Here is a 55,546-nt window from a genome sequence, read left to right on the forward strand (position 1 = left end):
GCGTCGGCGTCCGGGGCCTTCACCGTGCCGCCCAGGATGTCCTTGACGACGCTCTCGGTGGCCGCGTCGGTGAGGGTGCCGTCGGCCTGCACGGGCCGCCCGGACCGGCCCGCACCTGATACGGCCGAGGAGCCCTCAGCTCTCCTTCACCTTGCCGTCCACGACCTCGACGCGCCGCGTCGTCCGCACCGCTTCCAGCATGCGGCGGTCGTGCGTGACGAGCAGCAGCGTCCCGGTGTACGACTCCAGGGCCGACTCCAGCTGCTCGATCGCGGGCAGGTCGAGGTGGTTCGTCGGCTCGTCCAGGACGAGGAGGTTGACTCCCCTGCCCTGGAGCAGCGCGAGCGCCGCCCTGGTCCGCTCACCGGGTGAGAGGGTCGTCGCAGGGCGCAGCACATGGTCCGCGCGCAGGCCGAACTTGGCGAGCAGGGTGCGGACCTCGGCCGGTTCGGTGTCCGGGACGGCCGCGCAGAACGCCTCCAACAGCGACTCCGAGCCGTGGAACAGCTTGCGTGCCTGGTCGACTTCCCCGACCACCACGCCCGAGCCGAGAGTCGCGTTCCCGGAATCCAGCGGGAGGCGGCCCAGGAGCGCGGCGAGCAGGGTCGACTTGCCCGCCCCGTTGGCACCGGTGATCGCGACCCGGTCCGCCCAGTCGATCTGCAGGGACGCCGGGCCGAAGACGAAGTCGCCGCGTACGACCTGCGCCTCGCGCAGCGTTGCCACGACCGAGCCGGAACGGGGCGCGGAGGCGATCTCCATCCGCAGCTCCCACTCCTTGCGGGGCTCGTCGACGACATCGAGGCGTTCGATCAGGCGCTGGGTCTGCCGGGCCTTCGCGGCCTGCTTCTCGCTCGACTCGCTGCGGAACTTGCGGCCGATCTTGTCGTTGTCGGTGGCCTTGCGGCGGGCGTTCTTGACGCCCTTGTCCATCCAGGAGCGCTGCATCTGGGCGCGTCCTTCGAGGGCCGCGCGCTTGTCGGCGTACTCCTCGAACTCCTCCCGGGCATGCCTGCGCGCCCTTTCGCGTTCCTCCAGGTAGGCCGCGTACCCACCGCCGTACAGGTTGATCTGCTGTTGGGCCAGGTCGAGTTCGAGGACCTTGGTGACGGTGCGCATCAGGAACTCGCGGTCGTGGCTGATCACGACCGTGCCCGCGCGCAGTCCGGAGACGTAGCGTTCCAGCCGCTCCAGACCATCGAGGTCGAGGTCGTTGGTGGGCTCGTCGAGCAGGAAGACGTCGTAACGGGAGAGCAGTAGGGACGCCAGTCCGGCTCGGGCTGCCTGGCCTCCGGAGAGCGCGGTCATCGGCAGGTCGAGCCCGACGGTCAGCCCGAGGTCGGCGGCGACCTCCTCGGCGCGCTCGTCCAGGTCCGCGCCGCCGAGGGCCAGCCAGCGTTCCAGCGTCTCGGAGTAGGCGTCGTCCGCCCCCGGCGCCCCGTCGACCAGCGCCTGCGTGGCGGCGTCCATCGCGGCCTGGGCGTCGGCGACCCCGGTCCGGCGCGCCAGGAACTCCCGCACCGTCTCCTGCGGACGCCGCTCCGGCTCCTGCGGGAGGTGACCGACGGTGGCGGTGGGCGGGGAGAGCCGCAGCTCGCCCTCGGCCGGCCGGTCGAGTCCGGCGAGCAGTCTGAGCAGGGACGATTTACCGGCGCCGTTGACTCCGACGAGACCGATCACGTCACCGGGGGCGACGACGAGGTCGAGCCCGGCGAAGAGCGTGCGGTCGCCGTGTCCGGCGGCGAGGTCCTTGGCGACAAGAGTGGCAGTCATCGGGGTCGATCCTAGTCGGCCTCCTGGGCGGCCTCGCGTGACTCCTTCAGCGCCTCGTACCGTCCGGCTGCCGCCCGCGCCGGTCGGGTCCTCACACCGGTCTCGCGTCTGCTCGATGCTTCGTCCAGGTCCGCACCGCGGCGGCGACGAGGGCCAGGACGACGGTCGCGATTCCCGAGGCGGCCAGCACCTGCCGGGGTCCCAACGCGGCGGTGAGGGGGCCGCCGAGTGCGGTACCCACGGGCGCTGCGGTGAGAAGGGTGGCGCCTCGGGCGGCCAGGACGGTGGTCAGCCAGGTTGCCGGGGTGCGGTCCTGGAACAGGGTGAAGGACAGGGCGGTGAAGGGTCCGTAGATCACACCGCCCAGGGCGAAGCACACGAGGGAGACGGAGGCCGACACCCCCAGACCGAACGGCACGAGGGTCAGGCCCCAGCCGACGACGATGCCCAGGGTGACCGGCCAGAGCGGGAGCCTGCGCAGGGCGCCGACTGCCAGGGCGCCCAGCACGGCCCCCACCCCGAAGAACGTCCAGTACAGCCCGAGAAGGCTTGCGCCTGCGTGGAGATCAGCGGTGACATGCAGGGGGAGCGCGACCTCCACCGGTCCGTAGAGGAAGTTGAAGAACCACGTCACGGCGAGAATCCCGAGCAGTTCGGGCTGCCGACGCAGCACGTGCAGGCCGGCCGCCGATCGGCCCGTGTCGATCGGCGCCGCTGTCGCTGCCACCTCGTCCCGGTCGCCCAGTCGTCCGACCCCGATGGCCAGGACGGCGAAGGACAGGGCATCGAGGCCGATGATCCAGGCGGGACTGACCACGGTCGCCAGGAATCCGGCGAGGGCTGGGCCGACGATGACGGACGCCGAAGTGCTCGAACTGACCAGTGCGTTGGCGGCCAGACGCTGCTCCGGAGGAAGCATCTGGGCGATCAGGGAGTACTTTCCCGCACTGCCCCAGGCGTGCAGCACCGACGATCCGGCGAGCAGGACGACATAGATAACCGGGTGCAGCACTCCCGACACCCAGGCCAGGGGCACACAACCGAGCAGTAGAGCACGGAGCCAGCTGTCCACGGCCAACAGCCGCCGCGGTGGCAGACGGCGCAGCCACCGGCCGAGGAACAGCGCGCCGACGACCCCGGGAAGGGCATAGGCGGCGACCGCGGCGCCGACCATGGGTCCGGACTGACCGGGTGGCGCGATCAGGACAGCCAGCCACGCCACGGTGACCACACTCATCCCGTCACCGACGTCGGAGGCTGCCATGACGGGCAGAAGCCGCCGGAACCCGGCGTGAGCGAAGAGCGGCTGATACGTGCGGGGCAGCAAGCGAGTTGCCGGTGGGAGAGTCACCCGGTCAGACTTGTGGTTCAAGCGCGCTTGAAGTCAAGGGGGATCGGTGCGAGAGGTGGGCATCGGCGACCTCGCACGGCAGGTCGGCATGAGGCCGTCTGCCCTGCGGTACTACGAGAGTATCGGCTTGCTGCCACCGGCCCGGCGAGTTGCTGGCCGGCGCGTCTATCCGGTCCGCACCGCGCGCCGCATCGCACTGATCCGGATGGCGCAGCGGGCGGGTTTCACGCTGGCCGAGATCCGCCAACTACTGGACGCCGAGGCGGACCGGGGCATCACCCGGCACTGGCGCACTCTCGCCGAACTCAAGCTTCCGGAGCTGGACCGGTTCATCCAGGAGACGCAAGCCCTTCGGAACGCCGTCGCCGACTGCCTCGCCTGTGCCTGCATGAACTTCGACAGCTGTCAGCTGCTCACCCACGACGACAGCGAACGGACCTGATATCGCCTCCGCCTCCGGACGGCCTGCACGCCGTCGGCAGCGCACACCACATCGCGAGCGTCGACGGCCGGGCCGCCGCAGCCTGAGGTCATAGGCGGCTACGGGAGCCGGCGGGCACCTATGGCGTCCCGGTCGTTCTCGGTGAGCGTGTCGGTCAACCGCTTGCTGCGCACCAGTGCGCAGATCTCGTCGTACCGGTTCAGAACGCTGCGCAGGGCGAAGGCGTACTCCTGGGCTGCCCCGGCAAGCCCGGCAGACACGGCAGCAGGACCCGCCGAGGCGAACCACAGGACAACCGTCGATCAACTCACCTGCAACAGATAGGAATTGCCGACAGAAATGGCATGCCCGTGGCTCAACAGACGCCGTGGTTCATGATGGCCGGATGGCGATCGTGTGACAGCTGGGGCCATGGACACGACCCATGGACCGGTCGCTCCATAGGGTCTGTACGACGGTCCAAAAGACCTTCCGCCCCGACGACTTGGAGCATTCGTGCACCGCAGACTCATCGTCCCGAGCGCACTCGCGGCCTTCCTCCTGCTGGCGGTCCCCGCCTCCGCCGCCGAAGGCACCGTGGGCGCCCCGGGCATCGGCGATCCCTACTATCCGGTCAGTGGCAACGGCGGCTACGACGTCTCCCACTACGACCTGCGCCTGAAGTACCAGCCGGCGACCGACCTACTGGAGGGAACGGCGACGATCCTCGCCACGACCACCCAGGAACTCTCCCGGTTCGACCTCGACTTCGGGCTGGACGTCTCCGAGGTACGGGTGAACGGCAAGAAGGCCGGTTACGCGAGGAGCGGCGACCAGGAACTCGAGATCACCCCGGCGGCGACGCTGCCCAGGGGCAAGGCCCTGTCGGTGGTCGTGCGGTACGCGGGGAAGCCGTCCGAGCTGAAGATCAACGGCTGGACCTCCTGGGTCCACACCCCGGACGGCGCGGTGGCCGCGCAGGAGCCGGAGTCCGCCGTGTGGTGGTTCCCCAGCAACGACCACCCGCTGGACAAGGCAACGTACGACATCTCGGTGGCCGTGCCGGACGGCCTCCAGGTGATCAGCAACGGCGTTCTCCAGTCGCAGAGTTCGAAACTCGGCTGGACCCGCTTCAACTGGCGCTCCGCCAAACCACAGGCGACGTATCTGACGACGCTCGCCATTGGCAGGTTCGACATCACCACGGACACCACGTCCGACGGGCTGCCGGTCATCAACGCGTACAGCGAGGATCTCGGCGCGAACGGTGGTGCGGCGCGCGCCAGCATCGAGCGGAGCACCGAGGTCGCCGAGTGGCTGACGGAGCTCTTCGGGCCGTATCCCTTCGACGCGCTCGGCGGGTACTCCCCCAACGTGACCAGTGGGTTCGCTCTGGAGACCCAGACCCGCCCCTTCTACAGCCCGCGGCAGTTCGCGAACGGTGCGAACGTCTCGGTCGTGGTGCACGAGCTGGCGCACCAGTGGTACGGCGACAGTGTGTCCGTCAAGGGCTGGAAGGACATCTGGATCAACGAGGGCTTCGCCCGCTACAGCCAGTGGCTGTGGTCGGAGAAGGAGGGCGAGGGCAGCGCTCAGGAACTGGCGGACTACACCTACGTCCAGCACCCGGCGGACGACGCCTTCTGGACGGTGAAGCCGGGCGACCCGGGCCCTGACAACCAGTTCGACACGGCCGTCTACGACCGGGGTGCGCTGGCGATCCAGGCGCTGCGCAACGAGGTGGGCGACGAGACGTTCTTCGAGCTGCTGAAGGGCTGGCCGGCCGAGCACGCCTACGGGAACGCGAGCGTGGCGGACTTCGTGGCGTACGCGGAACGCGTCTCGCACCAGCCGCTGGCCGACCTCTTCGACACCTGGCTGTTCCAGCCGACGCGGCCCGAGGCCCCTGCGGTGGCCGGAGCGCGCGCCGCGGTCGCGCCCGCGCAGCCGGTGTCGTGGAAGCAGATCGCGGCCACGAACACCATGCACGACCACCGCTGACGGTCCCCGGCGACCACTGACGGCCGAAGGAACGGGTCCGGTTCGGGTCCGGGCGTCCTCGCCCGGGCCCGATCGGTGATCAGGCCGGCGTCCCGGGCCCCCGTCCGAGCTACCGGCCGCCCCGGGTGGCCGCGCGGTGCGCCGCCCGCGCCCTGCGCGCGTACGGCAGATAGCGCAGCCGCTCGGGCAGTACGGGAACGACACGGCGCACCACCCCGCAGAACCGGCGCAGTCGGCGTTCCTGCGCATCCGTCCACTCCAGCCCGATCGCCTCCCGTGCGTCCGGGGGCATCAGCCCGATCGTGACGAAGCGGCGGAACCGGGCCAGCGGCGGGAACAGCACCGGCCACAGCACCCTCAGCAGCAGCCGGACCGGCAGCGGCCCGCGGTCGGGCGGCGGCACGGGGCGGTCGGTGGCGATCAGGTCCTCGACGACGACGGTCCGCTCGATCTCGTCGGCCAGCACCTTGTGGAAGTACGGCCAGAACTCCTCGATCGTCGGGGGCATGTCCCGGTCGCGGATGCCGAGAACCCTGCCCACCTGGAGCCACTCCCGGTACAGGGCCTGTTCCTGCGCGTCGGTCAGCGGTCGGAGGAGATAACGGGCGGCGTGCTGGTACACGGGGAAGCCGGTGGCGTGCACCCACGCGTAGTTCTCGGGCGACAACGCGTGGTAACGGCGCCCACGGGTGTCGGTGCCCTGGATGGTGCGGTGCAGCCTGCGGAGCCTGCGCCCCTCCTCGGCGGCTTCCTCTCCCCCGTACACCCACAGCTGGAGCGAGCGCAGCGACCGCTCGCCACGCCCCCACGGGTCCGTGCGGAAGACGGAGTGTTCGTCGACGCCCGCGCCGACCGCGGGGTGGGCGACCTGGAGGGTGAGGGCCGCGGGCAGCATCAGGAGCGCGCGGATGTCGCCGGAAATGCTCCAGAGCACGCCGCCGGGCGGCGGCGGGGCGGGGGTGTCGCTTCCGGCTGCTTCGGTGTTCATGGGGGCTCCCGACGGTCGGCGGGGCGTCCGGCTCGGTGCCCGGCCCTGCTGCGATCCAGTATGCGACCGCTCCCGGGCCGGTGCGCAGAGCGTCTCGGGTTCCGCCCTCTGTCGACATCCTTCGACCTGGTTGACGTGAGCCATGAAACAAGTCGATAGTATTTGTATCTTTGACTCCCTGCATACGATGACTCGTCAATTCACTTGTAGATCATGGATGTTGGGTGTCCGAGCAGATGCAAGGCCCGTACGGAACCGGTACTCGGACAGGAGGGCGCACCATGGGCCGATACAGCCGCCTGCACAGGATCCGCCGGATGGATCCCACCCGCGATTACGCCGAGATCCTCCGGTTGATCTCGCAGTACGAGTTCCCCTGGGACTACCGACAGGGCGTGAGTGTCGCGTTCCTCCGCGACTACGGCGTTCCCCGGATATCCCTGCTCCTCGACCGCACCCAGGAGTTCGAGCGGTCCGGGCAGAAACGGTACGACGACACGGTGCTCATCGGTTACGAGATGGCCGCGGACGGATTCGACTCGGCCCGGGGGCGCGCCGCGGCGCGGCATCTCAATCGGATCCACGGCAAGTACCGCATCCCGAACGAGGACTTCCTCTATGTCCTCGCGACCACGGTCGTCGGCCCCAAACGCTGGATCGACCAGTACGGATGGCGCCCTCTGTGCACGCAGGAGGTCCAGGCGCTGGCGGAGGTCGGCCGGAAGATGGCGGCGATGATGGGCATCGAGGGGGCTCCTGACACGTACGAGGAGTTCGAGCAGCTCCTCGACGCGTACGAGAGGCAGATGTTCGCCTACGACCCGGCCAACCGAAGGGTCGCGAACGCCACGTTCAGGATCATGGCGAGCTGGTACCCGAGACCGCTGCGCCCCCTGGTGGCGCGGTTCTCGCTGGCCGTACTGGACGATCCGCTGCTCCTGGCGCTGGGGTTCCGCCCGCAGCCGCGCTGGGCGCGGTCGTCGGCCGCGCGCGCTCTGCGGCTGCGCGCACGGTGCGTACGGCGGCTGCCCGCCCGGCCGAACTGGCTGCCTTCGCGCCCGCAGCCGCGTTCGTACCCCTTCGGCTGGCGCCTCGACGACCTCGGCCCGCACTGGGCGCGCAACCGCCCCCTGGAGCCGCTGCCCGACGAGAAGGAGGCGTTACCCCGTACGCGTTGACCCGCCTCACCCAGCAGTCTGTTGCGCGGCGGTGAGCAGCGGCACCAGGTAGCAGCGGGCGAATGCCCGTACCTGCGTGTCGTCGTCGAGCTCGAAGGAGCTGACGGGGTTGAGGAGGAAGGAGACCGTGATCCGCACCATCAGCTCGGCCACCGGGGTCGGATCGCTCACCGGCCGGCCCTCGGCGCGCGAGGCATGGAGCAGCCGGTCGGCCAGGTAATCGCGAATGGCGAGGAAGGCCGGCCCGCTCTCCAAGGTCAGGAACGGGAGCATGATCTCGGGCTCCAGCCTCAACAGCCCTCCGATGAGAGGGTGTTCACGCAGGTGACCGAGGACGGCGACGAATCCCTCGACAAGCCGGTCCTCCGTCGTGGGCAGAGCGGCCACCGCGTCGTCCACTTCCATGACGAACCGCCGGTACTCGCGCAGCAGACAGGCCGAGACCAGGCTGTCCTTGTTGCCGATCCGCCGGTAGACCGTGACCCGCGAGACCCTGGCGCGTTTGGCGACGTCGTCGACGGTCGAGCGGCGCAGCCCGAAGGTCACGAACTGCTCGCGCGCGGCGTCGAGGATCTGCTCGCTCAGCGCGTCCGACGGCGGTGTCTCGCCGAGGACATGGGCCAGCAAGGTCTCGTTCGTTGTCCGTGCCTCCACAGGCCCTCCCCGTCCACCGTTTCCGCCCCACCTTAGAAGCAGACACAGAGTGACGTGAACCGTGTCCCTGTGACGCTTCCCTGCTCCGCGTACTCGCGGACGATCCCTTCCCGAAACTGGGCATGTGCTCACGCTGCCTCGTTCGGCAGCGCCGGACATCCGGCTTGCCGAGGAAGCTGTTCCCTGGACTGTCTCTTGGACCGTCCGTGAGATCGTCGTGCTCATGGTGGAGTCCTGGGTGATCGATGACGGCAGCGCCGTCCCTGTGCCGTCAGAGGTGGTGTGGGAGACGCTTCGGGCCAGGGTGGACAGAGATCTGCTCGAGACCTGGCTGACCAGTTCGTCCGGTCGATCGCTGTCCTTCGTGACAAACACCGAGCGGGCGATGGTGATGCTGCTCGACGGGGAGGGCGATCCCGGCGAGCATGCCGTGGACCCGGGAGCCGAGGGATCGAGCGTGGGGTTCGTCCTCTCCAACGGGCAGCACGACGAGTACCCGGACCACGACACCGTGCCCATCGATGAGGCGTTCAGGCTCGTGGAACACATGGTCGGAACGGGATCCTGGCCCGCGGACGCTCGCTGGGTTGTCGATCGCTGAGACAGCGGCTGCCGCCGGGACCAGATGAGGATGGCGGCGGGGTGGAGTGTGGCCTGGTAGGCGACGGCGAGCTTGTCCGTTCACATGACCGGGCCGCGCCACCGTTTGAGCCAGTTGATGCATCACTCGGCTGTGTTCCGCTGCTTGTATGCCTCGGCATCGAAGGCCGGTGGGCAACCTCCGGCCGGGTCTTCGGTCTCCCGGGCCTGGCACGCCGCTGCCCAGCACCATCTCTTCAGCCGCGTGATCGGCCAGCTCTATCACTGCGTTCAGAAGCGCGGTCTCCTCGATGAACAATCCGCCTTCAGGGCGCCGCTGTTGGTAGAAGTGACCGTGTTACCAGCAAAGAATTCTTGCCCACGGTGGTGGCAGCAGCCGATCATTCGTCCATGAGACCCGAAGTCCAGACCTTCGTAGCCGGCGGCCCGCTCCCCGACGAGGACTCCACGGAAGAAGAGATCGACAGGCGTGACCAGCAGCTCCGTGCTATCCCCAAGCCGGTCACGGAGGAGGAAGCCAATGCGCTCGTCTCCTGCTTCGGCCCGGACAGCTGCTATGGCGTCGCCTGGACGCTCTTGCACCTCATCGAGACCGGACCGAACCCCGTCCTGACCGCCGCTCCCGGGCCAGGCGCCAACGAGTGGCACCAGCGGCGCTACGACCGCGCCGGGTTCGGAGAATTCATCCCCCGAACGTGACGGCATAGCAACATGAGGGTCTGTCATAACGAAATAATCCAGTGAGGTGACCCGGCCCCGGGAAATCCCGCGCGCCGCGATGAGTCCTGCCGCGTCCGGCAGTCGTACGGCCGAACCCGTTACCGAGGAGGTCTTCTGATGCGCAGCGTGACCTATTCGATGAGCCCTTCACTGGACGGCTACATCGTCGGGCCGGACGGTGGCTTCAACTGGACGGCGCCCGACGACGAGGTTTTTCGCTTCGCCACCGACGAGGTGCGAGCGCTCGGCGTCCACCTGTTGGGACGACGGCTGTACGAGGCGATGCTGTACTGGGAGACCGCCGACCAGGATCCGTCACTCGACGACTTGAGGCTCGAGTTCGCCGCGATCTGGAAGCGGCTCCCCAAGGTGGTGTTCTCCACCACGCTGTCGCAGGTGCAAGGCAATGCCCGCCTTGCCTCTGGCGGCTTGGCGGAGGAGATCGAGCGGCTGCGGGCCGAGACAGGGGAAGGCAACATCGCGATCGGCGGCGCGACTCTCGCGGCGGAGGCGGCCGCGTTGGGTCTGATCGACGAGTACCGGGCCAGGGTCTATCCGGTGCTGGTTGGCGGTGGCATTCCGTACTTTCCCCAGCACGAGCGCCGGGCGGATCTTGAACTCATCGAGACCCGCACCTTCGGCTCGGGAGTCGTCTACCTCGGCTACCGCGTGGCACGCTCGACCGTGTCTGACGAGTGATCACCGATCTCGGGCGTGGTGCTCGGCGCAATGTTCTTGCCGTGCTGACATCAGTCAGCGATTCTTAGTCGGTGCCAGGACAGCGGAAGAGGAAACAGCGGCAAGAGGCCGGGAGGCAGCGACTGGCTGCTCGCACTGCGCCGGACGTCGGACAGTGGGAAGTGATCCTTGAGACAAGGGACCACGTAGAGCTGCGCGCGCACGTGCGCCGTCTTCAGGAGGCGCGGCTCGACGAATCGCTGATCCGGATCGACACGCTGTGTCGGCGCCCAGTGGAGGAGAGCACCTTTCGGCTGAGCCGGTTCGTGGCAGACACCGTGCCCGAGTCGGACCGCGAGCCTTCTGATCACTGATCCTTGGAAGTGTCGCTGCGCGTTGGCGGACGTGGCGTGGGAGCGGGTGACGCCCTTGTTGCCGCGAATGGATGGGCGCGGTCGTCCGTAGAGTGACCATCGCCAGGTGGTCAACCGTGTGCTGTGGCGGCCGAGGACCGGGGCGGCCGAGGACCGATCTTCCACAGGTCGTTGAGGGCGAGGGCGGCGCGGGCCTCGGACCGCGCCCGTGCGACAGCCCACCGCACCGATGGACCCCACAAAACCTCAGGTTGAACGGCTGGACGGAGCGAAGAGGTACCGGTCCATCATGAGTGCCGCGTCGGCGAGGATCTGGGGGTCGCCGACCGGGTCCTCCCGGAAGGCCAGGTCGAGAAGGTTGCTGCCGACCTCCACGGCGAGCCGAGCCCGTCGGCGTGACTCCGTGGTGTCCGGCATCGCATACCCGCGCACGAGCGTGCTGTGGAGCCGCTCGGCGATCGCGAGGTCCGTCTGCCGGGTATCTGCTTTCAGTGATGCGATGCGCGGTCCGTGGTACCAGACGCGGCGGTAGCCGGGCTGCTTTCGGAAGCGGTCGGCGTAGGCGGTGAGCAGCCTCTCCAGCAGTTCCTGCGAGCTCTCGGGCAGACGGTCCGCGGTGATCCGCTCGACCATCTGGACGTCGAGTTGCAGCCAGCGGCGTACCAAGGAGGCGACGATCGCTTCCTTGTCGCCGAAGTACCGATACAGCACACCGATGGAGACGCCGGCTTCGGCGGCGATCAGTTTGGTGCCCAGGTCCTCGTAGGGAGTCGTCTCCAGCAGCATGGCGGCTGCCTCGAGGATCCGGGCGACCTTCTCTCGGCTGCGCTGCTGCTGCGGTTCATACATCTGCTCAGCCATCTGACTCCTTGACACATCACCAAAACGCGAACCAGAGTCTAGTTCATGTTTTTCTCCAGGGGGACCTCACACACGAAACCAGACCCTGACTTCCAGCGGCTCTGGGCCTCGGTCACCGTGTCCAGCCTCGGCGACGGAATGCGCTTCGTCGCCCTACCGCTCCTCGCCGCTCAGCTCACCTCCGACCCACGGCAGATCGCGGCCGTATACCTGGCGGAGCAACTGCCGTTGCTGCTGTTCGGTCTCTTCTCGGGCGCCTTGGCGGACCGGGTCGACCGCCGCCGCATCCTGTGGCTCGTCGACGCGGTCCGAGCCCTGACCATCGGGGCCCTTGCCGTCGCAGTAGCAGATCACTCGGTGACGATCCACCTGCTGGTGGGCGTCGGTTTCCTGCTCGGTCTCGGGCAGACCCTTTACAACGGGGCCTGGTCGGGAATGGTCCCGACGCTGGTTGCACCCACCGATCTCACGCGGGCCAACGCCCGCCTGCAGGCGAGCTCTCTCGTAGCCGACACTCTCCTGGGAACTCCGCTGGGTGCGCTGCTCTTCGGCGTCGCTGCTGCACTCCCCTTCGCTGTCGATGCGGTCTCTTTCGCCGGGGCTGCCGCGCTGGCCCTCATGCTCCGCGGCAACTTCCAGCCACCGCCGCCTGCGGGCCCGAGCACAGGGGGAACACTGTGCCGTGACATGGTTCACGGGGTGCGCTGGCTCTGGCAGCATCGCCTGCTGCGCCGACTCTGCCTGGCGTCCGGGATCACGAATCTTGTCGGTGCCGGCCTGATCGCGATTCTGGTGCTCTACGCCCGGCAGGTCCTGGGGCTGGGCAGCCTCGGCTTCGCCCTCCTGGTCGCCTCCTTCGCGCTCGGCGGAGTGGCGGGGGCAGCCGGAACCCCTCGCCTGACCGCACGTTTCGGCAATCAGCGCGTGCTGAAACTGACTGCCGCAGGGACTGCGATCGCCGCCGCAGCTGCTGGCCTCGCACAGTCAGGCCCCATGGCTGCCGCGTGCATCGCCATGTACGGAGCGGCGACCCTGGCCTGGAACGTCACAGCCGTGTCGCTGCGCCAAGCCCTCGTGCCCTCCGAGTTACTGGGACGTGTCGCCATGGCCTACCAGATGGTCATCGGGGGTGGCACCGCACTCGGCGCTGCCGCCGCGGGCTTCGTCGCTGACTTCTTCGGGCTTCGAGCTCCCTTCTTCGCCGGAGCTGTCCTTCTGCTCGCAGCCGGCCTGATCAGTACGCGCATCACCGGGGCGGGCACGCTGCCCACCCAGAGAGCAGCGGCGTTCGATGGCCATGTCCCGGAGCAGCGGCAGCGCAGCGACGGACCCGCATCCGAAGCGGAGGACCACTGACTCCGCCCGGCGAGGGCCTTGAACCAACTCCGGCCGGGTCTTCAGCGCTGTGGGACGACGCACGGATGCCGCAGTGCACTTCAACAACAGTGCTGAGACAGCAATACTGTTGAACCTGATGGATGCACAAGACGCAGCAGTTCGCCGCTGGGTCAGGACGCAAGGAGCAGACATGGCGACCGGGACCGAGGACCCGACGCTCACCGTCGACGAGCTGGCGGCACGGGCCGGTGTCACCGTACGCACCGTGCGTTTCTACAGCACCCGGGGTCTGCTGCCGCCGCCGGTGATCGGTCCGCGTCGCGTCGGGCACTACGGTCCCGAGCATCTCTCCCGGCTCGCGCTCATCGAGGAGCTTCAGCATCAGGGCATGACGCTGGCTGCGATCGAACGCTACCTGCAGCAGTTGCCGCCGGATCTGAGCGCGCACGATCTGGCGATCCACCGGGCGCTGGTGGCGTCCTGGGTCCCGGACGCGGCGGAGGACGCGACCCGGGCGGAGCTGGAGCGGCGTGCGGGCCGGACACTGAGCGGGCAGGACCTGGCGCGGCTGGCCGCGATGGGGGTGCTGGAGCGGGCCGAGCCGACCGACGGCAGGTACCGGGTGGACCCGGGGCTGCTGCGGCTCGGGGTGGAGCTGCTCGGTGTTCCGATCGCGCACGAGACGATCCTGGCCGCGCGGACGGTGCTGCTGGAGCACTCCCGGTCCGCCGCGCAGGAGCTGACCCGGTTGTTCCGGGACGAGGTCTGGGGTCCGTACCGGGAGCGGGAGTCGGACCCGGAACACCTGGCGGCGATGAAGTCCTTGTCGGCCCATATGCAGCCGATGGTGCTCCAGGCGCTGGTGACCGCGTTCCAGCGGTCGTTGAAGGAGGAGCTGCGGGCCGCGTTCACCGAGGAGTGAACACGGCCCGCGGGGTCGCCGTCAGTCGTGGAAGGTCTCGCCCTTCTCGGCCTTCTGCACGAGGAGGGCGGGCGGCAGGAAGCGGTCGCCGTACGTGGCGGCGAGTTCCCGGGCGCGTGTCACGAAGCCGGGCAGGCCGCCCTCGTACCCGTTGATGTACTGGAGCACGCCGCCGGTCCACGGCGGGAAGCCGATGCCCATGATGGAGCCGATGTTGGCATCGGCGACGGAGACCAGGACGTTCTCCTCCAGGCAGCGGACGCTGTCCAGCGCCTCGGAGAACAGCATCCGCTCCTGCATGTCGATGAACGGGATCTCCGTGCCGGGCCCGGTGCTGCGCCCGTCCGGGGAGCGGTCCCCGGAGTTCTTGAAGTGCTCGCGCAGTCCGGGCCACAGGCGGGTGCGTGCGCCGTTCTCGTCGTACTCGTAGAAGCCCGCGCCGCCGCTGCGTCCCGGGCGGTCGAACTCGTCGATCATCCGGTCGATGACCGCGTCCGCCGGGTGGGCGGTCCAGGTGCCGCCGGCTTCCTCGACGGCCCGCCTGGTCTCGTTGCGGATCTTGCGGGGCAGGGTGAGGGTGAGCTCGTCCATCAGGGAGAGGACCTTGGCCGGGTAGCCGGCCTGGGCCGCGGCCTGTTCGACCGATGCGGGTTCGACGCCCTCGCCGACCATGGCGACGCCCTCGTTGATGAACTGGCCGATGACACGCGAGGTGAAGAAGCCGCGTGAGTCGTTGACGACGATCGGCGTCTTCTTGATCCGGCGGACCAGGTCGAACGCGCGGGCCAGTGCCTCGTCGCCGGTCTGTTCGCCCTTGATGATCTCGACCAGCGGCATCTTGTCCACGGGCGAGAAGAAGTGCAGCCCGATGAAGTCGGCGGGGCGCGTGACCCCTTCGGCGAGGACGGTGATGGGCAGGGTCGAGGTGTTGGAGCAGAGCAGGGCGTCCGGCTCGACGATGTCCTGGATCTCCTGGAACACCTTGTGCTTGAGCGCGGTGTCCTCGAAGACGGCCTCGATGACGGCGTCGCAGCCCGCCAGATCGGCCGGGTCGCCGGTCGGGGTGATGCGGGCCAGCAGCTCGTCGCGCTTGGCCTCGGTGGTACGGCCCCGGGCGAGCGCCTTGTCGAGGAGCTTCTCGCTGTACGCCTTGCCCTTGGCGGCGGCCTCCAGGGAGATGTCCTTGAGGACGACGTCGATGCCCGCGCGGGCGCAGGAGTACGCGATGCCCGCGCCCATCATCCCGGCGCCGAGGACGGCGACCTTGCGGACCTGGCGTTCCTCGATGCCCTTGGGGCGGCCGGCTCCGGAGTTGACGGCCTGGAGGTCGAAGAAGAAGGCCTGGATCATGTTCTTCGCGACCTGGCCGGTGACCAGCTCGGTGAAGTAGCGGGCCTCGATGGTCAGCGCGGTGTCGAAGTCGACCTGCGAGCCCTCCACGGCGGCGGCCAGGATGTTGCGGGGGGCGGGCATCGGCGCACCCGCGAGCTGCTTCTTCAGATTGGCCGGGAAGGCGGGCAGGTTCGCGGCGAACTTCGGGTGCGACGGGGTGCCGCCGGGGATCTTGTATCCCTTGACGTCCCAGGGCTGCTGGGACTCCGGGTGGGCGTCGATGAAGGCGCGGGCCTTGTCGAGCATCTCCTCGCGGGTGGCGGCGACCTCGTGGACCAGGCCGTTCTCCAGGGCGCGTTGCGGGGTGTACTGGGTGCCCTGGAGCAGGACCTTCAGCAGGGCGTCGGTAAGGCCCATCAGGCGTACGGTGCGGGTGACGCCGCCGCCCGCGGGCAGCAGGCCGAGGGTGACCTCGGGAAGGCCGATCCGGGAGCCGGGCGCGTCGAGGGCGATGCGGTGGTGCGCGGCGAGGGCGATCTCGTAACCACCGCCGAGGGCCGCGCCGTTGATGGCGGCGACGACGGGCTTGCCGAGGGTCTCGATGCGGCGCAGCGAGTGCTTGATGGCGTTGCCGGTGTCGAAGGCCAGCTGGGCGTCCTCGGGACCGAACTTGATCATGTCCTTGAGGTCGCCGCCCGCGAAGAAGGTCTTCTTGGCGGAGGTGTAGATGATGCCGCGGATGGAGTCCTTCTCGGCCTCGGCGCGGTCGGCGATGGCCGCGATGGAGTCCTTGAAGGCCTGGTTCATCGTGTTGGCGGACTGGTCGGGGTCGTCGAGTACGAGGGTGACGACGCCGGTCTCGTCCTGTTCCCAGCGGATGGTCGTGCTCTCGGTCATTGTGTTTCTTCTCCGTAAGCAGGGGTGGCCGGGGACGTCAGAGACGCTCGATGACGGTGGCGATGCCCATGCCGCCGCCGACGCAGAGGGTGGCGAGGCCGTACCGCTGGTCGCGGCGTTCGAGCTCGTCGATGAGGGTGCCGAGGATCATCGCGCCGGTGGCGCCGAGCGGGTGTCCGAGCGCGATCGCGCCGCCGTTGACGTTGACCTTGTCGAGGGAGAGATCCATGTCCCGGGCGAAGCGCAGGACGACGCCGGCGAACGCCTCGTTGATCTCGACCAGGTCGATGTCGTCGATGGTGAGTCCGGCCTTCGCGAGGGCCTTGCGGGTGGCGGGCGCGGGGCCGGTCAGCATGATGGTGGGTTCGGAGCCGGAGACGGCGACGGAGACGATCCGGGCGCGCGGCGTGAGTCCGTACCGCTCACCGGTCTCCTGGTTGCCGATCGCGACGAGGGCGGCGCCGTCGACGATGCCGGAGGAGTTGCCCGCGTGGTGGACGTGGTCGATCTTCTCGATCCAGTGGTACTTCTGCAGCGCCACCGCGTCGAAGCCGCCCATCTCGCCGATCGTGGCGAAGGACGGCTTCAGTGAGGCGAGCGAGTCGGCGGTCGTTCCCGGCCGCATGTGCTCGTCGTGGTCGAGGACGACAAGGCCGTTGCGGTCCTTGACGGGGACGACGGAGCGGGCGAAGCGGCCGTCCTTCCACGCTTCGGCGGCGCGCTCCTGGGAGAGTGCGGCGTACTCGTCGACGTCGCGGCGGGAGAAGCCCTCGATGGTGGCGATGAGGTCGGCGCCGACGCCCTGCGGGGCGAAGCCGGTCTGGAAGTTGGTCATCGGGTCCATCGCCCAGGCGCCGCCGTCGGAGCCCATCGGTACCCGGGACATCGACTCGACGCCGCCGGCGAGGACGAGGTCCTCCCAGCCCGAACGGACCTTGGCGGCGGCCAGGTTGACGGCCTCCAGGCCCGAGGCACAGAAGCGGTTCTCCTGGACGCCCGCGACGGTGTCCGGGAGGCCGGCCGCGACGGCGGCGATCCGGGCGATGTCGGAGCCCTGGTCGCCGAGCGGGCTGACCACGCCGAGAACGATGTCGTCGATGGCAGCCGGGTCCAGGCCGGGGAAGCGGTCGCGGAGTTCGTGGATGAGGCCGACCACCAGGTCGATCGGCTTGGTGCCGTGCAGGGCGCCATTGGCCTTGCCGCGCCCTCGCGGGGTGCGGATCGCGTCGTAGACAAACGCTTCGGTACTCAAGACAGCAGCCTTTCGAGGAGGATTGTGCGTCGGGGTCAGGCGAGCAGCGAGCGGCCGATGATCTCCTTCATGATCTCGGTCGTACCGCCGTAGATGGTCTGGATGCGGCCGTCGGTGAACGCCTTAGCGACTCGATACTCCGTCATATAGCCGTATCCGCCGTGGAGTTGGAGGCATCGGTCGGCGACGCGCTTCTGTAGTTCGGTGGCCCACCACTTGGCCATCGAGGCATGTACGGCGTCGAGCCGGCCTTCGGAGTGGTCGACGATGCACCGGTCGATGAAGGTGCGGGTGACGGTGCACTCGGTGGCCATCTCGGCGATCTCGAACCTGATGTGCTGGAGCTTGGAGAGCGGCCGCCCGAAGGCCTCGCGCTCCTTGACGTACTGCGTGGTGATCTCCAGCAGGTTTTCCGCGGCGGCGATCCCGGCGACGGCTATGCCCATCCGTTCCTGTGCCAGGTTGGTCATCAGATGGATGAAGGCGCCGTCCCGTTCACCGAGCAGGTTCTCCTTGGGCACCCGGACGTCGTGGAAGAACAGCTCGGCGGTGTCCTGGGACTTCTGGCCGATCTTGTCGAGGTTGCGGCCCCGCTCGAAGCCCTCGACGCCGCGTTCCACGACGATCAGCGAGAGCCCCTTCGCGCCGCCCTCCGGGGTGGTCCGGGCGACCACGACCACCAGGTCGGCGAGGATGCCGTTGGAGATGAAGGTCTTGGAGCCGTTGAGCAGCCAGTGGTCGCCCTTGTCCTCGGCAGTGGTGCGGATGCCCTGGAGGTCCGAGCCGGCGCCGGGTTCGGTCATGGCGATGGCGGTGATGATCTCGCCGCTGCAGAAGCCGGGCAGCCAGCGCCGCTTCTGCTCGTCGGTGCCGAGTCCGGTCAGGTAGGGGCCGATGATGTCGTTGTGCAGCCCGAGCGCGAGTCCCGGGGTGCCGGCCCGGGTGAACTCCTCGGTCAGTACGGCGCTGTAGCGGAAGTCGTCGGTGCCTCCGCCGCCGTACTCCTCGGGCACGGCGAGGCCGAGCAGCCCCTGCCGGCCGGCCGCGCGCCAGACCTCGCGCGAGACGATGCCGTCCTTCTCCCACTGCTCGTAGTGCGGCAGGACCTCCTTGGCGAGGAAGGTGCGCACGGTCTCACGGAACGCTTCGTGCTCTTCGGTGAAGATCTGCCGCTGCACTGCGGGCCTCCTGGAGCCAGTTCTGGACGGTGGGGACGGGCCGGGCGGGTTCGGGGCCGAGGGGGACGGTGCGGGACGGGAGCCCTCGCGCACCGGACGGCGGTGGGATTCGGGTCAGTCGGTGGTGTCCTTCCCGGGCCGCGTGAGACCGGGTACGTCCCACTCGGCGGCCACCGCCTCCGTGTCCGCGCCGGGGCGCGCCGGACCGCTGCGCACGGACGCGGGGGTCGCGGAGAAGCGGGGCGCGGGGGCGGGCTGGGTGAGTCCGCCGTGCTCGACGAAGGTGGAGCGGGCCACCAGGTGCGGGTGGCGGGGCGCCTCGCGGAGCGAGAGGACCGGGGCGACGCAGGCGTCGGTGCCCTCGAACACCTCGGTCCACTCCGCGCGCGTCCGGGTCCTGAACCGCTCGGCGACCAGGGCGCGCAGCTCCTCCCAACGGGCGATGTCGCCGCGGTCCGGGGCCTGGTCCTCGATGCCGAGGAGCCTGCTGAACTCGGCGTAGAACTGCGGTTCCAGCGGGCCCACCGCCATGGCCTGGCCGTCGGCGGTCTCGTAGGTGCCGTAGAAGGGGCAGCCGCCGTCCAGGAGGTTGGATCCGCGACGGTCCTGCCAGCCGCCTGCCGCCAGCATGCCGTGGATCATCATGGCGAGATGGGCCGCGCCGTCGACGATCGCCGCGTCCACCACCTGGCCACGGCCTCCGGGCGTACGCGCGTGCTGGAGGGCGGCCAGCACGCCGACGACGAGATAGAGGGAGCCGCCCGCGTAGTCGCCGACCAGGTTGGCCGGGACGGTGGGCGGCTCGCCGGGTCTGCCGATCATGGAGAGCGTTCCGGTCAGGGCGATGTAGGCGACGTCGTGCCCGGCCCGTTCGGCAAGCGGTCCGTCCTGGCCCCAGCCGGTCATCCGGCCGTACACCAGCTGCGGGTTACGGGCCAGCGCGGCGTCCGGTCCGACGCCGAGGCGCTCGGCGACGCCCGGCCGGTAGCCCTCGATCAGGATGTCGGCGCGCTCGACGAGATCGAGCACCGTGGCGGGCCCGTCCTCGGCCTTGAGGTCGACGAGCACGGAGCGTTTGTTGCGGTTGGTCAGGTCGTACGCGGGATCGATGCCGAGCCCCGGACCGCCGGGGCGGTCGACCCTGACCACATCGGCGCCGAGGTCGGCCAGGAGCATCGCGGCGAACGGCCCCGGTCCGATACCTGCCAGCTCGACCACGCGTACCCCTGCCAGCGGGCCGTGCTCTGTCGTTGCCATCGAGCCCCCAGCGGTGTGACACAACTGATGTAACAGCAATGATGCTAAGAATGCTCCGCGCTCCGCACAACCCCTTTGGCCGAGCAAGCGCTTAGCCCCTTCTCCGGGATCCTCCCGCACGATCGCCGCCCGGCTGCACACCGCCACGACCCCTCCGCTAACCTCTGCCTGCCCGATCGGCACCGGCCCCCCGCGGAGGCACTCTTGAATCGGCAGAACGGGGCACAACGCCCCTACGACGTAGTCCTCTTCGGCGCCACCGGGTTCGTCGGCACCCTCACCGCCGAGTACCTCGCCGCCCACGCACCGGCCGGCCTCCGCTGGGCCGTGGCCGGACGCAACCGGAACAGACTGGAGCAACTGCGTGAACGCCTCGGTGCGATAGATCCGGGCTGCGCCGATCTCCCGCTGCTGCACGCCGACGCGGACGACGCCCACGCGCTGCGCGACCTCGCCGAATCCACCCATGTGGTCGCCACCACGGTGGGCCCCTACCTCTGGTACGGGGAGCCGCTGGTCGCGGCCTGCGCCGAGGCCGGGACGGACTACGCGGACCTCACCGGCGAGCCGGAGTTCGTCGACCGGATGTTTCTGCGACATGACGCACGGGCCCGCGAGACAGGGGCACGGATCGTGCACGCCTGTGGTTTCGACTCCGTTCCGCACGACCTCGGGGTGTACTTCACCGTCCAGCAGCTGCCGCAGGACGTGCCGCTGACGATCGACGGGTTCGTCCGCACCAACGCCGGCCTCTCCGGCGGTACGTTCGCCTCCGCGCTCGCCTCGATGGGCCGGGGCCATCACCTGCTGCGCGCCGCGCAGGAACGCCGGCTGCACGAACCCCGTCTCGTCGCCCGCCGGGCCCGAGCCCGGCTCGGCGCCCCGCACTTCAGTCCGGAGACCGGCACCTGGGCCCTGCCACTGCCGACGCTGGATCCGCAGGTGGTCGAACGCTCGGCACGCGCGCTCGCCCGGTACGGACCCGACTTCCGCTACCGCCACTTCGCTTCCGTGAAGCATCTGCCCATGGCGGTGGGCGGCACGGCCGCGCTCGGCGCCCTGCTCGGCGCCGCGCACCTGCCGGCCGCGCGGTCCTGGCTGATGGACCGGTACGAGCCCGGCAAGGGGCCGGACGCGGAACGCCGGCGGCGCAGTTGGTTCACCGTCCGCTTCGTCGGCGAAGGCGGCGGGCGCCGGGTGTTCACCGAGGTGTCGGGCGGCGACCCCGGCTACGACGAGACGGCGAAGATGCTCGCCCAGTCCGCGCTCTGCCTGGCCCTGGACGAGCCGGCGCCGACCGCGGGGCAGGTCACCACGGCCGTCGCGATGGGGGACGCCCTGCTGGAGCGGTTGCGCTCGGCCGGGCTGCGTTTCCGGGTCGCGGCGGCGCACTGAACGGACCGCATCGCGAGGGCGCCCTGAACGGACCGGGTCCGGCGCGACACTGGCGCACGGTCACCGTCGTACGCCACAGTGGAACACTGTTTCCTTTTGGAGGTGTGTCGGGTGCGGTATGTCGTCATCGGCTGCGGCAATGTCGGCGGAGGAGTCGCACGGCTGCTGCGCGCGCAGGGGCACGAGGTGGTGGGCACCACCACCTCGGAGGAGCGGCGGGCGGAGGTGGCGGAGACCTGCGGTGAGGCGGTGGTGCTCTCCGGCCGGGACGTGGCGGCGGTGCGGCGTGTCGCCGAGGGGGCGGACGGGCTGGTGCTGACGGTCAGCCCCCGGCTGCGACGGGCCCTGGACCCGGCCTCCCGGGCCGCCGAGTACGCCGACGCACTGGTGGCGACGGCACGGGCGGCCGCGTCGGCCCACCCGCGGGTGGTGATGGCCGGGTCGGTCTCCGTGTACGGCGACGCCGCCGGCCCGGTCGTCGACGAGACCACGGCGCCGACCGAGGACGACGACGCCTCACCGCGCAGTTTCCTGGCGGCCGAGGCGGCGGTACTGGCGCTGGACGGCGGCGCGGTGGTCCGGCTTCCCGACGTCACCGGGCACCCCGGCGACCTGGATGACACCGCCCGGGTGAAGCTCGCCCACGACCACCTCGGCGGTGTCGTGCCGTTCGCGTCCGGGGCCCTGCGCCACCGGATCGACCACCGGGACGCCGCGGGCGCGCTCGCGTTCGTCCTGACCCAGGGGCTGACCGGGCTCTACAACGCGGTCCCCGATGCCACGGTGCCGCCCACCAACGCCGAGTCCTTCGGGAAGGTCTGCGCCGCCGCCGGGCTCCCCCCGCTCACCTTCGCGGGACAGATCCGTACCCCCGCACACCCGATCTCCTCCGCCCTGCTCCGCGGGGCAGGGTTCACCTTCCAGCACTCCTGAGACCGGCCCCGTTCGCCCCGGGGCCGGAGGGGACCGCGGGGCGAACGGGGGCAGTTCGGCGCGGGCCGGGCTCAGGCCGCGGTGTCGGGAACGGCGCGGTGGCCCGCCAGCGCACCGCCGAGGATGCGGCCGAAGGCCAGCGCGGGGGTGAGGCACATCCCGGAGCAGAAGGCGTTGCCGTTGACGGCTGCCGAACCGATCACCTCGCCCACCCCGTAGAGGCCGGGGATCACGCGGCCGTCCTCGCGGCGCACCCGCAGACCGGCGTCGACGTCCAGGCCGGCGAAGGTGATCACGGTGACCGGTCTGTTCTCCACCGCGTAGAACGGCGGCTCCGCCACGGGCGCGGGCAGATGGGTCCGGCCGAAGTCGGGGTCGTGCCCGGCGGCGACGTAGCCGTTGTAGCGGGCCACCTCGGCGGCCAGGCCGTCCGGGTCGATCCCGGCCAGGCGGGCGAGCGTGTCCAGGTCCGGCGCGCGGTGCAGGCCGAGGCGGTGGCCGCAGGCGGCGTCGAACTCCTCCGGGGTCCAGCCGTGCACCATCGGCCGGGACGAGCGGAGCGCCCGGGCGTCGAAGACCGTCCAGAAGGTCATCCGTTCCAGCAGGGCCAGGGCGCGTTCCTTGCGGTCGATGGACGGCTCGTCCTCCGCGGTCCAGCGCCTGCCGTGCACGTCCACGTACACCTCCCAGGGCGGCCGTTCGGGGGCGACGAGCTGCGGACGGTGGACCCAGTCCACGCGGAGGGTGCCGGGCTCGGGCGGCAGCCCGCCGAAGGTCGGCAGATACTTCCCCCGGCCCTGGATGGCCGCCCCCACCGAACGGCCCAGCCGGATCCCGTCACCGGTCGCGGTGGGCGCCGCCGACGTGGTCAGCGGCGCGTTGTCCAACTCGGCGAAGAGATCCGGGTCGTGACCGAATCCTCCGGTGGCCAGCACGACGGCCGCCCCGGTGAAGACCCGCCCGTCCTCGGTCCGGACCCCCGTCACCCGGACGTCCGACCGGTCGTCACCGCGGTCCGGGGCGGGGCCGGGACCCGTGGTGAGGAGCTCCGACACGCGGGCGCGGCAGTGCAGGCGGACCGCGCCGGAGACCAGGTGCGGAGCGAGGAGGGGGCGCAGCACCCGCAGGACGGCGGGGCCGCCGGGCACCTCCACGGCGTGGACGGTCCGGGGGACAAGGTACTGCTCGTGGCCGTGGACGATGCGCGGGGTCTCCGGATCGACGGCGAGACCCGCGTCGAGCAGCCACTCCAGCACGGACGGCTGCTCCGCCAGCGTCAGCCGGGTCAGGTCCTCGCGCCCGGTGCCACCGCTGATCCGGACGATGTCCTGCCAGTGCCGTTCGGGATCGTCCTCGATGCCGCGGGCCCGTTGGAGGGAGAAGCCACCGGCCGAGAGATGCCCGCCCGACCAGGGCAGCGCGCCACCGATGTCCTCGGCCTTCTCCAGGAGCACGACACGCGCCCCGCCCTCGGCCGCCGCGATCGCACACGCGATCCCGCCGGGTCCGGCACCCACCACCACGACATCCGTGTCCCTGCCCACTGCCCACCCCTCTCCCGTACCGGCCGCACCGTCGGACCGAGCGCCGAACGGACCGGCCCCGACCTCGGAATGTTCCGCTGCGAGAGACACGGTTTCCCACTGGGGCTGGGCCGGTCAAGATGCGTCCGCGCCGGATCACGCCCGGCAGGCCCTCAGGCGGTCGCCTCCCGCAGGGCCCGACGGCAGAGCGCGTCGGCCCTGCGGGTGGTCTCCGGCTGACGGTGGTCCCGGGCCAGCAGCAGGGTGTGGGCACAGGCGTTGTCCAGACCGGTCCGGTGTCCGACGGAGACGAAGACCGGTTTGACGCCGTCCTGGGTGCGCAGCGCCCGGCCGACTTCCTCCTCGCCGTCGAGCAGGGACGACCAGTCGCCCCTGCGGGGGCCGGGCGGCTCGTAGGAGAAGGTGAACGGGTTCTTGGCGACACCGATCACCGGGAGCCCGGTGATCACTCCGAGGTGGCTGGCCAGTCCGAAGCGGCGGGGGTGCGCCTGGCCGTATCCGTCACAGACCACGAGTCCGGGGTCGGTCGGCAGGGATTCCAGCGCGGCCAGCACGGTCGGGATCTCCCGGAAGGCGAGGAGTCCGGGGATGTAGGGGAAGGTGATGTGGCCGACGGCAGTGGCCTCGGCGACCACGTCGAGGGTCGCCTCGTCGAGGACGACGGCCGCCGCCGCCACGATGTCGCGTGCGTCGTCGTAGGCGACGTCGACCCCCGTGACCCGCCCGCTGCCGGGCGGCGGGCCCGGTTCGTCCAGCACCACCCGGGGGCGCAGGGCGTCCTGAACGGCTCGGGCCTCGGTTGCGTCGGCGGGCATCGGAAAAGTTGTCATAGTGCGGTCGAGGATAGGGACATCGGTACGGCCGCCGGCCCGGGCGGCCCCTCGTCGCCCACGGACCCGCGTGTGCAGTCGTCCGCGGCCCGGTGCGCCCAGGATGCACCGGCGATGAGCGGGTACGCGCTCCGTGCGGCGGTGTGCGGTGACGCACTTCACTCCGCCGCCCGGTGCACGGGCGAGGAGGTTTTTCCGTCTCTCTCGGTGCCGGGATCCGTTCATCCTGCCGAGCAGAGAGGGAACAGGACGTGTCCACCGTCATCGAGCAGTCCGTGCAGGCCCGCATGGTCGCATCCGCACCGCGGATGAAAACCCTTCCCGCCAGGCTTCGGTACGACCGGAGAGATCCCTTCACCGTACGCATGGCGTTTCCGGCCAGGGCGACCCTGGAAGGCACCGAGGTCTCCTGGGAGTTCTCCCGTGAACTGCTCGCGGACGGGTTGGAGTCGGCCGCGGGCGTCGGGGACGTGCGCATCAAGCCGTTCGGACGCGACCGGACGGCACTGGAGTTCCACGCCGCGGAGGGGGTCGCGATGGTGCACGTCCGCACCGCGGAGCTGCGCCGTTTCCTGGAGCGGGCACAGAAGCTGGTGCCGGCCGGCGACGAGCACCGGTTCCTGGATCTCGACCGGAGCCTCACCGATCTGTTCGGCGGGACCTGCTGACGGCTCGGAACATCGGCAACCGACAGGCCCTCACCGGTGCCGGGAGAGGCCAGGGCGCCATCCGGTCCGAGAGCGCGAGCGCGGGTGCGCGGTGGAGAACGGAAAGCTGGGTCATCGATGCAGTAAAGCCCAGGTCTTGCACCCTCCGGACGGAGTCAACGCGGGCGCCAGCCCCCAGTCCCCGCCCTGCGAGTCGACCACCGCCGCAAGCAACCACATGCTTTCGCTGCGACGCTGCCGGCAGGCCTCGGACTTCTCGGCCGAGTGATGGTTGGGGTGCTGGTCGTAGAGGGTGATGCGCAGCGCGTCGAACTGCCAGTGGACACGCAGCAGCATTTCCTGGTCCGGGGTGAACCGATAGGCGGATGCGACGAGTTCGGAAGCCGCGAGCACGGCCGTCTCGCGGAGTTCCGCGAGATCGTGACGGGTGAGGAGCTGACCGACGGCACTGCGCGCGAGCCCGGCACAGAAGGCACCACCCGGCAGTGCGAACGAATAACTGAGGTTGTCCGCCGCCGGCGGGCGCGGTCCGGCGGAACTCCGAGCCGGAAGACAACGCAGTGCGCCTTTCATCAAGATGCTCACTTTTCCGGGATTCATGATCGCGAACACACACAGGTGCGGTCGCCCCGTGTGAGACTGGCGTTACCAACCGTAGCTCACCCGGGAGCACAGTGCTACTACTTGTGATCTTCCGGCCATTTCGTTCATTCCCCTCCTAGGAAGGATGCGTTTCCGTGCCCCCCAGAAGTGCCCCGACCGCCCGACAGCAGCGTCTCGGGCACGAATTGCGCAAGCTGCGCGAGCAGTCGGGAATGTCGACACAGCAGGCCGCCGCGCTGCTCGGCGTCGACCGTACCCGCATCCCGAACATCGAGTCGGGCCGGTTCGGCATCAGCGCCCAGCGGGTCCGCACGCTGGCCTTCAATTACGGTTGCCCGGACTCCGGCCTGGTCGACCTGCTCGCCGAGATGGCCCAGGAACGCGCCGGGGGCTGGTGGGAGGAGCACCGCGGCCTCCTGCCCCCCGGACTGCTCGACATCGCCGAACTGGAGCACCACGCGATGGAGTTGAACACCGTGACCACCACGCACATCCCCGGCCTGCTGCAGACCGAGGAACACGCGCGGGCCGTCTTCGACACCGCCGATCCACAACTTCCTGGGCCCGACCTGGCGGCGCGGCTCTCGCTGCGCCTGCGCCGCCAGGAGGTACTGAACCGATCCCGCCCGCCCCAGTACGAAGCGGTGATCCACGAGGCGGCTCTGCGCATGCAGTTCGGCGGCCCCAAAGTGGCCAGGGAGCAGCTGGACCACATCGTCGAACAGTCCGAGCGACCCCGGATCACCGTCCGGGTGATCCCGTTCACGGCCGGCGGTTTCCCGGGCGCCGGACAGTCGTTCACCTATGCGGGCGCCGCGGTGCCTCAGCTCGATACCGTGCAACTCGACTCCTCGCACGGATCGATGCTGTTGGATTCCGACATGCAACTACGCCGGTATCGGGCTCTGTTGGACCGGCTGCGCACGCTCGCTCTACCGGTCGGGAAGTCGCGCGACTTCATCCGCTCCATAGCCCACGACCTCTGAGGAGAGACACCATGACCGAAATCTACTGGGACGACCCCTTCTGCAGTGAGGGTGCCAACTGCTTCCGCTTCGGCGTCGACGAGCAGGGCAGGGCGTACATCGGCTCCACCACGGACACCACCGCGCATGTCAGCGACTCCGTGGAGGCGCTGCGGGCCCTGATCTGCGCGGTGAAGTCCGGCGCGGCGGACCATCTGCTCTGACCGTCCGGCCCGACCCCACCACACACCCCCCGCACCCCCACACGCCCCCCGCACCCATCCGCTCCGCGTACGCCGACGACGACGAGCGTTTCACCTGCGGGGGCCTGCCCGGCACACGTGGCCAGCGACGGCCCCCCGGCCCCGCCCCCCCTCATGACGCCGGCACCTGGCAGACCCTCATCACCCGGCACCGGCTGCCGGGGTACGGCGCGCGTCGTACCCCGGCAGCCCTGCTGGTCCGGCGAGTCACGGACCGGAAAGCCCGCCACGCGCATACCGACGCATACGAGGGAAGCCGATCCGCCCGCCGACCGGGCGACGCCGACCCTTACCACACCCCTGATGACCTGCATACTCGACCCCATACGACGGGGCACCACCGGGGGCCGGGTTGGTCACCGGCTTACCTCCGCTTTAACCTACGGTCTCGTAACCTACGTATCCGTAGGTAATCCTCCCGTCCCCAGGAGCTCCCCGTGACGATCACCTCTGCCCACCTCGGCAGCCCGAAAGTGTGGACCGACGCCCACCTGCTGCATGCTCTGGAAGAGGTGGTGGAGAAGGAACTCAACCGTCATCTCAAGGTCGCCAAGGACTGGATGCCCCACGAGTACGTGCCCTTCTCCGACGGGCGGAACTTTCCCGGTGTCTTCGAGGACGGCGAGGCCTGGCAGGCGGACCAGTCCAAGGTCACGGACATCGGCAAGACCGCGCTGGTCGTGAATCTGCTGACCGAGGACAACCTCCCCAGCTACCACCACGAGATCGCGACCCTCTTCGGCCGCGACGGCGCCTGGGGCACCTGGGTGCACCGCTGGACGGCGGAGGAGGGACGGCACGGCATCGTGATGCGCGACTACCTGCTCACCTCGCGCGCGGTCGACCCGGACAAGCTGGAGCAGTTCCGGATGTCCCATATGTCGGAGGGGTTCGAGTCCGACAACGGCCACTCCATGCTGCACTCGGTGGCGTACGTCGCCTTCCAGGAGCTGGCCACCCGGGTCTCGCACCGCAACACCGGCCACCAGTCGGGCGACCCGGTCTGCGACCGTATGCTGGCCCGGATCGCGACCGACGAGAACCTGCACATGGTCTTCTACCGCAACCTCCTCGGTGCGGCCTTCGAGCTCGCCCCGGACCTGACGATGCAGGCCGTGCGCGATGTCGTCGTCAACTTCCGGATGCCCGGTCACGGCATCCCGGGCTTCGAGCGGGCCGCCGCACAGATGGCGATCGGTGAGATCTACAACCTGCGCATCCACCACGACGACGTCATCCAGCCGGTGCTGCGCTACCTGAAGGTCCTCTCCGTCGACGGCCTGGGCCCCGAGGGCCTGAAGGCGCAGGAGGAGCTGGGGCTGTACATGAACGGCCTGGACCACGAGGCGTCGAAGTTCGACGAGAAGCTGGCCGCCCGCAAGGCCCGGATGGCGGCACGCGCGCTGGCCTGATACCCGGATGGCGGACGGTCGTGGCTCCCCGGAGGGGCCACGGCCGTCCGGCCGTACCGGGTCGCTTCCCGGTACGGCCGCACGCCCGGTCCTCCCGGGTGCCCGTGCGCAGGCGGGCGGGCCGGACCGCTCCGTCCGCGGGCGCGTTCAGGCCCGCTTGCGACCGGCTCTGCGCAACCGGTCCCGCTCCTTCTCGGAGAGGCCGCCCCACACGCCGAAGCGCTCGTCGTTGGCGAGGGCGTATTCGAGGCATGCCTGGCGCCCCTCGCAGGCGTTGCAGAGCTGCTTGGCCTCACGGGTGGAACTGCCGGGGGCGGGAAAGAAGAACTCCGGCCCTGCCTGCGCGCACAGCGCTGTCTCCTGCCAGGCGAGCGCGGGTTCGACCGCGGTGTTGATCAGCATGGAATCCACACTGCCCGCTCGGGATAAACGACTGATCAACGCGGCATCAATCCGGCGCGCCGATGACTTCCGGCCTGTTCTGGTGAACCGCCCGCGCTCGGCACCGCTGCCGGCCGACGGGGCCGGCGCGGCGCCCCGCGGCCCCGTACGTCAGCTCCTCACCACCCCCAGCTGCGGGAGCACCGTCTCCGCCACCCGGTGGGCCTCCTCCAGCAGCGGGTTGCCGGAGAGGATGAAGGTGTCGACACCCAAGTCCTCGAACTCCTTGAGCCGTTCGACGACCTGAGCGGTCGAACCGACGAGGGCCGTACCGGGGCCGGGGCGGAACAGGCTCATGCCGGGCCACAGGTTGGGGTGTGTCTCCAGTTCCCGTGCGTGGGCGGGGACCCTGCCGCCGTGCTGGCGGAACTGGCGCTGCCAGCCCACGCCGTCCTCTCCCCCGCGGCCGCCGAGCATCCGGGTGTACGTCGCGTCGCTCGTCACGTCGAGGAGCCGGTCGGCCGCCGCCCATGCCTCGTCCTCCGTGTCGCGGACGATGAGGTGGAGGCGCAGGCCGATTCTGAGCGTGCGGCCGTATGCGGCGGCGCGCGCCCTGACCTTCGCCAGTTTCTCCTTGAGCAGGTGCGGCGGTTCCCCCCAGGTCAGGAAGACGTCGACATGTTCGGCCGCCATCTCGACACCGGCGTCGGACGAGCCGCCGAACCAGAGCGGGATGTGCGGTTCCTGCACCGGCTTCAGCTCCCTGAAGGAAGCGCCCGCGTCCTTCAGGTCGTAGAAACGGCCCTGGTGGTCGAAGACCTCGCCGGCGGTCAGCCGCTTCACGATCGACCAGTACTCGGCGCTCAGCTGGTACCGCTCGTCGTGCTCCACATGGAGTCCGTACTCCTGGAGCGCCTTGGTGGAGCCGTTGACGACGTTGAAGCGGAGCCGGCCGCCGAAGAGCGTGTCGAAGCTGAGCGCCATCTTGGCGAGCAGGGTGGGCGAGATCAGGCCCGGGTGGACGGCCAGCAGGGGCTTGAACGCGGTGCTGGTGGAGGCGGCCAGCGCACTGCCGAGCGGCCAGACGTCGTACAGGTCGGTGGCGAGCAGCGCACCGCTGTAGCCCAGGCTCTCGACCGTGCCGGCGAGCCGGGCGAGGTAGCCGAGATCCACCGGTCGCCGCCCTTCCGGCTCCCAGGGGTAGGCGCCTTCGCGCGGGATGATGTACCAGAGGACTTCGGTCGCCATGTCGTCACGCCGCCTTGTCCGCCGCGGCACCGGCCCGGGCGTGGGCGACGGTGACCGGCCGGCCGATGAAGCCGGTGCGGTGGAAGATGTCGGCCGCTTCCTGCTGCTCCGCGAGGAAGGCGTCCGTGACGGGCTCGATCCGCCAGGGCAGGGTGCGCAGCGCGATTTCCCAGTCGTCGGCGGATCCACCGAGGTCGGCGGCGGCGATCTCGGCCGCCTGCCGGGGATGGGCGGCCGCCCAGTCGTCGGCGCGCTGCAGGGCGCGGGTGAGTGCGTCGATGACCTCGGGGCGGCTCTCGGCCAGGTCGCGGCGGGCGAAGAAGACGGACCGGTCGGTGATGACGTCGCCGGTGCGGACCAGGGTGCGCAGTCCGCCGGTGCGGCGGGCAGCGGCCAGCTGGGCGCCCTGGGCGATCCAGGCATCGACGGCACCGGTGCGCAGGAGCTTCTCGCTGTCGTCGTTGCCGGGGACGGCGGTGATGTCGGTCGCGTACGAGAGTCCGGCGTCGTCGAGTGCCTTGGCGATCAGATGGGTCTGCCAGGAGCCGATCGCGAGGTGGACGGTGGCGCCCTGGAGGTCGGCGACGCTGCGCACGGGGCTGTCCTCGGGGACGAGGAGCGCACCGTGTTCGGGGCGCGGGGCCGAGACGGCGGTGTAGACGATGTCGTGCCCGGCGGCCTGCGCGGTGATCGGCGGGGTGGAGCCGGTGCCGCCGAAGTCGATGACGCCCTGGCTGAGGAGTTCGCCGGTGCGCACCCCGTTGGCGTACGGATGGAAGACGACGCGCTCGCCGAGCGGCGCCAGTTCCTCCTGGGCGAGGCCGAGCCGGGAGAGGTGGTACAGGTGGTAGAGGGACGGGTTGCTGCTGTGCACACCAATGGTGATGGTCATTCAGATCACTCCGGCTTCGGTACGTGAGGGGAGGGGTGTGGGTTGCGGGGCCGTCCGGACCCCGAGGTCGTCGAGGAGTCGCCGGCGCAGTGCGGCGAACGCGGGGTCGCCGGGGTCGCGCGGGCGGTCGACGGTGACGGGTTCGTCGGTGACGAGCCGGCCGCCCTGGAGGACGGCGACGCGGTCGGCGAGCCGTACCGCTTCGTCGACGTCGTGGGTGACCAGCAGGACGGCGGGCCGGTGTCGGCGGCACAGCTCCCCCACCAGGTCCTGCATCTTCAGCCGGGTCAGGGCGTCGAGCGCCGCGAACGGCTCGTCCAGCAGCAGCAGTTCGGGTTCACGGACCAGGGCGCGGGCGAGGGCGACGCGCTGGGCCTCGCCACCGGAGAGGGTGGCCGGCCAGGCGTCGGCGTGCCGTTCCAGGCCCACTTCGGACAGGGCCCGGAGCCCGTCCGCCGCTCGGCTGCGCGGCAGGGCCACGGTCACATTGGCGAGGACCCTCTTCGAGGGCACCAGGCGGGGTTCCTGGAAGACCACGGTACGGGCCCGGGGAACGAGTACGTCTCCGGCGTCGGCACGGTCGAGGGCTCCCAGGATGCGCAGCAGGGTCGTCTTACCGCTTCCGCTGGCGCCGAGCAATGCGACGAACTCGCCCTGCGCGATGTCGAGTCGGAGGTTGTCGAGGACGGCGCGGTCACCAAAGAAGCGGTGCAGTCCACGGACCCGTACCGCGGCCGTGTCCGGGGTGCGGTCGGTCATCGGCGGGCTCCTTGCGGGGATCGCCAGGGCATCAGTACGCGCTCCAGCAGCCGTACGACGATGTCGGCGGTGAGTCCGAGCAGCCCGTAGACGAGGATGCAGACGGCGAGGATGTCGGTGCGGGCGTAGCTCTGTGCCTGGGACATCAGATAGCCGATGCCGGCCGTCGCGTTGATCTCCTCGGCGGCGATCAGGGCGATGACGCTGAGCGTCATGGAGAGCCGCAGTCCGGCGAGCAGCGACGGCAGGGCTCCGGGGAGGACGACTTCGCGTACGAGGGCGAGCCGGCCCATGCCGAAGCTGCGCATGGCTTCGATGAGTTCGGGGTCGGTGTTGCGTACTCCGCTCGATGTCGACACATACATCGGGAAGGTGGTGGCGACGGCGATGAGCAGGATCTTCGCGGTCTCGTTGATCCCGAACCACACCATGAACAGGGGCACCAGGGAGAGGAACGGAATGGTGCGCAGGGTCTGGAGCGAGGAGTCGAGGAGTTCGTCGCCGAGGCGGGTGAATCCGGTGGTGACGCCGAGGGTCAGACCGGCGGCGAGCCCGATGAGCAGGCCCAGGCCGGAGCGGGTGAGGGAGGTCGTGAGCGCGTCGGGCAGCTGCCCGTTGCCCCACAGCTCCCCCACCGCACGCAGCACATCGGCGGGCGAGGCGAGGACGTCGGGGGTGAGGAGCCCGGTGGCGGATGCCACCCACCAGAGCACGAGGAGAGCGACCGGGCCGAGGGCCCGGACCGTCACCGCGTAGGCCCGGTTGCGGGAGGTGCGCCGCTGGACATGCGGCCGCACGAGGCCCGGACGCAGGGTGGTGTCGCTCATGACAGTTTCTCGATGTCGAGGACGTGCGGGGCGATGTCGACCTGGCTGGTGGTGACCTTCTGCTCGGCGTAGAAGGCGGCGACGTCCTCGAAACGCTTGATGTCCTGGGGCCCGATGGGTTCGACCGTGCCGCCCTGTCGGGTGATGTCGGTCTGGATCTCCTTGGCCTTGCCGGTGACGGCGGTCGGGCCGGCGTCGGTGAAGACGTTCAGATAGGCGGCCGGGTTCTTCTTCTCCTCGGCCCCGGCGTCGTGGAGGTACTGATAGAGCGCCTTCACGACCTTCGGGTGCTGCTCGGCGAAGCCCGTGCGTATGGCGTTGAGGCTGTAGTTGTCGGATCCGATCGCGGCGCCGTCGGCGACGAAGTGCGCGGTGCCGCTGCCGAGTTCGGCCACCGCGTAGGTGGCCCAGACGGCCCAGGCGTCGACCTTGCCCGCGTTGAAGACCGCGGCCGTCTGGTCGGGGCGCAGATACACCCGGGTGACCTTGTCGGCCGGGATGTGGGCCTTCGCGAGGGCCTTCAGCAGCAGGTATTCGCCGGTGCCGCCCTGGTTGACGGCGACTTTCCTGCCGACGAGATCGGCGACGGAGTCGATGCCGGAGCCGTTCCTGACGAGGATGCCCTCGCCGGCCGTGTCCGGGGCGACTGCGCTGAAGAAGGTGAAGCCGGGGCGCTGGGCGAGCGAGGTGATGCCGGAGGTGACGGAGCCGACGGCGAAGTCGAGCTGGTCGGCGTTCATCGCCTGGGCGGCCGGGGCGAAGGGCCCGGCGCTTCCGGTCCAGCGCACCTTGGCCCCGGCCTTCGCAAGCGCCTTGTCGAGGCTGCCGTCCTTCTTGCCGCGGGCCAGCACACCGGAGTTGCCGGGGTCGGGAATGCGGATCTCGACCGTGGCATCGGCCCCGGAGGCGCCGCTGTCGGCCTCGGAGGTGCCGCAGGCGGTGAGGGCGAGGAGTGCGGTGACCGTGAGGAGCGCCGGGGCGAGGGTCGTACGCAGGGGGCGTGGGAGGTTCATGGTGTCGGGTTCCTCGTGGCTCGGAAGGTGGGAGGCGGGGAGTCGGTGGGGCGGGATTCGTTGAGTGCGGCAGCACGGCGCAACGGCTCGGGGTCGGCCCAGGACGTGACATCGACGGGTTCGGGCAGGAAGCCGTGGGCGCGCAGCCCGGCCTCCTGCTCGGCGAGGAGGCCCAGGCGTTCGGCGGAGAGGTCGGGGTGGAGGGTGAGGTGGGTGCCCGGCCGGTACGCCCCGGCGACTCCGTCGGCCCCGGCACCGGTCTCGGCGCCGAGGATGCGGGCGACCTCGCCGGGGTGTCCGGCGGCCCAGTCGGCGGCCCTCAGCAGGACGGCGAGGAAGCGGTCCACGAGGTCGGGGTGGTCGTCGAGGAGCTGCTGGTGGACGGTGATGGGGCGCGGGGTGCCGTTGTTGATCCGGAACCGGCGGTCGGTCAGTGCGTCGAGCTCGACGGCGACCTCGGCGCCCTCCCGGCGTGCGGCCTCGACGGCCAGCGCGCCCTTCACATACACGGCATCGACGTCACCACGCCGCAGCGCGGCCAGTTCCGCGGCCCACTGGCCCTCGTACCCCGAGGCGGGTACGTCGACGAGTGTGGCGTCGTCCAGCGCGAGCCCGGCGGAGGCGAGCGCCCCCTCGAAGCCCCGCACAGCCATGGCCCGCCAGAAGTCGATGGCGACGTCATGCACCGGGGCGGCGAGCCGTAGCCCGCGCAGGGCATCGGCCCCCCGAATGCCGGAACCGGGCCTGACCAGTACGGTCTGCCGTTCCTCGATCCAGGTGAGGCCGATCAGCCGGGTCCGCTCGCCTCGCGAACGGGCCCACAGGGCAGGGACGTTGCCGCCCTCGCGAAAGAGTCCCGGCAGGGCGTGGGTGAAGTGGGCGGCACGATCGGCGTCGGGCGCGGCGTCCTGAAGGGAGCGCACCGCGATGCCGTCGGGGGCGAACTCGTCGGTGAACCACCGGCGGTCGGCGGCGATACCGGTCGCGGTGGGTACGGGACAGCGGGTGAACCAGAGCGTTGGGGGCTGAACGGCATGCGTCATGGGGGTTTCCCGAGGGGTCGGTCCAAGCGGCGGGAGGGAGGGCACGCAGGGGTCGTACGTCGGCGTGCGGCGACAGCGGCGATCACGTACGTCAGCGCGTGCCGGACACCGTCACGCCTCTGCCGCGGTGGCAGTCAGGTGCGGCGTACGCGTACGGCGAAGAAGCCTCCGACCGCCCGGGGACGCGGCGGCAGAGGAGCGAGAACAGCGGGAAGGGAGAAAAAAGTCAGCGACAGGCGGCGCTGGAGACCCGCGCCAGGTCGATGTGACGGCGCAGCGTCAGGGCGAGCAGGACCGGAGCGGCGTGGGCGGTGGTCGCGGTTCGGCGGACGGCCATGGCACTGCTCCCTTCTGCTCGTCGGTGGTGACGTGCGGAAGCCTGCCACGGACCCGCATGGCCCCACAACTCGCTTCCCATGATGTGGGATTGACTGTGAACGCAATGTTTCACACCCGCCCGATGACCTGTCTCAACTCCCGTAATGTGGCAAGCACATGACCCTTTCCCCTCCCCTCACGAACGGAGCGTCACCCGACATGACCGAGGCCGCGGGCGTGCGTGCCCCCGCCGGAGCGCAGGCGGTACGGCGCGCTCTGGACGTCCTGCACTGCTTCCATGACAACGGCCCCGATCTCAGCGCCTCCGACCTGGCCCGCCGGCTCGCACTCTCGGTGTCCACGGCGCACCGCCTGGCCCGCACCCTGGTGCATGCGGGCTTCCTGGAGCAGGACGTCCGCACGTCCCGCTACCGGCTCGGCCCCGCCGTGACGGAGCTGGGCCGGATCTCGTACCACCAGCGCGGTCTGCATCTGGCCGCCCCGGAGCTGACCGATCTGGCCGAGCGCACGGGCGCCACCGTCGACCTGGCGCTGCGCAGCGGCCCGCACGCGGTGATCGTCGCCGGTGGTTCGGTCACTCCGCAGACGGGGCTGCGCAGGCCGTTGCATTCCACCGCGCTCGGCAAGGTGCTGCTGGCCTGGGCCCGTCCCGGCGAGGGCGGCTCCTCGTCGCTCCCCCCGCTCCCCGCATTCACCGACCGCACCATCGTCGAACGTGCCGTGCTGGAGGCCGAGTTGGCGAAGGTGCGGTCCGACGGCCATGCGCTGAACGACGGCGAGTCGGCGCACGGGGTGCGGACCTTGGCGGTCCCGGTGCTGGACGGTCTCGGGTATGTGCGCTTCGCGCTCGCGGTCCGGGCCACTCCGTCCGTCATCACGGAGGCGCGCACCGAGTGGTTCCTGTCGCAGGCCCGCTCCTGTGCACGGGCTCTGGAGGTCCTGTTGCTGTCCCCGGCGGAACGCCGGCCGCCCACGCCGTGAGCCGACCGCCCCCGCCGTCCTGCTGAGCCAGATCCAGGCGGGTGGCGTCGGGCTGAACATACAGGCGGCCGCCGTCGCCATCAGCAGCGAACCGCAGGTCAAGCGGACGACGGAGCATCAGGCGGTGGCCCGCTGTCGGAAGGATCCCCGGCCCGACCCACCGGCGAGGAGGAGCAGCTGCGCATCGCCACCCCCGCCGCCGGAGCACTGCCGGCGGCCGACCGCGTCAGAAGCCGTACTCTGCCGGAGAGCTGACCGCGTCGGAAGCCGTGCGCGGCCGGGCGCTGGGGACGGTGTCCTTCGTCCTGCCGGGAGCCGGCGTACCGGACGCCGACGAACCGGACGACGGCCGAGCGGACGCCGATCGACCGGACGAAGGCCGAGCGGAACCCTTCGTCCCGCTGGTCCCGGCGGATTCCTTCCCCTTCTTGCCCGGAGCGGCCGATGCATGGCTCCCCTGGTGGCTCGCGTCGTATCCCGGCACGGTGCCGTCCTCCCGGGCGACCAGCAGCAGCCCGACCATGCCGTGGTCGGAGTGGCTCTGCACATGGCAGTGGTACATCCAGGCACCGGCGCCCACCTGCTCGCCCGCGATGACCTGGAAGCCGAAGGAGTCCGCCGGGCCGACGGTCTTCGTGTCGATCACGCGGCTCGGGTCGTCCGGGCCGGAGAACAGGCCGGTCCGGTTGTCCACCCAGCGATGGCCGTGGAGGTGGAAGGTGTGGAAGAAATTGCCGTGCGTGATCATGACTACTTCGAGCCGGTCCCCCACCGTGGCATGGAAGTCGGCGGATTTACCGGACGGGGTGTTGTTGATCGAGCCGTCGTTGAAGACGATCGTGATCGTCTTGTCCGGCAGGATGTCGCCTCTGCGCCGGACGACGACCGGACCGTACAGGCCCTTCTTGATCCCCCCGGTGCCGTGGTCGGAGCCGACGGCGTGGTCGTGGTAGTGCCAGTAGCCCGCGCTCCCGGGCCGCCAGCTGCCATCCCTGCGCCGGCCCGGCGTATGGGTGCGCCAGGTGTAGGTGCGGGTGCCACCGGGTTTGACGGTGCTTCTGTTCATCCGGGTGCCGTCGCTCGCGACGTCGTAGTCGACGCCGTGCGCATGGAAACCGGCTGGCACATCCAGGAGGTTCTCGAACTCGATGTGCAGGGTGTCGCCCTCGTTCAGCTCGATCAGGGGCCCCGGAACCGACGGCTTGCCCTTCTTCAGGCCGTAGCCCATCCGGCCGTCCGCCAGCTTCTCCGCGTACAGCTTGATCCGGCGGACGGCCCCTCCCTCGGGGGCGGTCCTGAGCAGGCTTTCCGATGCATCGGAGTCACTCGTCCCGCGAGAGAACGCTGTCGTCCCGGTCACGGCCGCCACCCCGCCGCCTACCAGGATCCGCCGGTTGAAGCTTCTTCTGTCCATGCCGAACTCCCTACTGCGCTCAAGGAATGTATGGAGTACAGCGATCCGTCCCGGGTCACGGAACCCGCGCAGACCGCGGAGACCATGGAGGCTACGGGGAGTCCGGTGGCTTCAGAGGCTGTCGCGGGTGGCGGGGCGCAAGTGCCGCTCGGACGGCCGCACCCGTACGAGGAGCGGCAGCGCGGACCCGTATCAGTCGGCCGGCGGAACGGACCCCTATCAGCCGGCCGGGGCCGCGTGCCGAGGCAGGTGGTCGGGCTCTTCCGGGTGCCGGTGGGACCAGAGCAGGAACACCGCGCAGGAGACCAGCGCCCATACCGCGAGCACCAGATACGGGAAGATCCGCTGGTGCCCCTGGTAGTAGACGGCGGCGTGCTGGGCGTTGACCGAGGCGCCCGGCGGGAGCCAGCGGCCGATGAAACCGAGCACCGACGGCAGCAGCGGCCAGGCCACCGCGCCGCCGGAGGAGGGGTTGCCGAGCATCACCATCAGCCCCCAGGTGGGCACGATCGCCCAGCGCCCGATCAGGGCGCGGAACATGGTGAAGACCATGCCCGTGGTGAACATGGTGAAGGCGAGGATCATCCACGACTGGACGAACGGCAGGTGGACGGAGCCGAGCAGCCAGTTGACCACGGCGGCGACGGTGAACCCGCCGAGCAGGGCGTAGGCGAGGGTGAATCCGATCCGCTCCAGCGGCCGCAGTGCCTTGGCGTGCACGCTCAGCTGGATCGCGCCGACGAAGCCGACGATCACCGCGGCGAGCGAGATGTAGAAGAGCGTCAGGCCGCGCGGGTCGCCCCGTTGGAGGGGCTTCACATCCGTGACCTTCACCGGCACCCGGACCGTTTGGCTCACCTTCAGCGAGGACTCGGTGAGCACCTGGGCGACCGCGGCGCCGGACGCGCTCGCGACGTACAGGCGGATGCGGCCTTTCTCGGGCCGCAGGATCGCGAAGACCTTCTGCTCCTCCACCGCGGTCCGGGCCTGGGCCACGGTGGGGTACTTGTGCAGCACCAGCGAGGCGTTGAGCGCCTTGTCCAGTGCGCCGAGGAAGGTCTTCTGGCGAGCGGTGTCGAGGCGGCCGACCACTGCGGTCGGGATGTTGTGCGGGGTCGGGTTGGCCATCGCGTAGGTGTAGGAGCCCGCGAAGAGACCGGCCGCGGCCGAGATGATGAACAGGAGCACGACGGCGGGCAGGTAGGGGGACGCCTTGAACGCCGCCCATCGGTCTCCGGGGCCCGGGGGCCGGGCGTGCCCGCCGCGCGGGGAGTGCGGTTCCAGGCCGGGTGCGCTCATGCCTCGCCGCCCTCGTCGCGTCGGGCCCTGCTCGGCTGGACCCGTTTCGGTTCGCCCGGCATCTTCGGGTACTCCGGTGGGTACGGCAGGTCGCCCAGCCCGTGGTCCCGCTCGTCCCGGTCCGCCAGCTCCAGCAGCCCGTCGAGCCGGAAGGCGTGCTCCTCCATGTCCACGTGCACATCACCGGCCTCGGCATACCGGCCGGGCATCGTCCGGATGTCGAAGTCGCGCGGTTGGGCGTCGTCGAGTTCCGTCCAGCGCAGCGGGGCGGAGACCGGGGCATGCGGGAAGGGGCGTACGGAGTAGGCGGAGGCGATGGTGCGGTCGCGGGCGGTCTGGTTGTAGTCGACGAAGATCCGCTCGCCGCGTTCCTCCTTCCACCAGGCGGTGGTCACCCGGTCCGGCATTCTCCGTTCCAGTTCGCGCCCGGTGGCGATGGCGGCGCGCCGGACCTGGGTGAAGGTCCAGCGCGGCTCGATGGGGACGAAGACATGGATGCCGCGGCCGCCGGAGGTCTTGGGCCAGCCGCGCAGACCGTGGTCGTCGAGGACGGACCGCAGCTCGTGGGCGGCAACCACCGCATCGGCGTAGTCCGTTCCGGGTTGCGGGTCGAGGTCGATGCGCAGTTCGTCCGGGTGCTCGGTGTCGGTGGCGCGGACCGGCCAGGGGTGGAAGGTGAGCGTGCCGAGGTTGGCCGCCCAGATGACGGCGGCGACTTCGGTGGGGCAGATCTCGTCGGCGGAGCGACCGCTGGGGAACGCGATCCGGGCGGTGGGGATCCAGTCGGGGAGGTTCTTCGGGGCCCGCTTCTGGTAGAAGAAGTCGGCGTCGACGCCGTCCACGAAGCGCTGGAGGGTGGTCGGCCGGTTGCGCAGGGCGCGCGTGATGCCCGGGCCCACGGCCAGGAAGTACTCGGCCACGTCCCTCTTGGTGTATCCCTTCTCCGGGAAGTACACCTTGTCCGGACTCGACAGCCGTACCGCCCGTCCGCCGGCTTCGAGCTCCACCGCCGCTCCCGCTGCGCCCATGTCGGTCACCGTAGGCCGGGCTCACCCCTGCCGCATATCGGGAGACGTCGGTACAACCTTGGGCAAGAATCGGGTGCATGGACCTGCCGGTGATGCCTCCTGTGAAGCCGATGCTCGCCAAGTCCGTCGCGAAGATCCCGCCCGGTATGCAGTACGAGGCCAAGTGGGACGGCTTCCGTGCCCTGGTGTACCGCGACGGCGACGAGGTGGTCATCGGCAGCCGGACCGGCAAGCCGCTCACCCGGTACTTCCCGGAGCTGGTCCCGGCCGTCCGGGAGAGTCTGCCGCCGCGCTGTGTGATCGACGGCGAGATCGTCGTCGCGTACGGCGGGCGGCTGGACTTCGACCGGCTCAGCGAGCGCATCCACCCCGCCGAGTCCCGGGTGCGGCTGCTCGCCGAGCGGACCCCGGCCAGTCTGGTCGCCTTCGACATCCTGGCGGTGGGCGACGATTCGCTGCTCTCGCTCCGGCAGGCCGACCGGCGTGCGGTACTGGAGGCGGCGCTCTCCGGCGCCTCGCCCCCGGTCCATCTGGCGCCCGCGACCAGGGACCCGGCGGTCGCGCAGGAGTGGTTCGAACGGTTCGAGGGCGCGGGCCTCGACGGTGTGGTCGCCAAACCGCTCGATCTGCCGTACCGCCCCGACACCCGCGCGATGTACAAGATCAAGCATGAGCGGACCGCGGACTGTGTGGTGGCGGGGTACCGCTTCCACAAGAGCGGCCCGGTCGTCGGCTCGCTGCTGCTCGGCCTGTACGACGCGCAGGGCGTCCTGCAGCACGTCGGCGTCTGCGGGGCCTTCTCGATGAGACGCCGCGAGGAGCTCGCCGCTGAGCTGGAACCACTGCGGACCGATCACGCCGACCACCCGTGGGCCGCCTGGGCGGACGCCGAGGCGCACGAGCACGCCCGGCTGCCCGGGGCGCAGAGCCGCTGGTCCGGGAAGAAGGACCAGTCGTGGGTGGCGCTGCGGCCGGATCGGGTCTGCGAGGTGGCGTACGACCACATGGAGGGCGACCGGTTCCGCCACACGGCCCAGTTCCGCCGGTGGCGGCCGGACCGCACCCCCCCAAGCTGCACGTACGCGCAGTTGGAAGAGGTGGTGCGGTACGACCTGGCCGAGGTGCTGTCAGGCGGCTGACTCCGCGTCCGACGGATCCGACGTATCCGACGGGGTGACGCACGGGTCGTCGCTGTTGCTCGGGTCGGGCGCGGGTGAGTCGGAGGACTCGCTCGGGTCCGGGGAGTCCGTGTCCGTGGGGCAGCCGGAGTCCGAGGGGCTGGGCTCGGGATCGGTGCTGGGGTCCGTAGGGGTTGATTCAGTGTCGGTCGGGTCCGGGGAGTCGCCCGGGTCGGTGGGGTCCGTGGAGTCGGTGGGTTCCGTGGAGCCGCTCGGGTCCGTCGAATCGCTCGGGTCCGGGGAACCGGTCGGTGAGCCGGAGGTGCCGGGGGACGCCGATGACGAGGGGCTGGTCGAGCTGCTGGGCTGCGGGCCCACGACGATGCCGCCCTCCTTGGTGCCCGGACCGCCGACGGGGTGCGTCGCCTTGTTCGGCCCGCCCGCGCCGGGGCTCTTGGGCACGGTGCCCTGGCCGTCGGCCACCAGGTGGACGCCCTTGCGGTAGAACTCCAGCCAGGACAGCACCGTGCGCAGATAGGTGTCCGAGTGGTTGTAGCTGAGGATCGCCCGGTCCAGGTCCGCCTTCACGGCCAGATCGCGCGTGCCCGCGCAGAGGTAGGCGCCGGCGGCCAGGGCCGCGTCGTAGATGTTGTTCGGATCGCGGCGGCCGTCGCCGTTCCCGTCCCGGCCCCAGTGTGCCCAGGTGGAGGGGATGAACTGCATCGGGCCAACCGCCCGGTCGTACCGCGTGTCCCCGTCGTACACCCCGTTGTCGGTGTCCGGGATGTTCGCGAACCCGGCGCCGTTGAGCACCGGGCCGAGGATCGGGGTGAGCGTGGTGCCGTTGGCGTCGACCCGGCCTCCGGCGGCCTGCCCGGATTCGACCTTGCCGATCGCCGCGAGCAGCTGCCACGGCAGATGGCATCCGGGGTCGGAGCGCCCGATCGAGGACTCGGCCTTGCGGTAGGCCGCCAGCACCGTGGCCGGGATGCCCGCCTCGGCCCACGCCAGGCTCGCACCGGCGCTCTGCTTCGCACCCTTCTTCGGCGGCTCCGGCGACTCCAGCGGGGGCAGTTCGGTGTGGTACGAGTCGTCGTTGGCCACCTCGGTCCATCGAACCTCTTCGGCCTCCTGGCGCTCCTTGGCGGTCAGGTCGTGCCGCACGGTTCCTGGTGCCTGGGACGCGGTGAGTGCGGCCATCGCAGCGACTGCGGCGGCGGTGCCGCCGACGCGGCGGCGCACGGTGCCGTTGAACCTCATGCGTTCTCCCCTCTCCCCTGGGTCACTGGGTGAACGTGTCGATGGCGGAGATCCGCCAGGTGTTGCCTTGTCGGACGGCGTCCACGGCGAACATGGCCGCCGCGTAGGTCGTCTCCTCCGACGTGCCGGTACGGGTGTTGCTCTGGTCGGCGAAGATCAGCAGCCGGGCCCGGTCCCCGTCGAGGAACTCCACACCGCTCTCGGTCACGGTCGTGGTGAGGACGAGCTTCTGCTTCGCGCCCTGCTCCTTCACCCCCGCGAGCATGTCCTTGTGCTGCTGCACGGCCTTGCCGACGAGCCAGGTCCGCGCCGCCTCGTCGGACTTGGCGGTGGCGGCGTAGTTGTACGAGAAGACCGCACCGACCGCCTCGGTGATCTGGCCCTTCACCTCACTGGTCCGGCTGATGTCGGTGAGGGCGGTGTTCTGGCGGCTGGAGTCGCCGCGCAGATCGTCGGCCGCGGTGAACGACCAGGCGGCGAAGGCGCCGAGGAGGACGGTGAGCGCGCAGAGCACGACGGGCAGCCGGACCCGGAGGCGGGACAGGGACCGGGACCCCGGCTCGGGCGACGTCTCCGCCTTCGCTTCGTCGTCCTCGTCCTCGTCGGCCGTCTCTTCGTCCGCCTCCGCCTCGTCCGTCGGCTCCTTGTCGCGGTCCTTTGCGGACTCCTCGGGATCGGGTCCGGTCCCGGACCGCTGCTCGTCCTCGGCGGCCGGCTCCGTGCTGCGGGGTGATGCGGTCGCGCGTTCCGCGGCGGCAACCGTCGCCAACCTGCGCTGACGGTTCACCAGGTGACGGGTCGTCGACATGTGCGGGGTTCCTCTCGGTGGTGGTGTGGGCCGGACGGTGCCGGGGGCTTCAGCCGGCCGTGTTTCCGACCGGCGCCTGCCCGAGGGCGCTGAGCTTCCACCCGTCGGAGGTGTGGGTGAGCTGGCCGAGCATCCGGCTCTCCTTCACCGAGGGCTTGCCCGTCGAGGCCGTCACGGTGATCCGCAGGGCCACCATGACCGAGGCTTTGCCGGCCCGTTCGTCGAGTTCGGTGACCGCACCGGACAGCACCTTGGCGGTGCTGACGGTCTTCGCCTCCTGGATCTGCTTCTTGAACCCGTCCCGTCCGTCCACGAGTTGCTTGTGCAGGTCGCCGGTGGTGGAGTCCTCCCACCGGCTCAGCCCCTGGTCCAGCTTCTGGTGGTCGAGCGTGTTGAGGTTCTGTACCGCCTGCTCACCCGCGGCCAGCGCGTCGTCGCGGGTGCGCCCGTAGTCGGCCGAGTCGTCGTGCGCGGCCCCGTACCAGGACGAGGCGCCCCAGGCCGCGCCGCCCGCCGCCAGGACTGTCAGCACGAGCGCCGCCACCACCAGCGGGTTCTTCGTCGTCCGTGTCCGTGCCATTGCTGTTTCTCCCTTGCCGGCGGTGCTGAGTGGTGGGTGTCCGAGGGGCGGTGGCCGAGCTTCTGGCTATCTGGAGGTGATGTCGACGATGGTCCAGTGCCCGTTGCGGAGTTGGGCGGTCACGGACAGCTGGGCGGCGGCCGTGGTGGCGGCCTTGCCCCGGCGCTCGTAGACCTGGTCGAGGAAGACCAGCAGATGGGCGTCGGAACGGGTGAGCCGGGTGACCCCGGCCCGTACGACATGGGTGGTCAGGGTCAGGTTCTGGTCCTTCGCCTGCTTCTCGACCTGGCCGAACAGTGCCGCGTACTGCTGCAGCGCCTGTCCGCCGAGGAGCTGCTGGGCCGACTTCTTGGTGGCGGCGGTGTCCTGCGGGCCGTACGAGAAGACCTTGCCCAAGGCACTGCTCACATCGCCCACGACGCGGCTGGTCGCCTCGGTGTCGCTCAGCGCCAGGTTGTCGGTGGCCGGGGTGTCCCTCAACTGCTGGGCGCGGACGAAGAATCCGGCGCCGGCCACGACCAGGGCGACGGTCAGCAGCACGACCGCCGCGCGCCACAGACGCCGGGCCGTCCCGGACCGCTCGTCCCGGTCGGGCTCGCCCCCGTCGTCGCTCGGGTCCGTGGCCACCTCGGCCTCGGGAGCCTCGGCGGCCTCCGCAACCGCCAACTCCTCGGCCTCGGCGGTCTTCTCCTCGGTGCTCACCATCGCCGTCCTCCTCCCCCGTGCCTCATGCCGCACCCACCGCGATCGCAGTGAGCGCCTTGACCTTCCAGCCGTCCGCAGTACGGGCGAGCGTGGCCTCGAACCGCTTGCGTTCGGTGCCGGCCTCGCCGGTGCGCGGGGTGACCCGGACGTCGACGGTCGCGATCAGCTCGGCCGTACCCGCGCGTTCGTCGAGTGCGGTGAGTGCCGCGTCGGTGACCGTGCCGCGGGCCGTGCTGCCGCTCTTCTTCAGCTCCTGGGCGTCCTTGCCGCGGGTGCGCTTCAGCTGGTCGTGCAACGGCCCGGTCGAGGAGTCCAGCCACTGTTGCAGTCCGGCGTCCACACTCGTGGCGTCCTTGCCGTTGAGGCTGTTCAGCCGGGCGAGATGCTGCTTGCCCGCCACCAGGGCCGCGTCGCGGCTCTTCGCGTACGCGAGGGTCTCGTCGCCGCGCGCCTGGGTGTACGACCAGGCCCCGAACCCGCAGATCAGGGCGGCGCCGAAGACGACCGCGGCGCCGATGAGCTTCCCCTGGTGCGCGTTCACTCGGCGGCCCCCAGTCCCAGCAGCCCCGCCATGCCGTCCGCGGCGGGCGACGCGTTCGCGGTGGCCCCGAGCGCACCCGGGAGCTTGCCTCCCGCGTCGGCGCCCAGGCGCAGCGTGCCCGGCTTCGCGGGCGTGGGCACGGCGCCGCCCTTCGGGGCGTTCGCGCTGCCGCGTACGTTGATGCCGGTGCCGGGCGAGGCGGTGCAGCGCGCCTTGGTGTTGACCGCGGGGCCGGTGGTGGTGTCGAGGCCGTTGCGGTACGTCGTGCCGCCGTATCCGGCGGTGCAGGGCAGCGGGTCGAAGAAGGTGACGGACATCCCGAACCGGGCCCCGTCCTCGTCCACGGCGGTCGCTCCGGCCGCGACGACCGCGGGCAGTTTCACCAGGAGTTCCTCGATGCCGCGCTGCCGAGTGACGGCGACCTCGGAGGTGGTGAGGAGGTTCGCGACGACGACGCCGAATTCGGGGTCGAGGTCGCGCAGCAGACCGCTGATCTGCTCGGTCGCGCCGGGTGCGGCGGCGATCAGCTTGCGCAGGTCGGTGTCCGAGCCCTTGAGCTGGGCCGCGAGTTCCTTGGCCCCGGAGGCGAATCCCTTCAGCGCCTCGCCCTGTTCGGCCTGGGTGCGCAGGACGACCTCGCCGTCCTCCATCAGCTTGGTGTTGGTGGGCAGTGCGTCGTCGGCCGCCTGCACGAACTCGCTGCTGGTGTCCAGCAGGACCTGGAGGTCGTCGCCGCGGCCTTCGAAGGCGGCGCCGAACTCGTCGACCACGGTCCGCAGCGACTCCAGGTCGACGGAGCCGGCGAGGTCGTTGACGCTGGTGAGGATGTTCGTCACCGGTGCCGGGACCGTGGTGTCGGCCTGGTCGATGACCGACCCGTTCGCCAGGAAGGGCCCGTCGGTGCGGGTGGGCCGGAGGTCGACGTACTGCTCGCCGACGGCGGAGAGGCTGGCGACGACGGCCTTCAGGTCGTCGGGGATGGGTGGTGCGGACTTGTTGATCCGCAGTTCGGCCTCCACCCCGTCGTCGGTGAGTTCGATCGGGCCGACACGGCCCACCGAGACCCCACGGTAGGTGACGTTGGAGTGGGTGAACAGCCCTCCGGTGCGGGAGAGTTGGACCTTGACGGTGTAGTAGTCGCGCATCCCGATGTAGTGGCCGAGGTCGGCGTACCGGACGCCCAGATAGCCGAGCACCAGCACGGCGATGATCAGGAACGCGATGTTCTTCAGCCGGGTGGCGAGGGTGATCATCGGTTGCTCCCCTCCGAGGCCGAAGACGTTCCGGACGGCGTGGTCGTGGTCGTTTGCGAGTCGGTGACCGACGGCAGCGGCAGCGGCAGTTGGGCCGCGGCCGCCTTGACCGTCGCGGTCGTCGTGGTGGCGTCCGGGTCGTAGGCCGGGATGATCGTGGTGCCGGGGACCGCGGCCATGTCCAGGTAGACGTTGAGGTAGTCGCCCTTGACGCCGCGCAGCACCTCGTCGGTGAACGGGTAGGTCATCAGCACCTGGAGGGAGTCCGGGAGGTCGTTGCCGGAGTCGGCGAGCGCCTTCAGGGTGGGGGCGATGGCCTTGAGGTCGGCGATCGTGTCCGCCTTGCTCTTGTTCACGGTGTCGACGGCGACGGTGGACAGGGTGTCGAGTGCGCGCAGCATGGTGAGGAGGGAGCCGCGCTGTTTCTCCAGGACCTTCATCCCGGGGCTGAGGTCGGTGAGGACCTTGCCCACGTCCTGTTTGCGGGTGGCGAGGGTGGTGGAGAGCCGGTTGACTCCGTCGAGCGCCTCGGTGATGTCCTGCTTGTGGTCGTCGAGGTCGGTGACGAGGGTGTCGATGCGGCTGAGCGCGGACCGGATCTGCGGTTCCTGGCCGGACATCGCCTTGTTGAGTTCGACCGTGATGGTCTTGAGCTGGTTGATGCCACCGCCGTTGAGGAGCAGGGACATCGCGCCGAGCACCTCTTCGACCTCGGCGTTGCGGTTGGTCCGGGCGATCGGGATCTTGGCACCGTCGGTGAGGGTGCCCTGGGCCTTCCCGGCCGCGGGCGGGGTGAGCTGGATGTACTTCTCGCCGAGCAGGCTGGACTGTTCCAGTTGGGCGTACGCGTTGGCGGGCAGTTCGACCTTCCCGTTGACGCGCATGGTCACCCGGGCCTGCCAGCCGTCCGGGGCGAGGGAGATCTTGGTGACGCGGCCGACGGCGACGTCGTTGACCTTCACCGAGGACTGCGGGGAGAGGCTGAGTACGTCCGCGAACTCGGCGGTGATCTCGTACGGATGGTCCCCGAGGTCCGCGCCGCCGGGCAGGGTCACCTGGTCGATGCCGTTGAACTCCGGGGCCTCGCAGCCCCTGACGACGAGGAGGCAGCAGAGGCCGAAGACGACCAGGGTGGCGCCGCCGGTGGTGGCGAGGGCGCCGGGTCTGCGCAGGGTCCGGCTCACTGGTTCGCCCCCTTGGTGTCGTTGTTCTTCGCCGTCCCGGTGGCCTCGGAGGTGCCGTAGACGGTGCCCACGGCCGGCAGCGGCAGCGAGGGCAGGGACTTCTGCTCCTCGGCCGTCACCGGGGAGAGACCTTCCAGGCTCGCCGTCGATTCGGTGAGCGGTCCGCCCATGCTGAGCTCGTTGAGGTTGGTCCGGCCGTTGAGGGTCCGGTTCGTCGGGTCGTACGCGTTGATGAGGTTGCCCGCGGAGAGCGGCAGGATGTCGAGGGAGTCGGCGAGCGAGGCCCGCTGGTTCACGAGGGTCTGGGTGATCGGCACCAGGGCGGCCACGTTCTTCTTGAGTGCTCCGCGGTTGTCCTGGATGAAGGTCTTGACCTGGGCGAGTGCGGTGCCGAGTTCCTTGAGCGCGGCGCCGAGGTTCTCCTTGTCGTCGGCGAGGAAGCCGGTCACCGAGTTCAGCTGCTGCTCGGCGGCGCGCACATTGCCGTCGTTGTCCTTCAGCATCGTGGTGAAGGACTGGAGGTAGGACAGGGTGTCGAAGAGGTCCCCGCTGCTCTTGTCGAGGGTCTTGGTGGCCTTGCCGAACTGTTCGATGGAGTCCCCGATGTCCTTGCCGTTGCCCTGGAGGTTCTTCGCTCCGGTGTCGAGGAGTCCGGCGAGCGCTCCGTCCGCGTTGGCGCCGTTGGGTCCGAGCGCGTCGGCGAGTTCGGTGATGGAGTCGTACAGCTGGTCCACCTCGACCGGCGTCGCGTTGTTCGCGGCGGGCAGTTCGGCGCCGTCGGCCAGTGCCGCTCCCCCGTCGTAGGCGGGGGCGAGCTGGACGTACCGGTCGGCGACGAGGCTGGGGGCGACGACGACGGCGTGCGCCTCCTTGGGGATCTTGATGCCCTTGTCGACCCGCAGGACGACCTTGACCTCCTTGCCGTGCGGGGTGACCGATTCGACGGTTCCGGCCCGCACGCCGAGGATCCGCAGGTCCGATCCGGCGTAGACACCGGTGGCCTGGTCGAAGTACGCGGTGACGGTCGTGGTGCCTTCTTCGTCCATGGCCATCACCCCGGTGGTGGCAACGGCGGCCACTACGACGAGTCCGGCGCCGATGCCGACGATGCGCGTCAGTCTCATGTCAGCTGCCGCCTTCTTGCTTGGGAGGCATACATCCGGTCTCCGGCGGGGTGTCGGCGGGGAGGTAGTTCTTCGGGACGACGCCGCAGACGTAGTTGTCGAACCAGCGGCCGTTGCCGAGGGTGTTGCCGACGAGCCGGTTGTACGACCCGGCGAGCGAGAGCACCTTGTCGAGGCTCTTGCGGTTCTTCACCAGGACCGCGGTGACCCGGCTCAGTGCGGTGAGCGTGGGCTTGAGCTGTTTGTTGTTGTCGGCGACGAGTCCGGTGAGCTGGGTGCCCAGGTCCCGGGTGCCGGTGAGCAGCAGATGGATGGAGTCGCGGCGGGCCTGGATCTCGCCGAGGAGCAGGTTGCCGTCCTCCAGGAGCGTTTCGAAGCTGCTCTTCTTGTTGGAGAGCGTCTTGGTGAGCTGCTTGCTGCTCTTGAGGAGGGTGGCGAGCTGGGCGTCGCGTTCGGAGACGGTCTTGGACAGGGCGGAGAGCCCGTTCGCGGCGCTCTTCACGTTCGGAGGGGAGTCCTTGAACGTGGCGGAGATCGTCTCGAAGCTCTTGGCGAGCTGGGCGGTGTCGATCTCGTCGATGGTCTCGCCGAGGCCGTTGAACGCCTGGGTGACGTCGTACGGCGAGGTGGTGCGGCTCGCGGTGATGCGCTCGCCGGGGTCCTGCGGGGCGTTGCCCAGCGGGTCGACGGCGAGGTACTTGTCGCCGAGCAGGGTCTTGATGGCGATGCCGACGGTGCTGGAGTTGCCGATCCAGGCGTCCTTGACCCGGAAGGTGACCTTGACCTTGGCGCCGTCGAGGGCGACGCCGGTGACCTCGCCGACCTTCACTCCGGCGATCCGGACCTCGTCGCCGTCGGAGAGCCCGGCCGATTCGGTGAAGTCGGCGGTGTAGGTCGTGCCGGTGCCGATGAAGGGCAGCGAGTCGGCGCTGTAGGCGCCGTATCCGAGGAGGGCCAGGACGAGCAGGCCGACGGTGCCGACGGCGACCGGGTTGCGTTCCCGTACGGGCTTGATTCTCATGACAGGCACCTCGGCTGGGTGATCTCGATGCCGGTGGGCGGCGTGGATCCGTCACTGGTCGCCACGCCGCTGACCTTGGCCTCGCAGAGATAGAGGTTCAGCCATGAGCCGTACGAGGCGAGGCGGCTGATCGCGGTCATCTTGGCCGGGGTCTTCTCCAGGAAGTTCTCGATCTTCGAGGAGTTGTCCGCCAAGTTGTCGGAGAGGCGCCCGAGTTGCTTGATGTCGTCCTTCAGCGGCTTGCGTCCGTCGTCGAGCAGGTCGGCGGTGACGGTGGTGAGCGCGCCCATCGCGGTGACGGCCTCGCCGAGCGGTTTGCGGTCGCCGGCGAACCCGGTGACAAGCTTCTGGAGAGTGTCGACGAGGTCGTTGAAGCCGTCCTCGCGGTCGTTGACGGTCTCCAGGACCGTGTTGAGGTTCTTGATCACCTCGCCGATCACCTTGTCCTTGGCGGCGACGGTGCTGGTCAGCGAGCCGACGTGCTGGAGGATGCTGTCGACGGTGCCGCCTTCGCCCTGGAGCACCTGGACGATGGAGCCGGCGAGCTCGTTGACGTCCGGCGGAGAGAGCCCTTCGAAGAGCGGCTGGAAGCCGTTGAAGAGCTGCGTGAGGTCGAGGGCCGGGGAGGTGCGGGAGACCGGGATGGTCGAGCCGGCGTCGAAGCTCTCGCCGACCGGTCCGGCGCCCTGGTCGAGGTCGATATAGCGCTGGCCGACCATGTTGAGGTACTTGATGGACGCGGTCACCGAAGCCGGGAGCTTGCGGCCCTTCTTGACGCTGAAGCCGACCTCGGCGAGCCGCCGGTCGGCGACCTTGATGGAGTCGACCTGGCCGACCTTGACGCCGGCGATCCGGACGCTGTCGCCGACGATCAGTCCGGTGGCGTCGGTGAACCGGGCCTTGTAGCCGACGGTGTCGCCGACGCTGGTGTTGGCGATGGAGAGGGCCAGGACGGTGGTGGCCAGTGCGGTGACCACGACGAAGACGATCGATTTCGCGAGGGGCCCGGCCAGGGAGCGGCGCTTCACTTGAGCTTCACCTCCGCACCGCGGAAGGCCGGTCCGATGAGCACGCTGCTCCACTCGGGCAGATCCTGCGGCTGGACTTTCAGTGAGGGAGCCACCAGCTCGTTGACGAGCAGGCTCTCCTGCGGGGAGTTGGGCATGCCGAGGGTCGCGTCCGCTGCCGCCACCTCTTCGGGGGCGCCGGATGCGGACTCCTGCGAGGTCTGCTCGTCGGCCGCGGCTCGGCGGTCCGCGGTCGGCACGGTGTCGCCGATGTAGGGCAGGGAGTAGCAGTGGGGTCCGCCGGTCGCGTTGTAGACCGGGGTGTCCTTTCCGGCCACGTACTTCCCCTTGGAGGGCACGGTCTTCAGCGTGACGTGCAGACCGGGTTGGTCGGTGCCCTTGCCGAGTGCCTTGTCCATCGCCGGGACGAACCCGGCGACGGTGCGCAGGGTGCAGGGGAACTCCGAGGAGTACTTCGCGAGGGTCTCCAGGGTCGGCCTGCCCGACGCGGAGAGCCGGATGAGGTTGTCCTTGTTCTTCCGCAGGAAGGTGGTGATGTCCTGGGCGGAGGAGGTGGTCGACCCGTATGTCTCGGCGAGCCCGGCCTGCTTCTCGACGAGGGTGCTGCTGGTGGTGGTGAAGTCGGTGAGCGCGTCGAGGATGTCCGGTGACGCGTCCGCGTACACCGTGCTCACCTTGACGAGCTGCTTCAGGTCCTCGTTGAACGTGGGCAGTTCGGGGTTGAGCTTCTTCAGGTGGGCATCGAGTTCGACGAGCGTGTCGCCGAGCTTCTCGCCCCGCCCCTCAAGCGCCTGGGAGACGGCGGTGAGGGTGGCGGACAGCTTCTGCGGCTGTACGGCGGTGAGCAACGGCAGGACGTTGTCGAGGACCTGTTCCAGCTCGATGGCGTTGCTGGAGCGGTCCTGCGGGATCTCGTCCCCGGCCTTCAGTGTCTGCGTGGAGGGCACGTCCGGCGGGACGAGTGCCACGAACCGTTCCCCGAAGAGGGTGGTGGGCAGCATCTGGGCGGTGACACCGGCCGGGATCTGGTCGAGCTTGTCGGGCTGGATGGCGAGGGTGAGACGGGCTCCCTCCCCCTCGGCCGCGATGGTGCGGACCTGGCCGACGACGACACCGCGCAGTTTCACGTCGGCGTTGTCGTGCATCTCGTTGCCGACGGATCCGGTCCGCAGGGTCACGGTGGCGTCGTGGGTGAAGTCCTTGTTGTACACCGCGACCGACACCCACACGAGAACGACGGGTACGAGGAGGAAGCCTGCCCCGGACAGCCGGCGGCGTACCGTCTGCGCGTTCATCATCCGGCCACCTTCACGGTCGTCGTGGCTCCCCAGATGGCGAGGGAGAGGAAGAAGTCGGTGACGCTGATCAGCACGATCGCGTTGCGCACCGAGCGTCCGACGGCGATGCCCACCCCGGCGGGGCCGCCCTCGGCCCGGAATCCGTAGTAGCAGTGGGCGAGGATCACCATCACGCTGAAGATCAGCACCTTGAGCACCGACAACAGGACGTCGTCCGGGGAGAGGAACAGGTTGAAGTAGTGGTCGTACGTGCCCGACGACTGTCCGTTGAACAGGACGGTGACGTAGCGGGAGGCGACGTACGAGGAGAGCAGTCCGATCGCGTACAGCGGGACGATCGCGACGACTCCCGCGATGACCCGGGTGGTGACCAGGTACGGCATGGACCGCACGCCCATCGCTTCGAGGGCGTCGACCTCTTCGTTGATCCGCATCGCGCCGAGCTGGGCGGTGAAGCCGGCTCCGACGGTGGCGGAGAGAGCGAGTCCGGCGACGAGCGGGGCGATCTCACGGGTGTTGAAGTAGGCGGAGATGAAGCCGGTGAAGGCGGAGGTGCCGATCTGGTTGAGCGCCGCGTACCCCTGGAGGCCGACGACCGTGCCCGTGAAGAGCGTCATCCCGATCATCACGCCGATGGTTCCGCCGATGACGCCGAGGCCGCCGCTACCGAAGGCGACTTCGGCGAGCAGCCGCTGCACCTCCTTGAGGTAGCGGCGCAGGGTCCGGGGAATCCATATCAACGCACGTATGTAGAAGTTGAGTTGATCGCCCGAGCGATCCAGCCAACCAAGCATGGACATCTTCGCTCAGCTCCCCTTCGCGGGGACGATCTGGAGATAGATCGCCGTGAGGACCATGTTCACGAAGAACAGCAGCATGAAGGTGATGACGACGGACTGGTTGACCGCGTCACCGACGCCCTTGGGGCCGCCGCGCGGGTTCAGTCCGCGGTAGGCGGCGACGATGCCGGCGATGAACCCGAAGATCAGCGCCTTGAACTCGCTGATGTAGAGGTCGGGCAGCTGGGCGAGGGCGGAGAAGCTGGCGAGGTAGGCGCCGGGGGTGCCGTGCTGCATGATCACGTTGAAGAAGTAGCCGCCCAGGGTGCCGACGACCGAGACCAGACCGTTGAGCATGACGGCCACGAACATGGTGGCCAGGACTCGCGGGACGACCAGGCGTTGGATGGGCGAGACGCCCATGACCTCCATCGCGTCGAGTTCCTCGCGGATCTTGCGTGATCCGAGGTCGGCGCAGATCGCCGAACCGCCCGCGCCGGAGATCAGCAGCGCCACGATGAGGGGGCTGGCCTGCTGGATGACGGCGAGGACGCTGGCGCCGCCGGTGAAGGACTGGGCGCCGAGCTGCTGAGTGAGTGAGCCGACCTGGAGGGCGATGACCGCGCCGAAGGGGATGGAGACGAGGGCCGCGGGCAGGATGGTGACGCTGGCGATGAACCAGAACTGTTCGATGAACTCCCGTACCTGGAAGGGCCGTCGGAAGACGTCGCGGGTCACGGACAGGGCGAGCGCAAACAGCTTGCCGGTCTCGCGCAGCGGTGCGAGCAGCCTCGTCGGCCGTTGCTGCACCGGAGCCTGCTGCGGGGGCTTCGCATCGATGGTGGGCGGCTCGGGGGGCCGCACCGGGATCTCGGCGGTCACGGGTGTGCACCGCCGGCGGCCGGGCTGTTGCTGTTCATGATGGCCGCGCGGGCGGCTTCCGGGAGCTGGCCCATCATGCCGAGGACCCGCTCCCGGCGGCGCAGGGCCGCCTGGCGGACCGGCATCCCGGGCGAGGGCTCCAGCTGCGGTACGACGGTCCGCGGGGCGGAGCTGTGGTCGTAGCCGTTGCCGTTCAGCTGCTCGGCGGCGAGGGTGGCGGCGTCCTTCTCCTCGGACATGCCGATGGGTCCCTCGCGGCGCCCCGAGAGGAACTGCGAGACGACGGGCATGTCGCTGGTGAGCAGCACCTCACGCGGCCCGAAGGTCACCAGGTTGCGGCAGAACAGCATCCCCATGTTGTCGGGGACGGTCGCCGCGATGTCGAGGTTGTGGGTGACGATCAGCATGGTGGCATCGATCTGCGCGTTGAGGTCGATGAGGAGCTGGGAGAGGAATGCGGTGCGGACCGGGTCGAGTCCCGAGTCCGGCTCGTCGCAGAGGATGATCTGCGGGTCCAGGACGAGCGCACGGGCCAGGCCGGCCCGCTTGCGCATGCCGCCCGAGATCTCACCGGGCAACTTCCCCTCGGAACCGAGGAGTCCGACGATGTCGATCCGCTCCATGACGATGCGGCGGATCTCGGATTCCTTCTTCTTGGTGTGCTCACGAAGCGGGAAGGCGATGTTGTCGAACAGCGACATCGAGCCGAAGAGGGCACCGTCCTGGAACATGAGCCCGAAGAGCTTGCGGGTCTCCATGATGTCCCGCTCGGGGCTGTTCACCATGTCGACACCGTTGATGAGCACGCGGCCCTGTTCGGGCTTCAGCAGGCCGATGATGGACTTGAGGAAGACGGTCTTCCCCGTCCCCGACGGGCCCAGCATGACGCTGACCTCGCCGGCCGGGAGCGTGAGCGACACGTCCTGCCAGATGTTCTGCTTGCCGAAAGACTTGGTAAGGCCTTCGACAACTACTTCGATTCCCATCCCACCTCCTGCATGCGCTCACGAAGTGACAGAAGTGCGCCAAGGGGCGCACGTTAAGTTGACCGACACCGCCAGGACAAGCCTTTGAACAGCCAATTCGTGAACGACCGGCCCACTTGTCATCGAGTGACAAACTTTCGGTCGAACCTTGCGAAGAACTGCGTACGCACCGCCGTCGGCGCAGGCCGGGGCCGGACGCCCCAGGGGGCTCGAGCCAAGGGTCCCGGTACAAGAGCTCGACCCGCGTGACACATCGGGAGCGAGGGGCTCCCGGGCAGGGAGTCGCGGCGGGGAGGCCGCGACGGAGTCCCTGTCTGACGGGTGAGCAATCTCCGGGCGCACCGGACGAGTTGCCGACGGGGGCGAGGTTACGGCTGGGTAACCTGCCCCGCAATACCAGTTCTACAAGTTTTCGTGGGCCCTTGTCGAACCGTCGATTTCTTCGCACTGTCTGAGCAGGGCCCCCGGCGAAATTGTCGTCGAGCGACAACTCCCGAAGCCCCTCCGACGAGCCTCCGTTGATGCCGGGCGCCCACCCGAAGACCACCTGGACCGGCGCGAACGCTCGAGAAAAGGCATCGATTCGGCAACGGTTGCGTGCGAGAGCGCTGCAGGTCCGCCCGGGGAACCTACGCACGGCGTGACAAGGTGGCTTGAAGCCGTACTCACCTGCGGACGAATGTCATGCGCGGGGGCAGATTCTCAAACAGCAGGATTGTGCGCCAGTGTTTCTCGCCAGTAACCTCACGGCTCGGTGAATGGGGAGTTCGGCACCATCATTGCTCGCTCAAGACCCCAGCACCCGCATTTCGCACAGCTATGGTCTGCGCATCCCTCATCTCATGAACCACCGCACGCCGGCTCCGGGGCGGCGCGGACAGACCGAGCAATTCCGGGTTCACCAGGCCGCCGCGACGACGGCTGCCACAGAAAAAGGGGAAGACATGAGATCTGCTTCGAACCGGGTGCGTGTGGGGCTGCTGGCCTCCTTCACCGCTCTGGCCGCCTTCGCGTCCATGGGTTCGGCCACCGCGGCCACCACCCTGAACGGCAACTGGGCGCCCTTCAACCGCTGTCCGGTGGACGCTGCGGCCATGCTGGCCGCGGACGGTGCGACCGACACCGCCACCTGCGTCTCCTCGCACTCGGCGAGCGGCACCATCAAGCTCGGCAACTCCGTGGTTCCGGTGGGCGCCAGCGACCTGCAGATCGGGGTCATCACCCATCCCGGCGGCGGAACCACCGTGGTCTCGCCCCCGGAGGGCGCCCTGGTCGCGGACTCCGCGCAGATCCCCGGCGGACTGCTCGGCCTGATGTGCCCCAGCGACATCCCCGTGATCACCAACATCTGCAATCAGCTGACCGAC

General features: G+C 69.8%; 55 protein-coding genes and 2 pseudogenes (1 of these 57 cut by a window edge). 18 read left to right on the forward strand and 39 right to left on the reverse strand.

What is annotated here, in order from left to right; translation table 11 throughout:
• Positions 1-135 precede the first annotated feature (135 nt).
• Both AB0L71_RS12670 and AB0L71_RS12675 read right to left on the reverse strand, forming a co-directional pair.
• Entirely contained in the window at positions 136-1,773 is a 1,638-nt protein-coding gene (locus tag AB0L71_RS12670; RefSeq protein WP_365241552.1) for an ABC-F family ATP-binding cassette domain-containing protein, read from the reverse strand.
• A 91-nt stretch (positions 1,774-1,864) separates the two neighbouring features.
• Positions 1,865-3,037, reverse strand: coding sequence for an MFS transporter (locus AB0L71_RS12675; protein ID WP_365241554.1), 1,173 nt, complete (start codon positions 3,035-3,037; stop codon positions 1,865-1,867).
• Positions 3,038-3,170: 133 nt separating this feature from the next.
• Here AB0L71_RS12675 and AB0L71_RS12680 point away from each other — a divergent pair, with 133 nt between their 5' ends.
• Complete coding sequence (locus AB0L71_RS12680) at positions 3,171-3,566, forward strand: MerR family transcriptional regulator (protein ID WP_365241557.1); 396 nt, start codon at positions 3,171-3,173, stop codon at positions 3,564-3,566.
• 98 nt (positions 3,567-3,664) lie between these two features.
• On the opposite strand, the gene AB0L71_RS12685 is transcribed toward AB0L71_RS12680, so the two are convergent.
• Positions 3,665-3,826, reverse strand: a complete 162-nt coding sequence (locus AB0L71_RS12685; RefSeq protein ID WP_365241560.1) for a hypothetical protein — start codon at positions 3,824-3,826, stop codon at positions 3,665-3,667.
• Positions 3,827-4,061: 235 nt separating this feature from the next.
• Here AB0L71_RS12685 and AB0L71_RS12690 point away from each other — a divergent pair, with 235 nt between their 5' ends.
• Positions 4,062-5,546, forward strand: coding sequence for a M1 family metallopeptidase (locus tag AB0L71_RS12690; protein WP_365241563.1), 1,485 nt, complete (start codon positions 4,062-4,064; stop codon positions 5,544-5,546).
• A 109-nt stretch (positions 5,547-5,655) separates the two neighbouring features.
• Here the strand turns inward: AB0L71_RS12690 and AB0L71_RS12695 are convergent, their stop codons facing one another.
• Positions 5,656-6,534 (reverse strand): oxygenase MpaB family protein, encoded by an 879-nt coding sequence (locus AB0L71_RS12695; protein ID WP_365241566.1) that lies wholly within the window; start codon positions 6,532-6,534, stop codon positions 5,656-5,658.
• Between the two features lie 281 nt (positions 6,535-6,815).
• Here AB0L71_RS12695 and AB0L71_RS12700 point away from each other — a divergent pair, with 281 nt between their 5' ends.
• Positions 6,816-7,712: an oxygenase MpaB family protein gene (locus AB0L71_RS12700; RefSeq protein ID WP_365241569.1), complete on the forward strand. Its 897-nt coding sequence runs from the start codon at positions 6,816-6,818 to the stop codon at positions 7,710-7,712.
• Positions 7,713-7,718: 6 nt separating this feature from the next.
• Here the strand turns inward: AB0L71_RS12700 and AB0L71_RS12705 are convergent, their stop codons facing one another.
• A complete protein-coding gene (locus AB0L71_RS12705) occupies positions 7,719-8,366 on the reverse strand; it encodes a TetR/AcrR family transcriptional regulator (RefSeq protein ID WP_365241572.1) in 648 nt (215 codons plus the stop codon).
• Between the two features lie 124 nt (positions 8,367-8,490).
• Between AB0L71_RS12705 and AB0L71_RS12710 the strand changes: the two genes are divergently transcribed.
• Entirely contained in the window at positions 8,491-8,967 is a 477-nt protein-coding gene (locus tag AB0L71_RS12710; RefSeq protein ID WP_365241575.1) for a hypothetical protein, read from the forward strand.
• Between the two features lie 14 nt (positions 8,968-8,981).
• Here AB0L71_RS12710 and AB0L71_RS12715 read toward each other — a convergent pair.
• Positions 8,982-9,152 (reverse strand): annotated as a pseudogene (locus tag AB0L71_RS12715) (IS5/IS1182 family transposase); the annotation flags it as partial.
• Between the two features lie 22 nt (positions 9,153-9,174).
• Between AB0L71_RS12715 and AB0L71_RS12720 the strand changes: the two are divergent.
• From AB0L71_RS12720 to AB0L71_RS12730, 3 genes and pseudogenes are all read left to right on the forward strand, one after another.
• Positions 9,175-9,360 (forward strand): annotated as a pseudogene (locus AB0L71_RS12720) (hypothetical protein); the annotation flags it as partial.
• Positions 9,357-9,665 carry a hypothetical protein gene (locus tag AB0L71_RS12725; protein ID WP_365241578.1) on the forward strand — a complete coding sequence of 103 codons (309 nt, stop codon included), beginning with the start codon at positions 9,357-9,359 and terminating at the stop codon, positions 9,663-9,665. The pseudogene AB0L71_RS12720 and the gene AB0L71_RS12725, both read left to right, overlap by 4 nt.
• 138 nt (positions 9,666-9,803) lie before the next feature.
• Positions 9,804-10,385 (forward strand): dihydrofolate reductase family protein, encoded by a 582-nt coding sequence (locus tag AB0L71_RS12730; protein WP_365241581.1) that lies wholly within the window; start codon positions 9,804-9,806, stop codon positions 10,383-10,385.
• A gap of 599 nt (positions 10,386-10,984) precedes the next feature.
• On the opposite strand, the gene AB0L71_RS12735 is transcribed toward AB0L71_RS12730, so the two are convergent.
• The gene (locus tag AB0L71_RS12735) at positions 10,985-11,599 is read right to left on the reverse strand and encodes a TetR/AcrR family transcriptional regulator (protein ID WP_365241584.1); all 615 of its coding nucleotides are present in this window, start codon (positions 11,597-11,599) and stop codon (positions 10,985-10,987) included.
• A gap of 45 nt (positions 11,600-11,644) precedes the next feature.
• Here AB0L71_RS12735 and AB0L71_RS12740 point away from each other — a divergent pair, with 45 nt between their 5' ends.
• Both AB0L71_RS12740 and AB0L71_RS12745 read left to right on the forward strand, forming a co-directional pair.
• Positions 11,645-12,955 (forward strand): MFS transporter, encoded by a 1,311-nt coding sequence (locus AB0L71_RS12740; protein WP_365241587.1) that lies wholly within the window; start codon positions 11,645-11,647, stop codon positions 12,953-12,955.
• Between the two features lie 172 nt (positions 12,956-13,127).
• The gene (locus tag AB0L71_RS12745) at positions 13,128-13,859 is read left to right on the forward strand and encodes a MerR family transcriptional regulator (RefSeq protein WP_365241590.1); all 732 of its coding nucleotides are present in this window, start codon (positions 13,128-13,130) and stop codon (positions 13,857-13,859) included.
• 21 nt (positions 13,860-13,880) lie between these two features.
• On the opposite strand, the gene AB0L71_RS12750 is transcribed toward AB0L71_RS12745, so the two are convergent.
• The 4 genes from AB0L71_RS12750 to AB0L71_RS12765 form a co-directional block, all read right to left on the reverse strand.
• Positions 13,881-16,088, reverse strand: a complete 2,208-nt coding sequence (locus AB0L71_RS12750; RefSeq protein ID WP_365241593.1) for a 3-hydroxyacyl-CoA dehydrogenase NAD-binding domain-containing protein — start codon at positions 16,086-16,088, stop codon at positions 13,881-13,883.
• A 37-nt stretch (positions 16,089-16,125) separates the two neighbouring features.
• Positions 16,126-17,340, reverse strand: a complete 1,215-nt coding sequence (locus AB0L71_RS12755) for an acetyl-CoA C-acetyltransferase (RefSeq protein WP_365241596.1) — start codon at positions 17,338-17,340, stop codon at positions 16,126-16,128.
• Between the two features lie 35 nt (positions 17,341-17,375).
• Positions 17,376-18,518, reverse strand: coding sequence for an acyl-CoA dehydrogenase family protein (locus AB0L71_RS12760; RefSeq protein ID WP_365241599.1), 1,143 nt, complete (start codon positions 18,516-18,518; stop codon positions 17,376-17,378).
• Positions 18,519-18,632: 114 nt separating this feature from the next.
• On the reverse strand, positions 18,633-19,775 hold the full coding sequence (locus AB0L71_RS12765) for a CaiB/BaiF CoA-transferase family protein (RefSeq protein ID WP_365241602.1): 1,143 nt from the start codon (positions 19,773-19,775) through the stop codon (positions 18,633-18,635).
• A 204-nt stretch (positions 19,776-19,979) separates the two neighbouring features.
• On the opposite strand from AB0L71_RS12765, the gene AB0L71_RS12770 reads away from it, so the two are divergent.
• Positions 19,980-21,170: a saccharopine dehydrogenase NADP-binding domain-containing protein gene (locus AB0L71_RS12770; RefSeq protein WP_365241605.1), complete on the forward strand. Its 1,191-nt coding sequence runs from the start codon at positions 19,980-19,982 to the stop codon at positions 21,168-21,170.
• A gap of 111 nt (positions 21,171-21,281) precedes the next feature.
• Complete coding sequence (locus AB0L71_RS12775) at positions 21,282-22,103, forward strand: NAD(P)-binding domain-containing protein (protein ID WP_365241608.1); 822 nt, start codon at positions 21,282-21,284, stop codon at positions 22,101-22,103.
• Between the two features lie 71 nt (positions 22,104-22,174).
• On the opposite strand, the gene AB0L71_RS12780 is transcribed toward AB0L71_RS12775, so the two are convergent.
• Together AB0L71_RS12780 and AB0L71_RS12785 are read right to left on the reverse strand one after the other, a co-directional pair.
• On the reverse strand, positions 22,175-23,647 hold the full coding sequence (locus AB0L71_RS12780) for an FAD-dependent oxidoreductase (RefSeq protein WP_365241611.1): 1,473 nt from the start codon (positions 23,645-23,647) through the stop codon (positions 22,175-22,177).
• Positions 23,648-23,799: 152 nt separating this feature from the next.
• Positions 23,800-24,462 carry an endonuclease V gene (locus AB0L71_RS12785; protein ID WP_365241614.1) on the reverse strand — a complete coding sequence of 221 codons (663 nt, stop codon included), beginning with the start codon at positions 24,460-24,462 and terminating at the stop codon, positions 23,800-23,802.
• A gap of 266 nt (positions 24,463-24,728) precedes the next feature.
• Between AB0L71_RS12785 and AB0L71_RS12790 the strand changes: the two genes are divergently transcribed.
• Complete coding sequence (locus AB0L71_RS12790) at positions 24,729-25,145, forward strand: SsgA family sporulation/cell division regulator (protein ID WP_365241617.1); 417 nt, start codon at positions 24,729-24,731, stop codon at positions 25,143-25,145.
• 111 nt (positions 25,146-25,256) lie between these two features.
• Here AB0L71_RS12790 and AB0L71_RS12795 read toward each other — a convergent pair whose 3' ends face one another.
• Positions 25,257-25,757: an ATP-binding protein gene (locus AB0L71_RS12795; RefSeq protein ID WP_365241620.1), complete on the reverse strand. Its 501-nt coding sequence runs from the start codon at positions 25,755-25,757 to the stop codon at positions 25,257-25,259.
• A gap of 125 nt (positions 25,758-25,882) precedes the next feature.
• Between AB0L71_RS12795 and AB0L71_RS12800 the strand changes: the two genes are divergently transcribed.
• From AB0L71_RS12800 to AB0L71_RS12810, 3 genes are all read left to right on the forward strand, one after another.
• Positions 25,883-26,734: a helix-turn-helix transcriptional regulator gene (locus tag AB0L71_RS12800; RefSeq protein ID WP_365241623.1), complete on the forward strand. Its 852-nt coding sequence runs from the start codon at positions 25,883-25,885 to the stop codon at positions 26,732-26,734.
• 11 nt (positions 26,735-26,745) lie between these two features.
• On the forward strand, positions 26,746-26,937 hold the full coding sequence (locus tag AB0L71_RS12805; protein WP_365241626.1) for a hypothetical protein: 192 nt from the start codon (positions 26,746-26,748) through the stop codon (positions 26,935-26,937).
• Positions 26,938-27,413: 476 nt separating this feature from the next.
• On the forward strand, positions 27,414-28,388 hold the full coding sequence (locus AB0L71_RS12810; protein WP_365241629.1) for an acyl-ACP desaturase: 975 nt from the start codon (positions 27,414-27,416) through the stop codon (positions 28,386-28,388).
• Between the two features lie 147 nt (positions 28,389-28,535).
• Here the strand turns inward: AB0L71_RS12810 and AB0L71_RS12815 are convergent, their stop codons facing one another.
• The 8 genes from AB0L71_RS12815 to AB0L71_RS12850 form a co-directional block, all read right to left on the reverse strand.
• On the reverse strand, positions 28,536-28,790 hold the full coding sequence (locus AB0L71_RS12815; RefSeq protein ID WP_365241632.1) for a WhiB family transcriptional regulator: 255 nt from the start codon (positions 28,788-28,790) through the stop codon (positions 28,536-28,538).
• Between the two features lie 150 nt (positions 28,791-28,940).
• Positions 28,941-30,017, reverse strand: coding sequence for an LLM class flavin-dependent oxidoreductase (locus tag AB0L71_RS12820; RefSeq protein WP_365241635.1), 1,077 nt, complete (start codon positions 30,015-30,017; stop codon positions 28,941-28,943).
• A 4-nt stretch (positions 30,018-30,021) separates the two neighbouring features.
• On the reverse strand, positions 30,022-30,909 hold the full coding sequence (locus AB0L71_RS12825) for an ABC transporter substrate-binding protein (RefSeq protein WP_365241638.1): 888 nt from the start codon (positions 30,907-30,909) through the stop codon (positions 30,022-30,024).
• Positions 30,910-31,668: an ABC transporter ATP-binding protein gene (locus AB0L71_RS12830; RefSeq protein WP_365241640.1), complete on the reverse strand. Its 759-nt coding sequence runs from the start codon at positions 31,666-31,668 to the stop codon at positions 30,910-30,912.
• A complete protein-coding gene (locus AB0L71_RS12835; protein WP_365241643.1) occupies positions 31,665-32,495 on the reverse strand; it encodes an ABC transporter permease in 831 nt (276 codons plus the stop codon). Before AB0L71_RS12835 ends, AB0L71_RS12830 begins: the two co-directional genes overlap by 4 nt.
• Positions 32,492-33,508 (reverse strand): ABC transporter substrate-binding protein, encoded by a 1,017-nt coding sequence (locus tag AB0L71_RS12840; RefSeq protein WP_365241646.1) that lies wholly within the window; start codon positions 33,506-33,508, stop codon positions 32,492-32,494. The genes AB0L71_RS12835 and AB0L71_RS12840 overlap by 4 nt, the downstream gene beginning before the upstream one ends.
• Positions 33,505-34,551, reverse strand: coding sequence for an ABC transporter substrate-binding protein (locus AB0L71_RS12845; protein WP_365241648.1), 1,047 nt, complete (start codon positions 34,549-34,551; stop codon positions 33,505-33,507). The genes AB0L71_RS12840 and AB0L71_RS12845 overlap by 4 nt, the downstream gene beginning before the upstream one ends.
• A 226-nt stretch (positions 34,552-34,777) precedes the next feature.
• Complete coding sequence (locus AB0L71_RS12850; protein WP_365241651.1) at positions 34,778-34,888, reverse strand: putative leader peptide; 111 nt, start codon at positions 34,886-34,888, stop codon at positions 34,778-34,780.
• Positions 34,889-35,088: 200 nt separating this feature from the next.
• Between AB0L71_RS12850 and AB0L71_RS12855 the strand changes: the two genes are divergently transcribed.
• Positions 35,089-35,871: an IclR family transcriptional regulator gene (locus AB0L71_RS12855; RefSeq protein ID WP_365241654.1), complete on the forward strand. Its 783-nt coding sequence runs from the start codon at positions 35,089-35,091 to the stop codon at positions 35,869-35,871.
• Between the two features lie 226 nt (positions 35,872-36,097).
• Here AB0L71_RS12855 and AB0L71_RS12860 read toward each other — a convergent pair whose 3' ends face one another.
• The 3 genes from AB0L71_RS12860 to ligD form a co-directional block, all read right to left on the reverse strand.
• Positions 36,098-37,285: a multicopper oxidase domain-containing protein gene (locus AB0L71_RS12860; protein WP_365241657.1), complete on the reverse strand. Its 1,188-nt coding sequence runs from the start codon at positions 37,283-37,285 to the stop codon at positions 36,098-36,100.
• Between the two features lie 219 nt (positions 37,286-37,504).
• Positions 37,505-38,584 carry an ABC transporter permease gene (locus AB0L71_RS12865; protein WP_365241659.1) on the reverse strand — a complete coding sequence of 360 codons (1,080 nt, stop codon included), beginning with the start codon at positions 38,582-38,584 and terminating at the stop codon, positions 37,505-37,507.
• Positions 38,581-39,591, reverse strand: a complete 1,011-nt coding sequence (gene ligD, locus AB0L71_RS12870; protein ID WP_365242075.1) for a non-homologous end-joining DNA ligase — start codon at positions 39,589-39,591, stop codon at positions 38,581-38,583. Before ligD ends, AB0L71_RS12865 begins: the two co-directional genes overlap by 4 nt.
• A 98-nt stretch (positions 39,592-39,689) precedes the next feature.
• Between ligD and AB0L71_RS12875 the strand changes: the two genes are divergently transcribed.
• Positions 39,690-40,751, forward strand: a complete 1,062-nt coding sequence (locus AB0L71_RS12875) for an ATP-dependent DNA ligase (protein WP_365241662.1) — start codon at positions 39,690-39,692, stop codon at positions 40,749-40,751.
• Here AB0L71_RS12875 and AB0L71_RS12880 read toward each other — a convergent pair.
• The 14 genes from AB0L71_RS12880 to AB0L71_RS12945 all read right to left on the reverse strand — a co-directional run bounded on the left by AB0L71_RS12880 (position 40,740) and on the right by AB0L71_RS12945 (position 54,179).
• Entirely contained in the window at positions 40,740-41,990 is a 1,251-nt protein-coding gene (locus AB0L71_RS12880) for a lytic murein transglycosylase (RefSeq protein WP_365241664.1), read from the reverse strand. The genes AB0L71_RS12875 and AB0L71_RS12880 overlap by 12 nt on opposite strands.
• Positions 41,991-42,012: 22 nt before the next feature.
• The gene (locus tag AB0L71_RS12885) at positions 42,013-42,798 is read right to left on the reverse strand and encodes a hypothetical protein (RefSeq protein ID WP_365241667.1); all 786 of its coding nucleotides are present in this window, start codon (positions 42,796-42,798) and stop codon (positions 42,013-42,015) included.
• 49 nt (positions 42,799-42,847) lie between these two features.
• On the reverse strand, positions 42,848-43,378 hold the full coding sequence (locus AB0L71_RS12890) for a hypothetical protein (RefSeq protein ID WP_365241670.1): 531 nt from the start codon (positions 43,376-43,378) through the stop codon (positions 42,848-42,850).
• 66 nt (positions 43,379-43,444) lie between these two features.
• Positions 43,445-44,083, reverse strand: a complete 639-nt coding sequence (locus AB0L71_RS12895; RefSeq protein WP_365241673.1) for a hypothetical protein — start codon at positions 44,081-44,083, stop codon at positions 43,445-43,447.
• A gap of 22 nt (positions 44,084-44,105) precedes the next feature.
• Positions 44,106-44,624 (reverse strand): hypothetical protein, encoded by a 519-nt coding sequence (locus AB0L71_RS12900; protein ID WP_365241676.1) that lies wholly within the window; start codon positions 44,622-44,624, stop codon positions 44,106-44,108.
• Positions 44,621-45,877 (reverse strand): MlaD family protein, encoded by a 1,257-nt coding sequence (locus AB0L71_RS12905; protein WP_365241679.1) that lies wholly within the window; start codon positions 45,875-45,877, stop codon positions 44,621-44,623. The genes AB0L71_RS12900 and AB0L71_RS12905 overlap by 4 nt, the downstream gene beginning before the upstream one ends.
• A complete protein-coding gene (locus tag AB0L71_RS12910; RefSeq protein WP_365241682.1) occupies positions 45,874-47,061 on the reverse strand; it encodes an MCE family protein in 1,188 nt (395 codons plus the stop codon). Before AB0L71_RS12910 ends, AB0L71_RS12905 begins: the two co-directional genes overlap by 4 nt.
• On the reverse strand, positions 47,058-48,185 hold the full coding sequence (locus AB0L71_RS12915) for an MCE family protein (protein WP_365241685.1): 1,128 nt from the start codon (positions 48,183-48,185) through the stop codon (positions 47,058-47,060). The genes AB0L71_RS12910 and AB0L71_RS12915 overlap by 4 nt, the downstream gene beginning before the upstream one ends.
• A 1-nt stretch (position 48,186) precedes the next feature.
• The gene (locus AB0L71_RS12920; RefSeq protein WP_365241688.1) at positions 48,187-49,206 is read right to left on the reverse strand and encodes an MCE family protein; all 1,020 of its coding nucleotides are present in this window, start codon (positions 49,204-49,206) and stop codon (positions 48,187-48,189) included.
• A complete protein-coding gene (locus tag AB0L71_RS12925) occupies positions 49,203-50,234 on the reverse strand; it encodes an MCE family protein (RefSeq protein ID WP_365241691.1) in 1,032 nt (343 codons plus the stop codon). The genes AB0L71_RS12920 and AB0L71_RS12925 overlap by 4 nt, the downstream gene beginning before the upstream one ends.
• On the reverse strand, positions 50,231-51,529 hold the full coding sequence (locus tag AB0L71_RS12930) for an MCE family protein (protein ID WP_365241694.1): 1,299 nt from the start codon (positions 51,527-51,529) through the stop codon (positions 50,231-50,233). Before AB0L71_RS12930 ends, AB0L71_RS12925 begins: the two co-directional genes overlap by 4 nt.
• Positions 51,529-52,332: an ABC transporter permease gene (locus AB0L71_RS12935; RefSeq protein WP_365241697.1), complete on the reverse strand. Its 804-nt coding sequence runs from the start codon at positions 52,330-52,332 to the stop codon at positions 51,529-51,531. Before AB0L71_RS12935 ends, AB0L71_RS12930 begins: the two co-directional genes overlap by 1 nt.
• Before the next feature lie 6 nt (positions 52,333-52,338).
• Complete coding sequence (locus AB0L71_RS12940) at positions 52,339-53,193, reverse strand: ABC transporter permease (protein ID WP_365241700.1); 855 nt, start codon at positions 53,191-53,193, stop codon at positions 52,339-52,341.
• A complete protein-coding gene (locus AB0L71_RS12945; protein WP_365241703.1) occupies positions 53,190-54,179 on the reverse strand; it encodes an ATP-binding cassette domain-containing protein in 990 nt (329 codons plus the stop codon). The genes AB0L71_RS12940 and AB0L71_RS12945 overlap by 4 nt, the downstream gene beginning before the upstream one ends.
• Before the next feature lie 944 nt (positions 54,180-55,123).
• Between AB0L71_RS12945 and AB0L71_RS12950 the strand changes: the two genes are divergently transcribed.
• Positions 55,124-55,546: the beginning of a hypothetical protein gene (locus AB0L71_RS12950; protein WP_365241706.1), read on the forward strand. It continues 513 nt past the right edge of the window; only the first 423 of its 936 coding nucleotides appear in the window; its start codon is at positions 55,124-55,126; its stop codon lies off the right edge, out of view.

Source organism: Streptomyces sp. NPDC052052, assembly GCF_040680455.1.
Lineage (GTDB): Bacteria > Actinomycetota > Actinomycetes > Streptomycetales > Streptomycetaceae > Streptomyces.

Excerpts from the sequence above, each read along its gene's own strand:
- AB0L71_RS12670 (WP_365241552.1), bottom strand. The coding sequence starts at position 1,773 with ATGACTGCCACTCTTGTCGCCAAGGACCTCGCCGCCGGACACGGCGAC.
- AB0L71_RS12675 (WP_365241554.1), bottom strand. The coding sequence starts at position 3,037 with ATGGCAGCCTCCGACGTCGGTGACGGGATGAGTGTGGTCACCGTGGCG.
- AB0L71_RS12695 (WP_365241566.1), bottom strand. The coding sequence starts at position 6,534 with ATGAACACCGAAGCAGCCGGAAGCGACACCCCCGCCCCGCCGCCGCCC.
- AB0L71_RS12700 (WP_365241569.1), top strand. The coding sequence starts at position 6,816 with ATGGGCCGATACAGCCGCCTGCACAGGATCCGCCGGATGGATCCCACC.
- AB0L71_RS12725 (WP_365241578.1), top strand. The coding sequence starts at position 9,357 with ATGAGACCCGAAGTCCAGACCTTCGTAGCCGGCGGCCCGCTCCCCGAC.
- AB0L71_RS12730 (WP_365241581.1), top strand. The coding sequence starts at position 9,804 with ATGCGCAGCGTGACCTATTCGATGAGCCCTTCACTGGACGGCTACATC.
- AB0L71_RS12735 (WP_365241584.1), bottom strand. The coding sequence starts at position 11,599 with ATGGCTGAGCAGATGTATGAACCGCAGCAGCAGCGCAGCCGAGAGAAG.
- AB0L71_RS12740 (WP_365241587.1), top strand. The coding sequence starts at position 11,645 with ATGTTTTTCTCCAGGGGGACCTCACACACGAAACCAGACCCTGACTTC.
- AB0L71_RS12745 (WP_365241590.1), top strand. The coding sequence starts at position 13,128 with ATGGCGACCGGGACCGAGGACCCGACGCTCACCGTCGACGAGCTGGCG.
- AB0L71_RS12750 (WP_365241593.1), bottom strand. The coding sequence starts at position 16,088 with ATGACCGAGAGCACGACCATCCGCTGGGAACAGGACGAGACCGGCGTC.
- AB0L71_RS12765 (WP_365241602.1), bottom strand. The coding sequence starts at position 19,775 with ATGGCAACGACAGAGCACGGCCCGCTGGCAGGGGTACGCGTGGTCGAG.
- AB0L71_RS12785 (WP_365241614.1), bottom strand. The coding sequence starts at position 24,462 with ATGCCCGCCGACGCAACCGAGGCCCGAGCCGTTCAGGACGCCCTGCGC.
- AB0L71_RS12805 (WP_365241626.1), top strand. The coding sequence starts at position 26,746 with ATGACCGAAATCTACTGGGACGACCCCTTCTGCAGTGAGGGTGCCAAC.
- AB0L71_RS12815 (WP_365241632.1), bottom strand. The coding sequence starts at position 28,790 with ATGCTGATCAACACCGCGGTCGAACCCGCGCTCGCCTGGCAGGAGACA.
- AB0L71_RS12820 (WP_365241635.1), bottom strand. The coding sequence starts at position 30,017 with ATGGCGACCGAAGTCCTCTGGTACATCATCCCGCGCGAAGGCGCCTAC.
- AB0L71_RS12825 (WP_365241638.1), bottom strand. The coding sequence starts at position 30,909 with ATGACCATCACCATTGGTGTGCACAGCAGCAACCCGTCCCTCTACCAC.
- AB0L71_RS12830 (WP_365241640.1), bottom strand. The coding sequence starts at position 31,668 with ATGACCGACCGCACCCCGGACACGGCCGCGGTACGGGTCCGTGGACTG.
- AB0L71_RS12835 (WP_365241643.1), bottom strand. The coding sequence starts at position 32,495 with ATGAGCGACACCACCCTGCGTCCGGGCCTCGTGCGGCCGCATGTCCAG.
- AB0L71_RS12840 (WP_365241646.1), bottom strand. The coding sequence starts at position 33,508 with ATGAACCTCCCACGCCCCCTGCGTACGACCCTCGCCCCGGCGCTCCTC.
- AB0L71_RS12845 (WP_365241648.1), bottom strand. The coding sequence starts at position 34,551 with ATGACGCATGCCGTTCAGCCCCCAACGCTCTGGTTCACCCGCTGTCCC.
- AB0L71_RS12850 (WP_365241651.1), bottom strand. The coding sequence starts at position 34,888 with ATGGCCGTCCGCCGAACCGCGACCACCGCCCACGCCGCTCCGGTCCTG.
- AB0L71_RS12855 (WP_365241654.1), top strand. The coding sequence starts at position 35,089 with ATGACCGAGGCCGCGGGCGTGCGTGCCCCCGCCGGAGCGCAGGCGGTA.
- AB0L71_RS12860 (WP_365241657.1), bottom strand. The coding sequence starts at position 37,285 with ATGGACAGAAGAAGCTTCAACCGGCGGATCCTGGTAGGCGGCGGGGTG.
- AB0L71_RS12865 (WP_365241659.1), bottom strand. The coding sequence starts at position 38,584 with ATGAGCGCACCCGGCCTGGAACCGCACTCCCCGCGCGGCGGGCACGCC.
- AB0L71_RS12875 (WP_365241662.1), top strand. The coding sequence starts at position 39,690 with ATGGACCTGCCGGTGATGCCTCCTGTGAAGCCGATGCTCGCCAAGTCC.
- AB0L71_RS12880 (WP_365241664.1), bottom strand. The coding sequence starts at position 41,990 with ATGAGGTTCAACGGCACCGTGCGCCGCCGCGTCGGCGGCACCGCCGCC.
- AB0L71_RS12885 (WP_365241667.1), bottom strand. The coding sequence starts at position 42,798 with ATGTCGACGACCCGTCACCTGGTGAACCGTCAGCGCAGGTTGGCGACG.
- AB0L71_RS12890 (WP_365241670.1), bottom strand. The coding sequence starts at position 43,378 with ATGGCACGGACACGGACGACGAAGAACCCGCTGGTGGTGGCGGCGCTC.
- AB0L71_RS12895 (WP_365241673.1), bottom strand. The coding sequence starts at position 44,083 with ATGGTGAGCACCGAGGAGAAGACCGCCGAGGCCGAGGAGTTGGCGGTT.
- AB0L71_RS12905 (WP_365241679.1), bottom strand. The coding sequence starts at position 45,877 with ATGATCACCCTCGCCACCCGGCTGAAGAACATCGCGTTCCTGATCATC.
- AB0L71_RS12915 (WP_365241685.1), bottom strand. The coding sequence starts at position 48,185 with ATGAGACTGACGCGCATCGTCGGCATCGGCGCCGGACTCGTCGTAGTG.
- AB0L71_RS12920 (WP_365241688.1), bottom strand. The coding sequence starts at position 49,206 with ATGAGAATCAAGCCCGTACGGGAACGCAACCCGGTCGCCGTCGGCACC.
- AB0L71_RS12930 (WP_365241694.1), bottom strand. The coding sequence starts at position 51,529 with ATGAACGCGCAGACGGTACGCCGCCGGCTGTCCGGGGCAGGCTTCCTC.
- AB0L71_RS12935 (WP_365241697.1), bottom strand. The coding sequence starts at position 52,332 with ATGTCCATGCTTGGTTGGCTGGATCGCTCGGGCGATCAACTCAACTTC.
- AB0L71_RS12945 (WP_365241703.1), bottom strand. The coding sequence starts at position 54,179 with ATGGGAATCGAAGTAGTTGTCGAAGGCCTTACCAAGTCTTTCGGCAAG.